Raw genomic sequence first — 55,225 nt, 5'->3', positions numbered from 1 at the left:
GTGGCCGCCGAACGTGGACTGCTGGCCGAGCTCGAAGCCGGATGCACCGCGCCCGTCGGCGCGATCGCCGAGGTCGTCGAATCCATCGACGAGGACGGCCGCATCTTCGACGAGCTGTCGTTGCGCGGCTGCGTCGCGGCGATCGACGGCAGCGACACCATCCGTGCGTCGATCGTCGGATCACCCGACCGCGCCGAGGAGCTGGGCCGAGAACTGGCCCGCGAACTGCTCGATCTCGGTGCTCGCGAACTCGTTTCAGTCACCGAACCAGTACAGGGTGGATCTCATGTCTAGGGCCATAACGGCACCCGTCCGCGGACGCGCCAAACGCACGGCGACCCGTCCTGTCGTACGACGAGAGTCGATCGCCACCGCTCGACTCATTCCGAAACGGGGCACGGCAACCCCGATAGAACTGCAGTACCCACACAAGACAGCACTGGAGAACAACCGATGAGCCCAGTCCGAAAGAACACCAACGGACGGATCCTGTTCGTGGGATCCGGGCCGGGTGACCCGGCTCTGCTCACGGTCCGGGCACGTGAAGTGCTCGGAGCGGCCGAGCTCGCATTCACCGATCCCGACGTCGACAAGGGCGTCACCGCGCTCGTCGGTGCCGACGTTCCACGCGACGCGGAGACGGGCGAGAACGGTGTCGAGGTTCGTCCGGCACTCGGGGAGCCCGCCGAGGTCGCCAAAACGCTTCTCGCCGAAGCCAAGAATGGCCACGACGTGGTCCGGCTGGTCTCCGGTGATCCGCTCACCACCGACTCGGTGATCGCCGAGGTCAGTGCCGTCGCTCGCACGCACGTGCCGTTCGAGGTGCTCCCCGGACTGCCGGCAGGATCCGCGGTGCCCAGCTACGCCGGAATGGCGCTGGGCTCGGGTCACACCGAGGCCGACGTCCGCGGAGAGGTCGACTGGGCAGCCCTCGCTGCTGCTCCGGGACCGCTCGTGCTGCACGCGACGTCGGGCCACCTGGCCGAAACCGCCAGTGCGCTCGTCGAACACGGTCTGGCCCCGCAGACGCCCGCAGCCATCACCGTCCGCGGCACCACGCGTCAGCAGCGCACCGTCGAGGCCACCCTCGCCACCCTCAACGACGCCGGATCCGAGCTCGTCGGGTCCCTCGTCGTCACCGTGGGCAAGGTCGTCTCGGGCCGAAACAAGATGTCCTGGTGGGAGTCTCGCGCACTGTACGGCTGGACTGTATTGGTGCCGCGCACCAAGGATCAGGCCGGTGAGATGAGCGATCGCCTCGTCACGCACGGTGCCATCCCCATCGAGGTTCCGACCATCGCCGTCGAGCCTCCGCGCAGCCCGGCCCAGATGGAACGCTCCGTCAAGGGCCTGGTCGACGGCCGCTACCAGTGGGTCGTCTTCACCTCCACCAATGCCGTTCGGGCAGTGTGGGAGAAGTTCGAGGAGTTCGGCCTGGACGCCCGTGCGTTCTCCGGAGTCAAGATCGCGTGCGTCGGTGAGGCCACCGCGGCGAAGGTGCGCTCGTTCGGCATCAACCCCGAACTCGTGCCGTCGGGGGAGCAGAGCTCCCTCGGACTGCTCGAGGACTTCCCGCCGTACGACGAGGTGTTCGACCCGGTCAATCGCGTTCTCCTTCCGCGCGCCGACATCGCGACCGAAACGCTGGCCGAGGGCTTGCGCGAACGCGGCTGGGAGATCGACGACGTCACCGCCTACCGCACCGTCCGGGCTGCGCCGCCCCCCGCCGAGACCCGCGAGATGATCAAGACCGGCGGGTTCGACGCAGTGTGCTTCACGTCGAGCTCCACCGTCCGAAACTTGGTCGGTATCGCCGGAAAGCCGCACGCCCGCACGCTCGTTGCGTGCATCGGCCCCAAGACCGCCGAGACGGCTGTCGAATTCGGTCTGCGCGTGGACGTGCAGCCCGAGTCGGCTCAGGTGGGACCACTGGTCGAGGCGCTCGCCGAGCATGCGGCACGTCTGCGCGCCGAGGGTGCACTGCCTCCGCCGCGCAAGAAGTCACGCCGCCGCTAGAGCCAGCCGACAACACACCCGGTCCGTCAAGGAGTTCGCTTGTTCCCCACCGACCGTCCCCGACGCCTACGCCGTACCCCGGCGTTGCGTCGGCTCGTGGCCGAAACATCCTTGGAGCCACGGCATCTGGTATTGCCGATGTTCGTGGCCGACGGCATCTCCGAGCCGCGCGAGATCAGCTCGATGCCCGGTGTGTTCCAGCACACGCTCGACTCGCTGAGCGCCGCGGCCGCGGAGGCTGTGACGGCAGGCGTCGGCGGCGTCATGTTGTTCGGTGTGCCCAGGCCCGAGGACAAGGACGAAACCGGATCGGGCGCAACCGATCCGGACGGAATCCTGAACCGGGGACTGGCTCGGTTGAAGGCAGACCTCGGAGATTCGACGGTCATCATGGCCGATACGTGCCTGGACGAGTTCACCTCTCACGGCCACTGCGGTGTCCTGGGGGAGGACGGCTCGATCGACAACGACGCCACCTTGCTGCGCTACGTCGACATGGCCGTCGCCCAGGCGGACGCGGGTGCGCATCTGCTCGGTCCCAGCGGAATGATGGACGGCCAGGTGGGTGCGATTCGGGCAGGACTGGACGCGGCCGGTCATGTCGAGGTGGGGCAGTTGGCCTACTCCGCGAAGTACGCCTCGGCCTTCTACGGCCCGTTCCGTGAAGCTGTGGGCTCGTCGCTGCAGGGTGATCGCCGGACGTATCAGCAGGACGCACGCAACCGCCGGGAAGCCACACACGAGGTGGAGCTCGATCTGGCGGAGGGTGCCGACATGGTGATGGTCAAGCCGGCGATGTCGTACCTCGACATCCTGCGCGACGTGGCCGAGATGTCGCCGGTTCCGGTTGCCGCTTATCAGATCTCCGGGGAGTACGCGATGATCACCGCGGCCGCCCAGAACGGGTGGATCGACCGCGACGCCGCGGTGCTGGAATCCCTCGTCGGCATTCGGCGTGCCGGCGCAGACGTGGTTTTGACCTATTGGGCTACCGAAGTGGCGGGCTGGCTGTGAACGATTTTCCCCCGGGAAACAACCCCGACAGCAACACCCCCAACAATCCACCGTCGCAACCGGATTGGCAGCGATGGGAGCTCGAGCACGGGTTCCCGCAGTCCGGCCCGGAGTTGGAGCCGACGCCGCGTCCGGCACCGGTCGACGTCGAGACCGCCCGCCATCTGTGGTGGGGAGCGGTGCTGATCGGCGCTCTCTCGGCGCTGTACTCGGTGTGGACGTTGTTCGGTGCACGTGAGGAATTCGCACAGTCTCTGCTCGACGAACTCGCGGCGCAGAACGCAGCAGCGGACATGACCGTCGAGTCCACGCAGTCGATGGTGACGGTGATGCTGGTCGTCACCGTATTCGTCGTGATCGGGTTCGGGGCGCTGTTCCTCTTCTGGGTCAAGCGGATGCGTGCAGGCAAATTGTGGGCCCGGATGCTGCTGACCGTCATCGGGTCGTTCATCGTGTTCACCACGATTTTGGACCTGTTCGCCATCGCATCGAGTGCGGGCGCGATGGATGTCGTCATGAGTGTGCTGAGCATCGGACAAGGCGTGCTGGCCGCCGGGGCGATCTATCTGATGCACCGTCGTGAATCCAACGAGTACTTTTTCGCGTCCAGAAAGCAGTAATTTCGGGCGTGTTCCCGACTGTCGAACCGACTCTGTGACTAGCATCACTCTCGATATCTATTCGAGTGATCGGATTCGACATGGCAGAGAACACCCCTGCAGCAGTGAGCGCCACCCCGCCGGCAGTCGTATCGGCAGAGAGCCGCGAGCCCTGCCCCGCGGAGAGCGGCCGTCCAGGTTTGGCGTTGCTCGGACTGTTTCTGGCCGTCTCGGCAGCCATCGCCATCATGGCGTTGGGAATTTCTGCAGGCTGAGCGCACGGTTGCACCACGCACATCCTTCCGACAGAACCTCGGCCCACCCCGCGATGGCAGGATGGCGGGCGTGAGCGCAGACACCGAAGCATCGATCGTCCGTCCCCGGGTGGTCTCCGCCGCCTACTGGCTGTGGTTGATCTCGGCGGTGTTGCTGATCGTTGTCTGCCTGATCGCCCTGACGCTTCCCGCCGATCAGATTCGTGCCTCGTTCAGCTCCGAGGCTCAGGGCAATTCGTTCCTGACCGTGTTTCGCGGCCTCGGTGTGATGTCCGGAGTGGTGGGCTTGGCCGTCGGACTGATGTCGAGTCACGTCCGCGGGGGTGACCGCAGATTTCGGCGCGCCCTGGTGACGCTGTCCGGAGTTGCAGCGGTACTGCTGATCTTCGCCGGGCTGGTGTTCCCGCTCGTTCCGTTGGTGATCACCGTCGCTTTGGTCGTTGCGGCGGTTCTCGCCTACCGGCCGTCGGCACGGGAGTGGTTCCATCGTGAGCAGTGAGACGTCGTCGAGCGAGACCGTACTGTTCCACGAACCCGGTGGCCGATGGCGCATGCTGGCCTGGGGGCCGGCGTTCTGTCTGGTGGTCCTCGCTGTCGAAATAGCTACCGGTCCGGTGATCCACTGGTTCGCCTTGGTGCTGTTCTCGCTGATCCTCGTCGGTCTGACCTACGTGCAGCTGCGAGCCGCCCGAATGCACGTCAGCGTCGAACTCACCACCCGAACGCTGCGTCAGGGCACCGAGACGGTGGACGTGGCCGACATCGACGAGATCTTTCCGCCGGCCGAGTACGCCGACGACGAGTACGAGCCCAAGAGGTGGGAGACCGCCCGCGTGCTCGGGGAACTCTCGGGCGTTCCACGCAAGCGTCACGGCGTCGGGTTGCGCCTGGTGGGCGGCGGACTGGTCCAGGCCTGGGCGAAGGACGACGACGCGTTGCGCGGGGCCCTCGAGACAGCCAAGCGGGAGTACCTGTGAGAAAGTTCGCCGGCTGGGTGGAGCTCGTGATCGCGCTGCTCGCAGTGATCGCGGCCGCCGCGTGCTGGAACGCCGGCGTGCGCACCACTGAGTTCCCGGCGGTGCCCGGAGTGTCGCCGGCGTACTCGGGGACGTTCTATTCGGGGTCCTGGATCGTGCTCGGCGCTGCAGCCGTCGTCGCTGCCGGGTTGCTGATCATCGACGGCGTGCGTCGGGTCCGGACGCCGGTGTCACCCCCTACCGGGTAGGGGTATCGTGGTTGCTATGAGCAGCTACAGCGTCGAGCAGGAAGACCTGCTGAAGCGATTGCGTCGTATCGAGGGTCAGGTGGCCGGGATATCCCGGATGGTCGCCGACGACCGCTACTGCATCGACGTTCTCACCCAGGTCTCGGCGGCAACCAAAGCGCTGCAGTCGGTGTCGTTGAAGCTGCTCGATGCTCACCTCGCCGGCTGCGTGGTGGAGGCCGCGAGGCAGGGCGGGCCCGAAGCAGACGCGAAAGTGAAAGAAGCGTCCGAGGCCATCGCGCGCCTCGTGCGCTCCTGACGACAGAAGGAGGGTCGACGATGCAGACGACATATTCGGTCGAGGGCATGACGTGCGCGCATTGTGCTGCGTCGGTGAAGGAAGAAGTGTCCGAGATCGCCGGGGTCACCGGCGTCGATGTGGACGTGGACGCCGGTTCGGTTGTGGTGAGCAGTGATTCGGTGCTCGAGACCGCGACGGTGGACGCCGCGATCACCGAAGCCGGGTACCGACTCGCTTCGTGAAGTCGGGTCGGTGATTCGGATAGCGAGAAAACGGTGATACGGGAGAAAACGGACCATCCGTAGTCGCCGTCAGGAGTTGCTCGTGAAGCTGGTGTCCACAGTCGGAATCGTTGCGGTGAGCGCGTGCGTGCTTGCGGGGTGTTCATCGGGCGAGGCAACGCAACAGGCCGATGCGCCGAATGCGGGTGCGCAGGACACCTCCACGGTCGGCACCGTCCCGTCGCCGTCGGACACCGCCGATCCCGGTTCGCTGCCGTCGCTCTCGGTGACCACCGTGCTCGACGGCCTCGACAAGCCGTGGGACGTCGTGATGGCACCCGACGGCACCGTGCTGACCGGCGAACGGTCCGGCCGATTCGTCGTCCGCGACGCTGCCGGAGAAGTACGCGATCTCGCTGCCGACATGGGTGATCTGTACGCCTCCGGCGAGACCGGGCTCATGGGCCTGGCACTGGCCACGGATTTTGCTGCGTCGAGAACGATCTATTCCTGCCAGGGTGTGCGCGCGGACGCGGGAAACCACATCGCAGTGATGTCGTGGACCGTCGATCCGGGGTGGACTCGGCTCTCGCGCACCGGCACGCTGATCGACGACATCCCGGTCGCCGACGGCGGGCGGCACGGCGGCTGCCGCATCCTGGCCCACCCGGACGGCACCCTGTACATCGGCACCGGGGACACCGCGAGCCCCACTGTTCCCCAGGATCGAAACTCGTTGGGCGGCAAGGTGTTACACGTCACCGCAGACGGTACGGCCGCAGCGGACGCGCCGGATCGCATCTTCACGCTCGGTCATCGCAACGTGCAGGGCCTGGCGATTCGTCCCGGCACCGGTCAGCTCTACGAGGTGGAGCAGGGCACGAGCCGCGACGACGAGCTCAATCTGCTCGAGCCGGGCGGCAACTACGGGTACCGCCCTGATCGACGGTCGTCGGTGTACGACGAATCCGTGCCCATGACAGACCCCGACCGGGTTCCGGGTGCCCTCCCGGCGGTCTGGAGTTCCGGGGATCCGACCATCGCAACCCCCGACGTCACGTTCATCGACGGTGAGCAATGGGGCTCGTGGAACGGTGCCGCGGTGATCTCGAGTCAGCAGGGGGAGAAGCTCGTGTTCCTCAAGCTGTCCGACGACGGAACCGAGTACGTCGACGAGGCGGTCGCGCTGGAGGGCAAGTACGGCCGGCTGCGTTCGCTCACCAGCTTCGGTAACGACGGCGCGTTCCTGCTCACCACCGACAATGGCTCCGGCGACAAGGTTCTGCTGGTCACCCCCGCTGCCCGCTGATGTGTGGCCCCGAAGTCGTCGAGACGGTTCACCGCCGAATAGGACGCAGGGCATTGTTCGGATCTCTGGGCGCGGCTGCGCTCACGGTCGCCGCGAGCGGGGCGGTGCGCGCTGAGCCCGTTGTCGCCGCCGCTGTTCCGGCCGGCCGACTTGTCGATCTGACGCATACCCTGAGCTCAGCGTTTCCGGTATGGCCGGGCAACGAACCGTTCTCGATGCGCCCGGTCGCGGCCTACGAGTTCGGCGGATTCCTGGTGAACAAGCTCTCGTACTGGGAGCACACCGGCACGCACATCGATGCCCCTGCACACCGTGTTCGCGGCGGGGCTACTGCCGACGTTCTGCCCCTCGAAGATCTGATCGCCCCGCTCGTCGTCCTGGACATATCGGCGCGGGCCGACGTAGATCCGGAAGCGGTGGTGACACCCGAGGACATCGACCTGTGGGAGCGCGAACACGGCCGGATACCCGATCGAGCGTTGGTAGCGATGCACAGTCGGTGGCAAACCCGACTCGCCGAGCGTGCCGCGCCCGGGTTCGGTGCCGACGCGGCACAGATGCTGGTGAACGACCGCAACATCGTCGGAGTGGGGGTCGACACACTGAGCCTCGACCGAATGAACGACCGCGAATACCCTGCGCACACAGCCGTTCTCGGGGCAGGCCGGTACGGCATCGAAGCGCTGGCCAATCTCGATTCCGTACCCCCGGCAGGGGCGACGGTCGTCGTCGGCGCGCCCAAGCACGCCGGCGCGACCGGAGGCCCCTGCCGAGTTTTCGCGATAGTCCCCTAGCGGATCCGGTTCCCTAGCGAATTCGTTACTCCCGCTTGGGTCCCGTCACGCGTCAGTGCGCGTGACTGGGGTTGGCAGCGGGCTCCTCCTCGGTTCCCGCTCCCGGCTCGCCGAGCATCGCCGCGCCGACCAATGCGTCGGGCACTCCGAAGCCGTCGACGAGCAATTCTGCGTGCGGACGCAAGGTGCGGCACCGCTCGTTGATGGCGCGGGTGACGGCCTTGGACCGCTCGGTGGACAGGTACCGATGTTCGATGAACCAGGCCTTGTCCTTCTCGATCACCGAGAGCGCATACAGGTCGCAGACCTCGTGCAGCAGTTCCTTGGTGTCCGAGTCCTCACACGATTCGATGCCGGCGATGAAGGCCTCGAAGATGATGCGATCGATGTGGGCGCTCGCGGCGTGCAGCACGTGATCCTGCACCGCATTGAACGCCTCGAACGGGCTGGTCTCCTTGGACTTGGACTGCAACCGGCGCGCGACCGTGGAGAGCAGGTACTCCTCGCGATCCTCGAACATCTTGACCTGGGTACCGCGGTTGAACAGCGAGCCCTCTTCCTCGTTGTCCTGGCGACGGTCCAGGATGGTCTGCATGATCGCCTGTGCTGCAGTGCGCTTGACCACGCGATCACCGACCATGTCGGCGGCGAACTTGACCCATTCGACCGGGCTCATGGACTTGACGTCGTCTGCGTACGCGGTGAGCAGTTCCTTGGCCACCAACTGGGTGAGCACGTGGTTGTCGCCCTCGAACGTGGTGAACACATCGGTGTCGGCCTTGAGTGAAATGAGCCGGTTCTCGGCGAGGTAACCCGCGCCGCCGCACGCTTCGCGAGCTTCCTGAATCGCGGCAGTCGCATGCCAGGTGTTCGCCGCCTTGAGGCCGGCCGCGCGTGCCTCTAGTTCGCGCTGCTCCTCGGCGTCGGGGCTGTCCGCAGTCTGCAACTCGTGCATCTTCGACACGAGTTCGTTCTGGGCGAACTGCAGTGCGTAGGACTTGGCGATGAGCGGGAACAGTCGACGCTGATGAACCAGGTAGTCCATGATGAGGACCTCCTGATCGGAATCGGGGGCCGCGAACTGCCGGCGCTGCAACGCGTATCGCGTCGCGATGTCGAGGGCGACCCGCGCCGCTGCCGCGGCACTGCCGCCGACCGTGACACGGCCCCGGATCAAGGTGCCGAGCATCGTGAAGAACCGTCGAGACTTGTTCTCGATGGGGGAGGAGTACGTACCGTCGTCGGACACATCTGCGTACTTGTTGAGCAGGTTGTCTCGCGGGATGCGGACGTGATCGAACATCAGGCGGCCGTTGTCGACACCAGGGAGACCACCCTTGTACTGGCAGTCCGAGGTGGTGACACCGGGGAGGTCGTCACCGTTCTCGTCGCGCAGCGGAACGAAGAAGCAATGCACGCCGTGGCTCTCGGGCTCCTCGCCCGGGCCTGCGGTGATCAGCTGTGCGAAAACAGCAGCTACGGTCGCGGTTTCAGCCGCACCGCCGATGTAGTCCTTACGCGAGGACGGCGTCGGGGAGTTGATGACGAACTCGTCCGTCTTCGGGTCGTACGTCGCAGTCGTCTCGAGCGACTGCACGTCGCTGCCGTGGCCGGTCTCGGTCATCGCGAAACAGCCGAGCAGTTCCAGGTTGATGATCTTGGGAACGTAGGCCTCGTGGTGGCGCTCGGTGCCGAGATTCTCGATGGCACCGCCGAACAGCCCCCACTGGACGCCGGCCTTGACCATCAGCGACAGGTCGCTCATCGCGAGCATCTCGATCATCGTCACCGCGGCTCCGACGTCGCCGGTGCCGCCGTGTTCCTTCTTGAAGCCGTTGTCGGCTGCACCGGCAGCGGCGAGCAACTTCATCTGCTCCATCGCTTTGGTGCGGGCGATGACGGTGTTCGGCGTGTAGTGCGGTCGGAACTCTTCACGTGCGAGTTGCTGACGCGCTTGGTTCTTCACATCTCGCCAGCGGCCGTCCAATGTGTTCCGAAGGTGATCCGTTGTGGTTGCCATACTCGACGGTAACCTTTTGCCGCGGCGCGTGAGGGCCGGAAGGTCAGACCGGCCAGACGAATTCTTTGAACACCGCTCTGCAGGTACGCCAGAAGCCCGTTTTCGCGTACGGACCGTCGTGGAAGAGCGACGCGCAGTTGTCCTCGAGAGCCCTGCTGATCAGGGGGCTGAAATTGGTGAATTCGCTGACCAGGAACTCTTTGAAGCCCGACGGCCACGCATTCTGGGCTGGTTCGTGTTGTGCCTCCACGACGGCGAGTGTAATGCAGCAGTAACACAGATGTTACAAATCACACTCACTTCAGGAGCGCGAATGCCTCCTGGGCAACCAGGAACGCGAAGCTGGACGGGATCAGGTCTATCGCTCCGTCGGACTGAAATTGTTCGGTGACGATCCAGTCCTGACCGGACGCGTCGGTGGCCAGGAAAACGCCGGCCAAGTCGCCGGGTGCATTGCCGCCCTTGAAACCGGAGTAGGGCCAGAGCGCAGTGTCGAGCTGCACGCCCGGAGTGATCGCCAGAATGCGACGGTTCTCCTCCGCTGCCGAACTCGAGGCCAGGTACCCCATCGCCGCACAGACGTCCTGCGCGTTGGCGAACCACTCGACGCCGTCGGCCGACGCCGGATTGTCGAGGAAGTTGTCCAGGTCGATCTCGAGCGGACGCGCGTCTGCGCGCGCGAGCAGGTCGGCCCGACCGTCCGGATCTGCGCCGGACCATTCGGTGCGCATGTTCGGATCACCGAATCCGATGACGAAGAATTGACGGGTGTCCATCATCGGCATCATGACCGACGGGTCGTGATGTCCCATGACCTCCAGTTGGCGCTCGACGCGGTCGCGGCCCAGGCGTTCCATCAACAGATCCGTTGCAGTGTTGTCGGACAACGAGATCATCTTCTCGGCCGCCTCGCGAACGGATACCTCGGTACCGTCGGGCAGATTCTGCAGTTCACCCGACGGCGCGCTCTTGGTCGCGTCGCGGATGGTGAGCTGCTCGTCCCACCGGACCGTGCCCGCGTCGATCTCGTCGGTCAGCGCGCCGAGGACGTACAACTTGAACACCGACCCCAACGGCAGCACTGCGTCCGCGTTGGTGGAGTAGACGGCCTCGCAGTCGCCACCGTTGAGCCGAGACGCGCTGTAGGAGTATCTGGGTGCCACCTTCGACAACGCACCGTCGAGGTCGTCGAACGACGAGATATCCGGGGTCTCGGGTGCGGCCAGGAATCCGTTGAGCTTCCCGTCGGTACCGAGTGAGGTGGAAATCGTGGCCGGGATGCCGCCGGTGGTGAAACTGAGCACTCCGCCCGCCGGACCGGCCTGGAAACCCGTCGCCACGTTCGGAGCACCCGCCCTGAGCTGTTCGAGTGGTGTGGCGAGTCCGCCCAACGGGGCCACCGCCTGGGCCAACTCGGGGCCGACGACGGAGTCCACCTCGGCGGGATCCGGTGCGTTCTCGCCGTTGATCCAGCGCAGAATCCGGTCGTTGAGCGCACCGAGTGGCGTGGTGGTGTCGACGGCGTAGGTCGGTGCCGCGGTGGTGCTCGTGGGCGACGGTGCCTCGGCTGCACCCCCGCAGGCAGAGAGCGTCAGGGTTGCCACGAGGGCGGCGCCTGCGATTCTCGTCGTGGTGCGCGGCATCGTCATGATGCGATGCTAACGGATTCGGACATTTCGCCTACGAGGGTGAGGGACTTCGAGGGTGAGCGGATCGGTAGCGCCGGATTGCTGTGGCAGGGTGCTCAGGCGTGCTGACTCCCGGGGACGTTCGTCGAATCGATTCCGATCACCTGTGGCACCCCTACAGCCGGTTTCCTGCGACCGGGACACCGCTGGTGGTGGAGAGTGCGTCCGGAGTTCGGCTGAGCCTTGCCGACGGCCGGCAGCTGATCGACGGAATGAGTTCGTGGTGGGCGGCGGTGCACGGCTATCGCCACCCGGTGCTCGACGCCGCCGCGCACGATCAACTGGGTCGGATGAGCCACGTGATGTTCGGCGGCCTGACGCACGCGCCGGCAGCGAGATTGGCGGAGCTGCTGGTCGAGATCACACCCGCCGGGCTCGACAAGGTGTTCCTCGCCGATTCCGGATCGGTCTCGGTGGAAGTGGCCGTGAAGATGGCTCTGCAGTACTGGCGTGCCCGCGGTGAGCGGGGGCGCACCCGGTTGTTGACCTGGAGAGGCGGCTATCACGGCGACACGTTCGCGCCGATGAGCGTATGTGATCCGGATGGCGGGATGCACACGCTCTGGACGGATGTGCTCGCGCAGCAGGTGTTCGCACCGGCCCCACCCGCGGCGTTCGACGCCTCCTACGTCGCCGAGTTCGAGCAGGTGCTGTCGGCGCACGCGAACGAGTTGGCAGCGATCATCGTCGAGCCGATCGTGCAGGGTGCGGGCGGTATGCGATTTCACGACGCGCGATACCTGGTGGAATTGCGCCGTCTGGCCGACGAGCACGGCGTACTACTGATCTTCGACGAGATCGCCACCGGTTTCGGCCGGACCGGGGAGTTGTTCGCCGCCGATCATGCCGGTGTTGCGCCGGACATCATGTGCGTCGGCAAGGCCTTGACCGGCGGATATCTGACCCTGGCGGCGACGCTGTGCACCACCGAGGTGGCCGAGACGGTCTCGGGCGGCGAGGCGGGTGGGTTGATGCACGGGCCGACGTTCATGGGCAATCCACTCGCGTGCGCTGTTGCGGTGGCCTCGGTGGAGTTGCTTCTCTCGCGCGATTGGCGCGCCGAGGTGGCGAACGTGGCGTCGGGTCTGACCGAGGGGCTCGCACCTGCCCGTTCGCTGCCCGGTGTTGCCGACGTCCGGGTTCTCGGCGGCATCGGGGTGATCGAGCTGCAGACCCCGGTGGACATGGCACGAGCCACTGCTGCAGCCGTCGACGCAGGGGTGTGGCTGCGGCCGTTCGGTCGTCTCGTCTACGCGATGCCGCCGTACATCTGCATCGACGAGGACGTGGCGGCCATCGCCGAGGCCATGCTGGCGGTGACCCGAAACCATTCTTGAACGGTGTTCAAGTATGGTCGCTGCCATGACCGCACTGGAGTGGCTCGACGCCGCGGCGCGCAACCGACGCGCGGCAGGGCTCGAGCGCGTCGTCGTCGCACGCACGGCCCAGGACACAGTCCTCGACCTGGCGTCGAACGACTATCTCGGTCTGGCCCGACATCCGGCTGTGATCGACGGGGCCTGCGCTGCCGTGCGGCGTTGGGGTGGCGGATCCACCGGATCTCGGCTGGTCACCGGCACGACTGTGGATCACGAGCGGCTGGAGGAGGAGCTCGCGGATTTCGTCGGAGCCGAGGCCGGGCTGGTGTTCTCCTCCGGCTACGTCGCCAATCTCGGCGTCGTGACCGCGCTGGCGGGACGCGACGCGCTGGTGATTTCCGACGCTGCGTCGCACGCATCGTTGATCGACGCCTGTCGGCTTTCCCGGGCCCGGGTGGCCGTCGCGCAACATTGCGATCCCGAGCACGTCGACCGGCTGCTGCGCGAGCGCACCGAGACGCGGGCTCTGGTGCTGACCGACTCGGTGTTCAGCGCCGACGGCGATCTCGCACCGTTGTCCGAGCTCTACGCGGTGTGCAGGCGACGGGGCGCCGTGCTCGTCGTCGACGAAGCGCACGGGCTGGGTGTGTGCGGGGACGGTGGACGCGGTGCCGTCCACGAAGCCGGACTGGCCGGCGCACCCGACCTGGTGATCACTGCGACGCTGTCCAAAGCACTCGGATCGCAGGGTGGCGTCGTACTCGGCCCGGCTGCGGTTCGCGGTGAAGTGCTGCACAGCGCGCGCACGTTCGTGTTCGACACCGGGCTCGCGCCGGCATCGGTGGGCGCAGCGTCGGCCGCACTGGACATCGTGCGCATCGAACCCGAGCGGGTGGCTGCGATCGGGCGGCGGGCAGGGGAATTGGCGTCGGCTGCCGGAGTGCGACCGACGGCGTCGGCGGTGGTCCCGGTGATGTTCGGCGACGCCGAGCGCGCCGTCCGCGCGGCCCGGGACTGTCTGAACCTCGGCGTGCGCGTCGGCTGCTTTCGGCCGCCGTCGGTTCCTCCGAATGCGTCGCGGCTCCGGTTGACCGCGCGCGCCGATCTCACCGACGCCGATATCGACCGTGCCGCGTCCGTTCTGGCGACAGTGCTGGCTGCTCGAGCGTCGAATACGGCGGTGCTGGGATGACGGTTCTGCTCGTCACCGGAACGTCGACCGGCGTCGGCAAGACCGTGGTGACCGCGGCGCTCGCGTCCGCAACCCGGGCGCACGGACGGACGGTGGCCGTGTGCAAACCGGCGCAGACCGGAGTGGGTGACAGCTGCGCGGACGAGTCGGATATCGCTGCGGTGCAGCGTCTTTCGGGAGTTCGCGGAATCGAGTTGGCCCGGTACCCCGAGCCGCTCGCGCCCGATGTCGCGGCTCGCCGATCGGGTCGGCCGATGCTCGAACTCGACGTCGTCGTGGACGCGGTGCGTGTGTTGGACAGGGCCCACGACCTCGTCCTGGTCGAGGGTGCGGGCGGAGTAGCGGTGCGCCTGGGTGCCGGAGGACTCACCGCGCTCGACATCGCCGGTGCCGTCGGGGCGTCGGTTCTGATCGTGGCGGGAGCAGAGTTGGGGACGCTCAATCACAGCGCGCTGACCGTCGCCGCTGTGCGTGCAGCGGACGTGGTGTGTTCCGGCCTGGTCATCGGGTCCTGGCCGGAGGAACCCGGTCTGGCGGCGCGGGTCAACCTGGAGGAGTTGCCGCTCGTGACAGGGGTCGAGTTGACCGCCTGTGTGCCGGAGGGAGTGGGCACGTACGACAGGGCCGAGTTCGCGAATCTTGCCCGCACACTGTTCGGGGAGTTTACCGCTTCATTACTCGGGTAATCGATCCCGATCGTCTGCCGCCTCGGCATTCGAAACAGATCGGGAGTTCCCAATATGAGTACCGCAGTGTGGATCATCGTTGCAGTAGTCGTCGTAATAGTGGTCGTTGCCGTCGCCCTGGTAGTGGCGCGCAAAGGCAAGGATCGAAAGAGGCTGGAAGCCAACGACATTCGCGAAAAGGCCGCCGATCAGGCAGCCGTCGCAGAAGAACGCGAACTGCAGGCCCGCGAAAGCGAGGCCAAAGCACGTCGCGCGCAGGCAGAGGCGGACGTCAAAGCCGCCGAGGCAGAGAAGCTCGCGCAGCAGGCCCAGTCTCACCAGGGAGTTGCAGCGGCATCGCGCGACGAAGTGAATTCACAATTCGAGCGCGCCAACGAGATCGATCCGGATGTGAAGGTCGGCCGAAAGATGACCGGTGACCGGAACGTGGGTGACGACCGGAACGCGACTGTCGATCGGGATGCCGGTCGCGACTGGACCGAGGCTGGAGACCCTGCCGTGACCGGTAACCCGGACGTGCCCCCGACGGCCGCCCGGCACGAGCGGAACTAGCTCGTCGAGGTCTGCGGTAGTTCCAGTTCGACGACCTCGTGCTCGCCGAGGTCGGGTCGCTCGTTGGTGATCTTGGCCTTGGCGTAGGCCATCAGGTTGGAAACCTTCGATCCGGGAGTCGACCAGTACTCCGCACCTTCGGCGGCCACGTGAATGAGCGCCACCTCACGGGAATCGGGGTTCTTCTCGAACCACGTGGCCGCCCGGGTGTTCCACAGTTCCTCGGCTTTCGTCTTGTTCTCGACGACGGCGGCGGTGCCGGACAGTGACACCCACCCCTCGCCGGATTGGAACGAGACGTTGACCGTCGGATTCGCCGCTATGTCGGCCACCTTGCGAGATTCGTGGGCGGCCAAGAACCACAGGTCGCCGTCGAACTCGGCTTCCTGCAGGGCCATCGGGCGCGAGATGAGGTGACCGTCTCGGCCGACTGTGGTGAACATGCAGAGGCCGGCTTCGGACATCAATTCGGCGACCTTCGAGACGCCGTCGGTGTTGGAGCTGTCGATATCAGTCATCGAAATGAACTACCCGGTGTGAAGCTCACCCAACCGTTAAGGTGACAAAACGGACATGGGTGCTCGGGAGGTCGCGGATGGGGAAGAAACCCGACAGGAACGATCGGTTGGACCTACGCGTGAGCAACAGTGAACGTGAGGTTGTCGTCAACACCCTGGGTCTCGCGATGAGCGAGGGCCGGTTGACCTTGGTCGAGTACGAACAACGACTCGACGCGGTATGGGCGTCGACGACTCGCGCAGACCTGGCCGAGGTCGTCCACGACCTGCCGGACGTCGAAGAACCGACGGGTGACCCGTCGACAGCGGTGGAAGCCGCCCGTACGAAGCGAGAATGGCGCGAGTATCTGGACGAATGGCGCTGGTGGTTCGGCGGTGCCGTCGTCATGAACGGAATCTGGGCAGTGCAATGGATCTCGGACGGAGAGCCGAATTCGTATTGGCCGCTGTGGCCCCTCTCGATCTGGGGCATCATCCTGATCGCGATGGTATTCATGCCCGAGGACAAGTCCGACAACGACTGAGACGGCAGTGCGGGCGCATTATTACGCCCTGTAGTTGGTGATTTCGCCGAACCTGGGACACTGGAGGTCGTGACTGCTCCTGACGGCAACGACGCCCCCGTATCGGCCCAACTGTTCGCTCGCGCCAGCACGGTGATTCCAGGTGGCGTGAACTCGCCCGTGCGGGCCTTCGCGTCGGTCGGCGGAACGCCTCGCTTCATCACCCAGGCCAGCGGATACACGATGACCGACGCCGACGGGAAGTCCTACGTCGACCTCATCTCGTCCTGGGGTCCGATGATCCACGGACACGCCCACCCGGCCATCGTCGAGGCAGTCCAGAAGGCAGCCTCCACCGGTCTGTCCTTCGGTGCCCCCACCGAGCGCGAAATCGAACTCGCCGAGGAAATCGTCCGCCGAGTCGGCCCCGTCGACCAGGTTCGGCTTGTGAATTCGGGCACAGAGGCCACGATGAGCGCGGTGCGTCTGGCGCGCGGCTTCACCGGTCGCACCAAGATCCTCAAATTCTCCGGCTGCTATCACGGTCACGTCGATGCGTTGCTCGCCGACGCGGGCTCGGGGCTGGCCACCTTCGGCCTGCCGACCTCACCCGGAGTGACGGGCGCTCAGGCGTCCGACACGATCGTGGTTCCCTACAACGACCTCGATGCCGTCACCGCCGCCTTCGACGCCAACCCCGACCAGATCGCGTGCATCATCACCGAGGCGGCGGCAGGCAACATGGGGGCGATTCCGCCGGTCACCGGCTTCAACGATGGCCTGCGCAGGCTTGCGACCGAGCGCGGCGCACTGCTGATCATGGACGAGGTGATGACCGGATTCCGCGTCAGCGCGGCCGGTTGGTACGGCATCGACGGTGTCGCGGGTGACCTCTACACCTTCGGCAAGGTCATGTCCGGAGGTTTGCCCGCCGCCGCGTTCGGTGGCCGAGCAGACATCATGGCGTACCTCGCACCGGCGGGACCGGTGTACCAGGCAGGCACCCTCAGCGGTAACCCAGTCGCCGTCGCGGCCGGCCTGACCAGCTTGAAACTGGCCGACGCAGCCGTCTACGAGAAACTCCAGAACAACTCGCAGCGACTCGGAACACTGCTCGGCGACGCCCTCACCGCCGAAGGCGTCAACCACCACGTGCAGTTCGCGGGCACTATGGTGAGTGTGTTCTTCGCCGATGGACCCGTCACCGATTACGCGCAGGCCAAGGCCGCCCAGACGTGGCGTTACCCGGCGTTCTTCCACGCGTTCCTCTCCCGCGGGGTGTACCCGCCGCCGAGTGCGTTCGAGGCGTGGTTCGTCTCCGCAGCTCTCGACGATCGAGCCTTCGAGATCATCGCCGACGCGGCTCCCGCGGCCGCGAAGGCCGCCGCGGCCGCCACCGCACCTCAGTGACGTCTGCATCGAACTGACTCCCCACCCGACTAGCGAGAAACAGGACCCGACGTGACCGAGGCCCCCGCAACACATCCGCACTCGACGACGCGCACCATCGTGCACGTCCTTCGGCACGGCGAGGTGCACAACCCGAAGGGCATCCTCTACGGGCGGCTGCCTGGCTTCAAGCTCTCGGTGACGGGCCAGTCGCAGGCCAAGGCAGTGGCGGACGCGCTCGCCGGACACGACATCACGCACGTCGTCGCATCTCCGCTCCTGCGCGCCCAGGAAACCGCAGCTCCGATCGCCGCGGCTCACGGCCTCACGATCGCCGAGGACGAGAACCTCATCGAAGCGGGCAACGAGTTCGAGGGACTGCGGGTGGCCGTGGGCGACGGCGCACTGCGCCGGCCTCGGCACTGGTGGAAGCTGCGCGACCCGTTCACCCCGTCCTGGGGCGAGCCGTACCTGCAGATCGCGCACCGCATGCTCGCCGCCGTCAACGCGGCCCGCGTCGCAGCCGTCGGGCACGAGGCCGTCTGCGTCAGCCACCAGCTTCCGGTCTGGACGCTGCGCCGTTTCCTTCAGGGCGACCGGCTCTGGCACGATCCGCGCAATCGCCAGTGCGGACTCGCGTCGCTGACGTCGCTGGTCTACGAGGGAGATCAGCTGGTCGATCTCGTATACTCCGAGCCCGCGGGATCGTCCGACCCGAGGATTTCCGGTGCGTAGGTTACTGCTCGCAGTTGCCGCCGTGACCCTCGTTGCGGGGTGCTCGACGGGCACCGACGCCGTCGCTCAGGGCGGTACCTTCCAGTTCGTCTCGCCCGGCGGCAAGACGGACATCTTCTACGATCCGCCGTCCGACCGCGGTGCCTTGGGCGAGCTGTCCGGGCCCGACCTGATGACCGAGGGCAAGACGACCTCGTTGTCGGACTACGACGGCGACGTCGTCGTCCTCAACGTCTGGGGCCAGTGGTGCGGACCGTGCCGCGGTGAAGCCGACGACCTCGAAAAGGTCTACGAGGCGACCAAGGCCTCGGGCGTCGAATTCCTCGGCATCAACGTACGCGACGAATCGCAAACTGCAGCACAAGATTTCGTCGTCAGCAACAACGTCAGCTACTCCTCGATCTACGACCCGCCGATGCGCACCCTCACCGCGCTGGGCGGCGTTCCCACCTCCGTCATTCCGACGACCGTCGTGCTCGATCGACAGCATCGCGTTGCCGCAGTGTTCCTACGTGAGCTGCTCGCCGAAGATCTGCAGCCCGTCGTCGAACGGATAGCAGCCGAGGAGCAAGTGCAACAGTGAACGAGGTCTACCTTGCCGGTGTCGGCGCGAGTTTCCAGGAAGCCGCGGCCTCCGGGCCGCTGATCCTGGCCCTCGGAGCCTGCGTCCTGGCGGGGCTCGTCTCGTTCGCGTCACCGTGCGTCGTACCGCTGGTGCCGGGTTATCTCTCGTATCTCGCCGGAGTCGTCGGAGCCGACGCCCCCGCAGTCAGCGCCGACGAGGCGGCCGTCAAGACGAAGGTGCGTAGCGGACGGGTACGCGTGGCCGGAGCGGCCGGACTGTTCGTCCTCGGCTTCACCGTGGTGTTCGTTCTCGCCACCGCATCGGTGTTCGGCGCAATTTCGGTGCTGGCGATCAACCGCGAACTGCTCATGCGCATCGGCGGCGTCGTCACCATCGCCATGGGGCTGGTGTTCGTCGGACTGATCCCTGCACTGCAGCGCGATGTGCGGTTCGAACCGAAGCAGATCGGATCGCTGGCCGGAGCGCCGTTGCTCGGCGGCGTGTTCGCACTCGGGTGGACCCCGTGTCTCGGGCCCACACTCGCAGGTGTCATCTCGCTCGCCGCCGGCACCGACGGTGCGACGGCAGCGCGCGGCGTCTTGTTGATCGTGGCTTATTGCCTCGGTCTGGGACTGCCGTTCGTGATCCTCGCGTTCGGTTCGGTCAGCGCGCTTCGAGGCGTCGGCTGGTTGCGTACCCACGCACGACAGATACAGGTGTTCGGCGGAATCATGTTGATAGCGGTAGGAATTGCACTTGTCACCGGTGCCTGGGATCAGTTCGTCGGTTGGGTGCGCGACGCCTTCGTCTCCGATGTGGTGTTGCCGATATGACCGCGGAGACCGAAGAGCGAACCGAGGCATCGCCCCCGCACAAGCAGTCGATGCTGGGCAGGGTCGTCGCGCTCGTACGCAACACCTGGCGCGGGCTCACCAGTATGCGGACCGCACTGGTGCTGCTGTTCCTGCTCGCTTTCGCCGCCGTTCCCGGTGCCCTGGTACCGCAGCGCAGCCTCAACGCGGGCAAGGTCGACCAGTACATCGCCGACCGTCCGACACTCGGCCCCATCATGGACAAGCTGGAACTGTTCGACGTGTTCGGCAGTTTCTGGTTCACCGCGATCTACGCACTGCTGTTCATCTCCTTGATCGGCTGTATCCTGCCGCGGTGCATCGAGCACGCAAAGCAGTTGCGTTCCAAGCCTGTTCGCGCGCCACGTAATCTTGCGCGCCTGCCGCACCACAGTCGGTACGACGTCGACGGCACCCCCGAGGACATTGCCGCACAGGTCCGTACGCAGTTGCGCGGCTGGCGCGTCGCCCAGCGATCCGAGGACGGCGGAGCGGTGACGCTCTCCGCGGAAAAGGGGTACGTCCGCGAACTCGGCAACCTCGTCTTCCACCTCTCGCTCGTCGGTCTGCTGGCCGCGATCGCCATGGGCAAGCTGCTCGGTTACGAGGGAAACCGCATCGTCATCGCCGACGACGGCCCCGGCTTCTGCACCTCGACACCGGCCAACTACGACGCCTTTCGCGCCGGCAATCTCGTCGACGGCACCGACCTCGAACCATTGTGCGTGCGGGTCAAGGACTTCCAGGCCGACTACCTCGACACCGGCCAGGCCGAGATGTTCACCTCGAACATCGAATACCAGGCCGGCGACGACCTGACGAACAACGTCTGGCGCGACGACCAGCTGCAGGTCAACCACCCGCTGCGGGTCGCAGGCGACCGCGTCTACCTGCAGGGCCACGGCTACGCACCGACCTTCACCGTGACGTTCCCGAACGGTGAGACCCGCACCGACACCATCCAGTGGCAACCGACCGACGCCACGACCTTCCTGTCCAGCGGCGTATTGCGCGTCGACCCGCCCGGCGGTCTCTACCCGGATCCGCTGGACCGCCGAAAGAACCAGATCGCCATCGAAGGGCTGTTCGCGCCGACTGCGTCGTTCCACGGCAGCCTGCTGTCGTCGAGCTTTCCGGCCATGAACGATCCCGCCGTCGCCGTCGACATCTACAAGGGCGACACCGGCCTCGACACCGGACTACCGCAGTCCATTTTCTCGCTCGATCAGGAAATGATCGCCCAGGGTCGCTTGGTCAAGCAGGATCGCGTCAACCTCATGCCGGGAGAATCGGCCACGCTGAGCGACGGAACCGTCGTCACGTTCGACGGCGCGAAGGAATTCGTCAACCTTCAGGTCTCCCACGACCCGGCTCAGACCTGGGTCCTGGTGTTCGCGCTGACGATGATGGGCGGACTGCTCGTCTCACTGGTGATCAAGCGTCGCAGAATCTGGGTCCGGCTCACCGCCGATGCGCAGTCACGACGTACTGTAGTAGACCTCGGCGGACTTGCACGCACCGATCAAGCGGGGTGGGGCGAAGAGTTCGACCGCCTGTGCACCCGCCTGCTCGGCGATACCTCGAAACAGGAGAACTGACCGATGCCGATCAACGAGACACTCTCGCAGTACAGCGACTGGTCGTTCGAATCAGCGTTCACCATCTACGTGCTCGCATTCGTCCTGCTCATCGCCCAGTACGCGTCCGCGAAAGCCACCGCCGCTCAGGCCAAGGAACTCGTCGGCGCAGGTGCCCCGGTGATCGAGACCCGGCCGGGTCGCGTCACCGAAGCGCCCAAGCGGCCGCTGTCCGACCGTCTGGCAGGCATGGGCTTTGCATTGCTCGCGCCGGCCCTGCTCCTGCACATCACCGCGGTGGTGCTGCGAGGGTTCGCCACCCACCGCTTTCCGCTCGGCAACATGTACGAGTTCGTCACCATGGCCACCGCCGCCGCGGCCCTGACCTCCGTCGTCGCCCTGCGCAAGAAGACGATGCGTCCGATGCTCGTGTTCGTTCTCGCACCGATCATCGTGCTGATGTTCTTCGCTGCCACCAAGCTCTACGCCGACGCCGCCCCGGTCGTCCCCGCACTGCGCTCCTACTGGCTGCCCATCCACGTCACCATCGTCAGTGTCGGCAGCGGCATCCTGCTGGTCTCCGGTGTGGCCAGCCTGCTGTTCCTGCTTCGCATCAAGCAGCCCGTGGGAGAGGAAAGCGTCGGCTTCTGGGGCAAGTTCGCCTCCAAGCTGCCTGACGCCCAGGCCCTGGACCGACTCGCGTACAAGACCACCATCGTCGCCTTCCCGCTCTTCGGCGCAGGCGTTATCCTCGGCGCGATCTGGGCCGAGGCCGCATGGGGACGCTTCTGGGGCTGGGATCCCAAGGAAACGATGTCGTTCATCACCTGGATCATCTACGCCGCCTACCTGCACGCCCGCGCCACCTCCGGTTGGCGCAACACCCGCGCCGCCTGGATCAACGTCGCGGGATTCACCGCCATGCTGTTCAACCTTTTCATCATCAACATGGTGGTCTCCGGCCTGCACAGTTACGCAGGCCTGAACTAACACTCGGCCGCTGCGCAGGCCGCTCAGCTGGTAGCGTCCGATCGGGCTCGATGGGGGAGACATCCGAGTCCGATCGAAGGATGTAGGACGCGAACTGGGGGGAATCGGTCATGGCCGATCGGCACGAGAACAATTGGCAACCCGTCCGACCGTTGGACGAAGACCCGCCGGACGAGCGCGCCCCGGAGCCGGCGGTGAACCCCGAACCGCCCGTCGCAGTCGAGGACGTATCTGTGCCCGACGCGAAGCCCGCGATTCCACGGGAACCGTTCCGCTCGACTCCCATCACCATGCCGCCCGAGAGCGCGGACGACCTACCCCTCGCGCCACGTGAGGCCGCGCCTGCGCCGCCGGAGATCCGGGTGGCGGAGTCGGTTGGGTCTGAGGAGTCGGTTGGGACTGAGGCCGAGGTTGCAGGGGAAGCCAGTGCGGTTCCGGTTTCGGGTGAGGCTGGGGTATCTGGCGAGGCTGAAGTTTCTGACCAAGCGGCCAGGTCCGGGGCTGTGGACAAGACCACCAGCACTGGGACGCCCTCGAACCTCCCGAAGACGCCTGTCGCGTTACCTGAGCCGACGAGTCCGGCGTTGCAGAGTTCCGTAGTCCCACCGCCCGAGCCGAGACCGATCCAGCGTCCGCCTGCGCCACCTCATCCCGCGCAGTGGGTGCCGCAGGGTCACGGAGCGCCTCCGAACAATGGAGTGCCACAGAATAATTGGATGCCTCAGAACGGTGGGATGCCGCAGAACGGTGGGATGCATCAGAACGGTGGGATGCCGCAGAACGGTTGGGCGCCGCAGAACGGTGGGATGCCGCAAAACGGTGGGGCACCGCAGAACGGTTGGGCGCCGCAGAACGGTGGGATGCCGCAAAACGGTGTGGCACCGCAGAACAATTGGGCACCTCCGCAGGGGCCGGGTGGGCCGCGGGGCCCTGTGCCGCAGGGCCAGGGCGGGCCGCAGGGTGGTCCGCAGGGGCAGGGTGGTCCGCATGGGCAGTGGACTGCACAGAATCAGTGGGCAGCGCAGGCAGGTCACCGGTCCCCACTTCCCGAATCTGTTGCGCCGCAGATGCATCCACATCCGAGTCCACAGCAACCGAATCCACAGCAACGCGGCATGGGTGATGCGCAGGTTCTCGTTCCGCAGGCATTACCAGTCGCACAGGTCCTGCCGGTTGATCGCGCTGTTCAGCAGCAGGTGTCTTCTCACGATCTGGGCAACTCGTTGCTCGTTCGTTCGGGCAATGTGCCGCCGGTTTCCGGATGGCGTCGGGCGCTCTATGTGATGTCCGGCGGCCATATCGATGTCGGTAACAGCGCTGCCCAACAGCATCGGCTCGCGTTGACTGCTCAGGTGGATCGGACGTTGGTGGGGTGTTACCGCGTCGCGGTGCTCTCACTGAAGGGTGGTGTCGGTAAGACGACGACTACGGCGACTCTGGGATCGACGTTCGCCGACATCCGAGGTGATCGAGTGATTGCGATCGATGCCAACCCGGACCGTGGAACCTTGGGGCAGAAGGTTCCCTGCGAAACGACCGCCACCGTCCGAAACCTGTTGCGTGACATCGATTCTCTGGAACGCTACAGCGACGTGCGGGCGTACACGTCGCAGAATGCCAACCGGTTGGAGGTGTTGGCATCGGACTCGGATCCGGCAGCATCCGAGGCGTTCAGCGGCGAGGATTACGACCGCGCGGTCGATATGTTGGAGAAGTTCTACAGCATTGTCATCACCGATTGCGGCACCGGCCTGATGCATTCGGCGATGGAGAGCATTCTCGAAGGCACGGACACGCTGGTGGTAGTCAGCTCGGCATCGGTGGATGGGGCGCGAAGCGCGTCGGCGACTCTGGATTGGCTCGATGCTCACGGCTATCGCGCGCTGGTGGCCTCGTCGGTCGCCGTTGTCAACGGCGTTCGACCGAGAGCAGGAAAAGTCGATCTACAGAAGGTCATCGATCACTTCGAGCAGCGTTGCGCCCATGTCCGGACGATCCCGTACGACCCGCATCTCGAAGAGGGCGCAGAAATCGAGCTGGACCGGTTACGTGGGCGCACACGCACGGCTCTTCTGGAGGTGGCGGCAGCGGTGGCGGCCGGATTCCCGGACTCGCCGACCGCCTCTCGCCCCAGTCGATAGTTGCCGAACCCCTACTCGGTCGGTTCTGTCCCCGCCTCGGTTCCGTCTTTTCCGCCGCGGCGAGCTTCACGATTGATTCGCCACAGAAAATCGGGATCGTCATCGGGTCCGACCGTGCGGGTCGGTGCAGCTCCTGCGCTGGGTCCGAAAGCCTTCCAGAACAGCACCACGACTGCTACCAAGCCGATCAACGCCAATAGATAGATCACGACGCACCTCCTACTACGAGGGTAGCCGCGATACAACAGGCTCCGCACCCGTCGAGCGTCGAAGATTCCTGAGAATGTTCGATGAGTTCGTACGGGTGCGGAGTGCGCGAATAATTCGCGACGGGGTACTGATCAGTGGTGCGTGCCGGCCTCTGTCGTCAGCGAGGTCAGCAGCTGCATAACCTCGGTCTCGCGAAAGCGGCGGTGTCCACCGGGAGTGCGGAGCGATCCGAGGCGTCCTGCGTGTGCCCAGCGAGTCACAGTCTTGGGGTCGACGTGAAAAAGCGCTGCAACCTGACCCGGCGTGAGCAGTGAGTCCTGAGCCTTGTGGAATGTGGGTGCGCTCATCTGTCGTGTCCTCCTACGATGCGGTTCGGTGCATTTGCGTCGAACCGGAGATATCGGTCTGCTGCGTTCGGAACCCATGGTTGCACTCGAACCCCTAGGTACTCGACTGATACAAGGTTGGTAAAGGGGAGGTAATGGACAAATCGGTCACCGCGGGCGAGGGTCGGAAGGCTCGTCGAGACCGGTAACCTGGGACCCGTGAGTGAAGCGACGAATTCCGACAGCAGCGAACCGACCAGCGGAAATGCCCTACCCAAGGGGTCGGCCAAAAAGTCTCTTGCCGTGAACCTCGGCGTCTACACCTTCGCGCGACTCGCACTCGTCATCGTGATCGCCGCGGTCATCGTCGGCGTCGGTTTACTGTTCGACCTCGAGGTTCCGGTTCTCGTCGCCGCGATTTTCGCCGTGCTGATCTCGCTACCGCTCTCACTGCTCTTGTTCAAGAAGATGCGTATCCGCGTCAACGAATCCATCGCAGCAGTCGACGAGGACAGGCGCACCGCGCGTGCAGACCTGCAGTCGAAACTGCGCGGTGAAGACGGCAAGAAATGACGGCGTCGGTCGATCACTCGGGATCACGCACCTGGGTCGACAACGCAGTCCGCCTGATCGAGGCAGATTCACAGCGCAGCGCGGACACGCACCTGCTGCGTTACCCCCTGCCGGCGGCGTGGGGAATTTCGCTCTACCTCAAGGACGAGTCCACCCACATCACCGGCAGCCTGAAGCATCGGCTCGCTCGGTCGCTGTTTCTGTACGCCATCTGCAACGGGTGGATCACCGATCGGACGACGGTGATCGAGGCGTCGTCCGGCTCGACGGCCGTCAGTGAGGCGTATTTCGCTCGACTACTGGGCTTGAAGTTCGTCGCCGTGATGCCGCGGAGCACCAGCCCGGCCAAGGTTGCGCTCATCGAGTCCCACGGCGGACGGTGTCATTTCGTCGACCGCCCCGGTGAGATGTACAGCGAGGCGCATCGACTTGCCGCCGAACCGGACAGCCACTACATGGACCAGTTCACCCATGCCGAGCGGGCCACCGACTGGCGCGGAAACAACAACATTGCCGAATCGATCTTCGACCAACTCCGGCTCGAGGAATGCCCCGTTCCGGACTGGGTGGTGGTGGGCGCGGGAACCGGCGGAACCAGCGCCACCATCGGTCGCTACATTCGGTATCGCAGGCACGCAACGAAATTGGCTGTAGTGGACCCCGAGAATTCGGCGTTCATCGGTGGTTACGAGACCGGCGACGCGGGCTTCGAGACCGGTTTGCCCTCCCGCATCGAGGGCATCGGACGACCACGCGTCGAACCGTCGTTCGTCGGCCAGGTGATCGACAGAATGATCGCCGTTCCCGACGCAGCGTCGGTCGCGGCCGCGAGATTCACCTCGGAGGCACTCGGAAAAAGGGTGGGGGGATCGACCGGCACCAACATCTGGGGAGCATTCGGGTTGATCTCGGAGATGATCGCCGCAGGCCGACGCGGCAGCGTGGTCACGTTGCTGTGCGATGGTGGAGATCGCTACTCGCAGACATACTTCGACGACTCCTGGGTCGCGGACCAGGGCATGGATCTCGAAGAACCGATGCGCGCTCTCGACAACTTCATCAGCACCGGGACGCTCTGAGACGAGCTACCGGCTCACCGCCATCGACGCCAGCGCAGTGGCAGCGGCGACCGTGCCGACAGCCGGCCATGCGCCGATCTTCTTGGCAAGCGGGTGCGAGGCACCGAACGCGACGAGGTACGTGCCGAGCAACGCACCGGCGCGTGCCGAGCCCGAGGATTTCTGCCACTGTTCGGTGCAGGCAACGCAGACGGCTGCGAGTACCGCTCCGCCGAGTTGACGATTGCCCGACTGCCGGGCGACGGCGAATCGCCCGAGCAAACCACCGGCGGCGAGGGCGGACGTGGCGAAAGAACGGCGAGCATCATGGTCGGACATGATCGTCACCCTAGCCTTCGTCACCGTAGCCGAGCCTGGACTCGCAAGCTGCGGTCCAGGTGGTCCCTTTGCTCGATCACCAAGCGCCGCAGTGCAGCTGGTGCCCACTCGTGGTCGGCTAGCCACGCGTCTGCGCTTTCGGTCGACGATTGCCCAGGGAAGAGACGTATCACTATCCGCCGTGCGATTTCGATACTGCGTGAGGTCCACAACGACGAGATGGACTCGAAGTATCGGTCGTCGTAGGGCGCAGTGAGGTCCGGTCGGTGACCGGCTCCGAAGCCGGTGATGTAGGCGTCGAGCACATCGTTGGAGATGTCCTCGCGTTCGGTGACAGCCGCCCACGCCGTCGCCTTCACAGAAGCGTCGGGAACAGCCGTCGACGCCGCAATGTGAGCGGTGCGCCCCGAGGAGGTGTCGTCCGAGGCCAGTTCGCCATCGAGGTCGTGAGCAGTCGCGTGGCCGGTTGCGGCGAGCGCCAGCCACAGTGCCCACCGGAGATCAGGATCGAGTTTCAGTCCGGCGATGACGACAGTGCCGTCGAGCAGCGAGCGCAGATCCTCCGCCAGGAAGTCGTCGAGCTGCGCAGCCGATGCGACGGCGCGCGCCCATACCAACTGTGCGTCGCTCCCGGGTTCGCTCGAGCGCAGTTGCAGCCACGATGCTTCGAGCCACTGCCGGGTGGGATCGCCGCGTAGTTCGTCGGGGAGATAGTGCCCGAGTGTGAACGCCACATTGGCGGTGACTGCCGAGAGCAGGCCGATCTTGGACTCGGTTGGCGCGAATCTGGTTGCTAGATCAATGTATTCGAGCGGCGAGAGCTCCGCGTCCCGGGTGGAGTTCCACAGTGCGGACCACACCAGCCCGCGCGCCAAGGGATCGACGATGCGATCGAGGTGGGCCCGCAGGGTGGCGGTGGAGCGTTCGTCGAATCGGATCTTGGCGTAGGTCAGATCGTCGTCGTTGAGCAGAACCAGTGCTGCATCGGGGAGATCTACCGGCGTTCGGGCTTGAACGATATCGAGTTCTCGGCGGTGGGTTCTCGTCAGATTTCCGTCCTCGTCCAGATCGTAGAGCCCGATCGCGATGCGGTGCGGGCGCGGATCCGTCTGCTCGACGGCATCGCCGTTAAAGCTGAGTGTGGATACGCCGGTGGTCTGCAGCCATGCTGCTGCCCAGGTGTCGAGGTCGCGTCCGCTGGCGGCCGACATCTCGCTCAGGAGGTCCGTCAGCGTCGTGTTCCCGAAGGCATGGGTGCGAAAGTAGCTACGGGAAGCGGAGAAGAAGGCCTCGGCACCGACGAACGCGCCCAGTTGCTTGAGCACACTCGCGCCCTTGGCGTAGGTGATGCCGTCGAAGTTCAGCTTGGCGGCCTCGAGATCGGAGATGTCGGCGACGATCGGGTGAGTGGTGGGAAGCTGATCCTGCAGATAGGCCCACGCTTTTCGGCGGTTGGCGAAACTGACCCAGGCATCGGTGAATCGGGTGGCCTCGGCCGACGCATATGCGCCCATGTAATCGGCGAACGACTCCTTGAGCCACAGATCGTCCCACCACTGCATCGTGACGAGATCGCCGAACCACATGTGCGCCATCTCGTGCAGAATCGTATTGGCGCGGGCCTCGTACTGGGCTTCCGTTGCCGCAGAACGGAATACGTACGATTCGGTGAACGTGACGAGACCGGGGTTTTCCATCGCGCCGAGGTTGTACTCGGGGACGAAAATCTGATCGTACTTTCCGAACGGGTACAGGTAGTCGAACTTGTCGTGGAAGAAATCCAGGCCGCGCTTCGTGATGTCGAAGATGTCGTCGGCATCGAAATGTTCGGCGAGGGAGGCTCGACAATAGGCACCGAGAGGCACGGTCAGTTCGCCTCGCGTCCAAGAGGATTCGACACCGTGATACGGGCCGGCAGCAACTGCGGTGATGTAGGTCGAGATGGGCAGAGTCGGCCCGAACGTGGTGACCGTGTCCTTGGTGGCTCCGGCACGGTTGGACAACACGGTCCATGCCGGGGGTGCGGTGACCTTCAGCGTGAACGCGGCCTTGAGGTCCGGTTGCTCGAAGTTCGCGAATACCCGTCGAGCATCGGCCGGCTCGTACTGGGTGTAGAGGTAGACGTTGTCGTCGACGGGGTCTACGAAGCGATGCAGTCCTTCCCCCGACCTGCTGTACCGCCCGCGTGCACGAATCCGAACGACGTTGTGCTCTGTGAGGCCGACCAGTTGGATGCGAGCGCCGTCGTAATCGACCTCAGTGTCGACGCCGTTGACGGTGACCTCGTCGACAGCAGCACCGATGAAGTCGACCCATGTCGCTGCGGTGGTGGCGTCGAATTCGAGAGTTGTGACCGTCTCGAAGGTATCCACACCGAGGTCCTCGGCCCGTAGAAGATTCAGCTGGACGAGGTACTTCACCCCGTCGATGTGGCGCGATCGCCTGCGAGTTTCGGTCCGGGTTAAATTCGCGGTGCTCACCGAACCAACCCTAGGTGATCGTTTTTCACAGGGCGGGCGGGGTGAAGTAGTGATGTCCGAGTGGATCGACGATGTGCAGGACTCCTTCCGGCAGTAGTTCGGTGTGCCACAGCTTCCGCGTTTTGAGGTTGTGGTGGAGCCGGCAGCGCGGACCGATGTTCGTGAGGATCGTCCAGCCGCCTCTCTCGGGGCGTTGTCGGTCGAATTCGACGATGTGGTCGAGGTCGCATCGTTCCGAAGGCACGTTGCAGCCGGGATGCACGCAGTAGGGCTGTTCGGCGCGAACACGCGCGGCGAGAGCACGACTGGGGGCATAGCTCAGTGCGCCCGGAGGCGGTAGTTTCATGCCTCCGTGGCCGTCGGGGTAGAGAGCGTGTACGCCGATGGGGTCGTCCCCGACGATGGCTCGCCAGCGTTCGATCAGTGTTCCCCCACCCGGCCGCGGTCGGATCGCAGTAGGGGGTCCGGCTCTGTCGGCCGGCGGTGTGTCCGGCGGCCGGTTCGTCGGATGGTCGCCTCCCGGCAGTACGGGAGTCGCACTGCCGCTAAACTTTCGGGCGGTCGTGTCGGCATCGGTGTCAGTGGGCTCGGATGCCTCCGGATCAGGGTTACCGTGGGCGGGAGTCTCCGGGGCCGGATCGGTCTCACCGTCGCGGCCCACCGTGCAAGGTGTGCACTCGCACAGCAGTGCCTCACCGCGCATCAGTGCCGTCTGAGCGTCGCCTCGCCGTTGATCGTCCGAACGCGGATCCTCCGGATGCAGGCGCATGACCTCGGTCTCGATCCGCGACAGCTGTTCGTCGGCTTCGCCGTCGGTCATGAGTGTGGTCAGGCTCGACAGTCCCCGTGCCCGGCGACGAAGGCGGACTCGCTTTTCGGTGCGCGCCGCGCGCGTGCGCACCGCACGGTCCCAGTCGGCATCGGCCTCGATCAGCAGGCGATCGATCTCGCGACCCAGAGAACCTGGAGCCATCTCTCTGGCGGCTTCGAGAATTTCTGCCTCCAAGGCGACGACTGTCTCCGGCCGGGCATGAAGCAGATGGTCATGAATTGTCCGCACTCGCTCCAGATCGAGCACACCGTCGACGAAACTCCGACGCACGAGCGGGCGCAGTTGACGCCACATCCGCAGCCTGTTGTCGATGGCGGCGAAGGTGGAGGACACCGCGGCTGCCAGTTCGCAGATCGCCGAGCTGTACAGATCCTTCTCGGTCACCCCGGTGTCCCACGAAGATGTGCCGGCCGTTCGACTGCGGACGTACTCGTCCATGGACGCGAGTTCCGACGCGGCGGCAGCGTTGATCGCCCGACGAGCGCCCAGAACGTCGGCGAGCGCGCAGTGATGCTCGGCCACCCACGCCACTTTTCGTAGCCCCATGTCACCCCCCCAGCGACGGTGGATCGAACGCCCGTTCGACCTCGTTGCCGCAAGTGTAAGGCGAGCCACCGACAGATTCTTCGGCCCTGGTGAGGGGCTCAGACTGCGCTGACGGCTCGGGTCACATCGAGCCCCAGGAGGTAGTGATTGATGGCGATTGCTGCCTTCGATCCTGCTGCGGCCGAATTGATCAGTTGGGCCGGTGAATCCGAGACGTTCCCGGCTGCCCACAGGCCGTCGACGCTGGTGAGCCCGGTGGGGTCGGTGGCCACCCATCCGTTGTCGAGGCGAGTGCATCCGATCGAACTCAGAAGTATGTCGTTCGGAACGAACGTCGGCCCGACGAACAAGACATACCGAGGAACGACGGTTCCGTCGGACAGCTCGACGCCGGCTACACGCCCGTCGTGCACGACGACTCGGGAAACCGGTGCGTCGACGATTCGGACCGACCGAGCGTCGAGTCGCATCCGTTCGTCGTCACTGAGTTCGATGCCGTTGGTGAAGAAGACGACGTCTTCCGACCATTGGCGAATCAACGAAGCCTGGTGGATCGTGAACGGTCGATTGGAGCCGCCGACAACAGCAATAGGCTGATCTCGAACCTCGTAGCCGTGGCAGTACGGGCAGTGCAACACCCCTGAGCCCCATTGCTCTCGGACTCCAGGGATGTCGGGTAGCTCGTCGCGCAGCCCGGTCGCCACCAGGGCCGATCGCGAAGCGAGGACCGCGCCATTGCCGAGGTGGAGCTCGAAGCCATCCTCGATTCGAGTTACGTTGTCCTGCAGGATCTCTCCGCCGTAGCGGAGAACCTCCTTGCGCCCGGCCTCATTCAAAGCCTCAGGTGTGGATCCGTCACGCGAGAGAAAGTTGTGCACATGGTCAGCGGGGGCATTGCGCGGCTCTCCGGCGTCGACGACGATCACGCGCCGGCGGGCGCGTGCCAAAAGCGTTGCGGCGCTGAGCCCGGCGGGTCCGCCCCCTACCACTACGGTGTCGTACGTCAAGACGGCTCCTCCTGTGGATCGGGCTATGATGCGAACCTAACAGAACTGTCAACTGGTTAACAATGTTGGGTGGTGGCGATGACCGAAACTTCGCTTCGTGAGCTGACCTGCGCGCGGTGGGCCGAGTTCAATCCGGAGCTGGACACTGCGCCGATGCAGGTGGTGGCTCAGATCAAACGCATCGTCGCACTGCTCGATCTGGCCGTCGAACCGATATATGCCGCCGCCGATGTCTCCGGTGCCGAGATGGAATTGATGGTTCCGCTGCGCTATGCCGCCGAGCCTGTGACGGCAGCGCGTTTGGCGGAATTGCTCGGCATGACACGTGCCGGGGTGAGCAAGGCACTCGCGAAACTCGAACGACGCGGTTTCGTGGCGCGAATGCCCAGCGCTCAGGATCGACGGTCTGCCTCGATCACCCTCACCGATGAGGGAAAGAGCGTCGTGGACGACGTATTTCCCCGCGAGCTCGAAGCGCACGGGCGACTGTTCGACGCATTGGGCGCACGTCGACAGCGCGCCCTCGAGTCCCTGACCATTGTTGCCGAGTCAATGGAGGCCGGTCTGTCGCAGTGACGGCCTACTCGACCTGCTCCGCGGCTATTCTCGGCGACACGGCCGGGGCTATGTGGGAGGCGATCACGATGAACACGTTTCAGAAGTCGGCATCGGCGTTCAACAAGATTTTCATGGTGGTGATGAAAATGCCGGTGCTCGACAGGGTGCTCGGGCGTTCGATGGGCATCCTGACCTACACCGGCCGAAAGTCCGGGAAACGGATCGCACTTCCGGTCGCGATCAGTCGTAGAGGCAACCACCTGAAGATCGGGGTTGCCTTGCCGGACAAGAAGAATTGGTGGCGTAACTTCCTGGGCGACGGCGGCCGGGTCGACGTCGATCTCGGTGGCGTTCGGTATGCAGGCCTCGCAACGGCAACCCGCGACGACCGCGGGCGGGTATCGGTCGACATCGCCCTCGATCGCTGAACCGTCGCAGCGCACGCCCGGGCGTTGCACTCGGAGAGGATCGAGCCCGTTCATCTGTTCCTCGGTGCACTCGAGAAAGCCGACGAACCGCTGAGCTCTGCGCTGGCGAAGGCCGGATTCACCCTCCACAACGCTCTCGAGGACGTTCGGTCGACTGATGCCCGAGCCCTACGGTCCATCGGCATCGATCTCGCCGACGTGATCGACACCGTCGAGACCGCGGTGGGATTCGGTGCAGTCGACCGCCCGAACGAGATAGGCGTCGAACATATTCTTCTCGGTGTGGTTCGAGGAGCCGATCCGTGGTTCACCGAACTGGTGAGTGTCCGCGGCACCCTGGACGAGCTGCGGTCGACGGTTCTGCTCGTCCGAACGCCGTAGCCGCCCAACGCTGCGGACCCTACGATGGCGGCCATGAACTTTCTGATTCGGCTCGTGATCAATGCCGTTGCCATCTGGGTCGCCAAGGAATTCGTAGACGGGATCACCGTCACCAGTTCGGGTCGCGGCGATGGGTGGGACATCGTGGTGTTGCTCGGCATCGCAGCCGTGCTGACGATCGTCAACGCATTCATCAGGCCGATGGTGAAGCTTCTGTCCCTGCCGTTGCTGATACTGACTCTCGGACTGTTCACTCTCGTGATCAACGCGCTGATGCTGCTGTTGACGGGGTGGTTGTCGTCGCAGACCGGCTACGGCCTCGAGATCGTCGGGTTCGCCGCTGCGTTCTGGGGCGCGATCATCATCTCGATCGTGAACTTCCTGCTCGGGGCGTTCGTACCCGAGAAGCGTTAGGCGAACGCCAGCGCAATGCCGGTGCTGGCTCCCCAGACGAGCATGGCCAACCCTGAATCACGCAGTGCAGGAATCAATTCAAAACCGTGGGCACCCTTGCGAACCGGTGAATTGGCACGGGCAGCGAAGGGGAGCGCCAGCAGGCCCACCAGTGCCCAGGGAGTCCGTGCGATCAGGATCACGGTCATCGCGAACGGCACCACCAGCAGCGCGAGATGCAGGTAACGCGTGCGGGCGTCACCCAATCTCACTGCGAGCGTGCGCTTCCCGGATTCGGTATCGGTGGGGATGTCTCGCAGGTTGTTGGCCACCAGTACTGCACTCGAGAACGATCCGACGGCCACCGCGGCCAACACTCCGGCCCAGTCGATCGTCTCGGCTTGCACGAACTGCGTGCCGAGAACTGCAACGAGTCCGAAGAACACGAATACCGCGATCTCGCCGAATCCGCTGTAGCCGTACGGCTTGGAGCCGCCGGTGTAGTACCAGGCACCGGCGATGCAGACCAGCCCTACGATGACCAACCACCAGGCACTGGTCACGGCCAACGCCAGCCCGGCGACGGCACCCACAGCGAAGCAACCGATGGCGGCCTTCTTGACCGCGCCTGCCGACGCCGCCTTGGAGCCGACCAGCCGCAGCGGTCCTACTCGATCGTCATCGGTGCCGCGTATTCCGTCGGAGTAGTCGTTGGCGAAATTGACGCCGACGATCAGGGCCAACGAGACGATCAGTGCCAGCAGGGCCTTCCACCACACCCCGGCGCCGAGGGACACGGCTGCACCGGTACCGACGAGGACGGGAGCGATAGCATTCGGAAGCGTGCGCGGTCGCGCACCTTCGATCCATTGCGCAGTGGTGGCCATGAGCGACGATCTTTCCGTATGTGTTCGACGGGTGAGAACGCGGCCGGTCAGAACGGCAGACGCGGCAATACCGGTAGGGGAATGACGGGCAGCTGGACGCCGGGAATCTGCGGCAGCGGCACGGTGGGTGCCGGCGCAGGAGCCGGTGGGTAGTAGTGCGGCTGGTATTGGACCGAGGGGGCGGGCTCGGCTGCGGGTGCCGGCGCAGGCGTCGTCGTGGGGGCCGGAGGCGGGATGTCGGGCGTGGGTGTCGAGCTCGAGCTCGAGGTCGTGGCTGCGGTCGACGGCGTCGTGGTCTGCGACACGCGCTCGCTCACACTGGCAGGGGTGCTCAGCGGTTGGTCTCCCGGGCCGGAGCCGAGCGCGGTGAACACTCCGATGGCGGCGATGACGCCCGCGATCGGCAGCGCGATCATTCCCAGCCTCGTCAACGCCGGACGGTGTGAGACGAGGGGCGCCGCGCCGGTCGCGTCGACGCGGGTGGCGTGGACGGCTGCCCCACCGCCGACCACCAGCTCCGGCCGATCGGGAACTATGACCGGCAGCTGTAGAAAGCGTTCGAGGGTGGCCCGGATCAGCGGCACGTTGGAGGTACCACCGATGGCGACGACGGCGTCGGGATAGAACTCGGCCTCGAGGCCGAGTTGTCGCACCATCGCGGCGGCCTGCTCGGTGGAGCGCGCGATCGACAACTCGAAGATGTGCCGCTCGAGGAGCACGTGCTCGCCGTCGGGTGTACTGGTGGTCCGGTGTGTGGAGAGCGCTTCCTTGATGCCGCGGCAGAAGGCCGTCAGCGAACTGTCCTCGTCGGGTGATTGCGGCGGTCGCACGATGCCCAGGCCGAGGATGTGCTCGCGGACGACGGCGTCGAAGGCGCTGCCGCTGATGGCGGTAGTGCGCGTCGAACCGTAGGAGCGGCCGGATTCGACGTCCACGATGTCAATGCCGACGCCCGTGTCACCGGCGTCGAACAGCGCGATCGTTCGGTGGTGGGAGGGCAGTCCGGGCCGTAGATACTCCAGTGCCGCGCCGGTTTCGTCGATGAGGTGGACATCGGAGACGTACTCCTCGTCGAGGGCCGAGGCGATGTGTGTCCGCTCCGCCGGGCTGCGGTAGGCGACGCCGAGCGACTGCGGTGCGTCGGGCCGGTCGACGATGCCGCGGACCACGCGCGCGACGTCATCGGCCGATGGGGCAAGCTGCCAGCTCTCGAACGGAGTGTCGTCGGTCCAGGTACCGTCTTCGGTGGTCCGGGCCGTGCGGATGCCACACGTGCCCAGTGACACACCCACGGACGAACGCATCGCTTCTCCGGCCTCTCCGATTCGATGACGGCGATCAGGCTTACTTTGCACGCCCTCGGGACGGGCGACGTGGACACTCTACCGTCTTGCGGTTTGGTTAGGGTCCACAAAACAATCCGATCGTCGATTCGAAGCGCTCCGCCCCGCGGCTTACGATCTGATGACAGTGCACAACGACATCGCGTTCTCGAAGACGACGCACCTCACCGCCGACCCTCCGGTGGTGGGGATCCTCGGCGTCGTGACGACCTCGGTCGACGGAAGTCCGGTCCCGGTGTCGGGAACGAGGGCGCAGTCGCTGCTGGTGGCACTGGCGATGGTTCCGGGGCGCGCCCGGTCGGCGCAGGCGCTCATCGAGGAGGTGTGGCCCGACGAGCCTCCGCGATCACCGAAGAACGCTCTGCAGACGCAGATCTCTCGGCTGCGATCGGCGCTGCCCAGCGGCGCTCTCGAGAGTGGACCCGGAGGGTACCGGTTGGCGCTCGGTGCCGAAGACATCGATCTCGGACTGGCCCGTGCTCTGCTCGGCGACGCGCAGGGACGCCTCGCCGATGAACGGTTCCAGGATGTGCTCGCCTTGGTGGACGAAGCCCTCGGTCTGTGGCGCGGTGAGCCGATCGAATCCGTTCGCGCTGCCGCCGACCCGGTCGCCGCAACTCTCGAGTCCCTGCACGTCGCGGCACTGCTGGGCCTGAGAAGATTTGCCGACGCCCTGCCGTATGCGCAGGCCCGATCGGCCGGAGATCCATCCGACGAGCGCGCTGCCGCCGACCTCATGCGGGCGCTGCACGGTGTCGGCCGATCCAACGACGCGCTGACGGTGTTCGCGAAATTACGTAGCGATCTGGCCGGGCGGTTGGGAACGGATCCTTCGCCTGCGACGACGGCACTCAATGCCGACATCCTCGGTCACGATGTCCCGACGGTGTTGCAGACCATCGGTCTTCGCGCCGCACCCAATGCGCTGATCGGTCGCGGCGACGACATCGACGCGATCGAGGAACTGCTGAACACCTCTCGCGTCACCACCGTCCTCGGTCCCGGCGGCGCGGGTAAGACACGCATCGCACATGCCCTGGGTCATCGAGCTGCAGCGAGGATGCCGGTGGCGTTCGTGGAGTTGGCATCGCTGCGCAGTGGAGAGGACGTCGCCTCGGCGATCGGGGCCACTCTCGGATTGACCGAAGCCGATTTCACCGTCGGCAGTCTTCAGGTCGCTCGGGTGCACTCGATTCACGATCGTCTTCTCGACGTTTTCTCGACCCGCAGATCTCTGTTGATTCTCGACAACTGCGAGCACGTGATCGACGAGGTAGCGGCGGTCGTGGACGAGCTCGTGTCTGCAACGGACATGGTGACGGTGTTGGCGACCTCACGTTCGCCGATGGGGTCGACGGCGGAATCGGTGTTCCCGCTGCCCTCGCTCGGCATGCTCGGCCCCAATTCGCCTGCTACAGAGCTCTTCTGCATTCGAGCTCGCGCAGTTCGGCCGTCCGTGCGGCTCGATCCGGACGCCGTCTCGGCTTTGTGTCGCACCTTGGACGGTTTGCCTCTCGCCATCGAGTTGGCGGCAGCGCGCGTGAAGTCGATGAGTGTGGAGGACATCGCCACTCGGCTGCACACACGGTTCGCACTGCTGCGAACGCCGGACCGTACCCGGCCGGAACGACATCGAACCTTGCATGCGGTCATCGACTGGAGTTGGAATCTGCTCGACGGCGCAGAGCAGGCAACTCTTCGGCGGCTCTGTCGCTTTCCTGCGGGTTTCGATCTCGACGCGGCACGAACGGTGGCGGAATGGTCCGAGGTCGAGGATGTTTCGGTTGCGCTCGACGGTCTGGTCAACCAGTCCATGCTCACGGTTTCCGAGACATCGACCGGCGTGCGCTATCACATGCTCGAGACCGTCCGCGAGTACGGCGAGGAGCAGTTGGACGCCAGTGGAGAGCGCGAGCAGGTCGCGGTACGGCTGCGGGAGTGGTCGACTGCCGTGGCGACGACGGTCTCCGCGGGCTATAGCGGTGGGCGTTCGGCCGAGATGGTTCTGGTGCTCGAAGCCGAGCACGACAACCTGCTCGTGGTCATGAGACATTCTTTCGCGCAGGATGTTTCGCACCACGTCTGCACTCTGTTCTCGGTACTGGGCTACTTCTGGGCCATGCGGGGCGCACATTCCGAGGTGCTGAACTGGGCCGGCCGGGTGCAGGCCAGCATCCGCCGCGGGATCGCAGATACACCCGACGACAACGCGGTCATGTGCATGCTGGTTCTGGCGGCGCACTTCGCCTACGGCCGACAACTGCGTCAGGTCGCCCGCTCTCGAGCTGATCTACGAATTCTGTTGCGCGACAGACGAAATATCTCACCTGGGCTGCGCTTCAACGCAGAAGTGCTGGTGCATCACATCGGGGGTCGGGGATTGGCCCGAAAGCTCGCTCTCGCCACTCGATCCGAACACGACGACGTTCGGTGCAACGCGCACGTCGTACGTTCGATGCTCGCGCAGAATTCGGGCCGACTACACGAGTCCATTCGAGACGGTGAGCGCGCTCTGACCCTTGCGCGCAGTCGCGGTGATCTGTGGGCCGTGGGTTCGACCTCTCAGACACTCGCCAGCTCCTACGGTCTGGCAGGTGATCAAGCGCGTGCCGCCGAGTACTACCGAACCTCGGCCGACGTCATGTGGACGATGCACGCCTACGAGGAGAGCATGCAGACCCGAACCTTTCTGGCGATGGCACTGATCGGCGCGGGTCGCGTGGACGAAGGTCGTGCGCTGGTGGAGGAATTGGCGTCGGGAGTCATGGCGCGAGACTGGAGCCCGGCAGAGTCCGGCGTCACCGATCATCGCCACGCGGCGGACGATTCGGGAGCCCGATGGGATCGCGCGCAGCAGCAGTCGACGTCGGCGTCGTTGACCGCTGCGCGGGCGGCGGCGGATGTGGAAGACGGTTACGTCGACCGAGGTTTGGAGCAATTTCGGGAAGCACTGGCTGTCGGCGGCTGGCCATCGCAGGACGCGAGCGATCCGTTCATGACGATCCTGGTGTGTGCGGCCGTCGGAGCGCACGTACTGCACGGTCGTGCCGTGGATGTGCGTGACGCAGTGCAGGAATTGGTGCGTACGCCGTGGAATGCGTCGATGCCGGGCGGTTTCTACGATATTCCGATGCTCGGTGCCGTGGCGTGTGCAGTGGGCTCGTTCGAGCTGCAGTGCGGAGACCGCGAACGTGGGGTTCGGTTGCTGGCCGCGTCGGGCAGGGCGGTGGGGCGCCAGGATTTTCCGTCCATGCGAATCGATCGGCATGTGGCCGCAGCCCGCTCGATCGCCGGTGACCGTGCGGTCGATGCCGGAATCGAGCGGGCTGCTGGTATCACCAGACATGCTGCACTGCAGGAGATCTTGAGTTTGCTCTCGGAGTCCTAGGCCTTTCGCATGTACGACTTCACGGTCAGTGGGGCGAAGACGGCGACGATGACCACAGCTCCGACGAGTGAGTACACGACGTGAATACCGAAGTGCCCGTTGTTCGCCAACTCCCGCACGGCCGTCACCAGGTGTGAGACGGGGTTGACATCGGCGAATGCCTGCAGCCAGCCCGGCATAGTGGAGGTGTCGACGAAGGCGTTGGACAGAAAGGTCAGCGGGAACAGCACCAGCATCGAGATGCCCTGTACCGAAGAGGCTTTGCTCATCAGGGTGCCCAGCAGCGCAAAGATCCAGCTGATAGCCCAGGCACAGAACATGACCAGCAAGACTGCTCCGGCGAGGCCGAGTGCGCCACCTGCGGGGTGATAGCCCATCGCGAACCCGGTGAGAAAACAGACGACCGCGGCAATCAGGTAGCGGATGACGTCGGCCATCAATGCCCCAGCGAGCGGTGAGATCCTGGCGATCGGGAGAGACCGGAATCGGTCGAAGACACCCTTGTCCATATCTTCTCGCAGCTGGGTGCCGGTGACGACGGACCCGGTGATCACTGTCTGCACCAGGATTCCTGGCACGATCATCGGCAGGTAGGACGTGACGTCGCCGGCAACCGCGCCGCCGAAGATGTAGCTGAACATCAGGGTGAAGATGATCGGTAGCAAGACCACATCGGTGAGCTGTTCGGGATTGTGGCGGAGCTTGAGCAGGCCGCGGTATCCCATGGTCGCGGACTGAGCGGCGGTGCGGGCCAGGCCGATATGTCGGACGACCGGCCGGTCGGCGGGGTCGATGTATGTCGATGACGGTGGGGTGAGAGTAGTGGTCATGCTGCGTCCTCGTCTGTGCTCTTGCCGGTGAGGGTCAGGAAGACCTCGTCCAGGCTGGGTTTGGTGACGGTTATTTCGCCGACGTCGATGCCGAAGTCGCGCAAGCGAATCAAGATGTCCGGGGTGACCGACGTATCGGCCATGGGTGCGGTCAATCGAGCGGATTCGGGGCTGACGGTGACCTCGACGTCGAGATGTTGCGCAACGAGCGCCCGGGCATCGTCGATCTGGTGTCGGTCGGTGAGAGTCAGTGACAGTGCAGAGGTACCCACCGAGGACTTGAGCCCGTCTGCGGTGTCGTCGGCGATGACGCGGCCGTGATCGATGACGGCGATGCGATCGCACAGCTGGTCGGCCTCGTCGAGGTACTGCGTGGTGAGCAGGACGGTCGAGCCCTGGGCGACGAGCCGGCGAATCGTGTCCCACATCTGAGCACGGGTGCGTGGATCGAGACCGGTGGTCGGCTCGTCGAGGAACAGCAGCGGCGGTGCCGAAATGAGGCTCGCGGCCAGATCGAGGCGTCGACGCATGCCGCCGGAGAACATCTTCAACGGTCGCGACGCCGCGTCCGTCAGTCCGAATTCCTCGAGCAGTTCGACGGCCTTGGCTCTGCTGGCGCGTCGACTCAGGCCGAGGAGCCGAGAGAACACGACGAGGTTCTCGGTTGCGGTGAGATCCTCGTCCACCGATGCGTACTGGCCGGTGACGCCGACGAGTGACCGGACCGCGGTGGCGTCGGCGACGACGTCTCGGCCGAAGACTCGCGCCGAGCCGCCGTCGGGTCGAAGAAGGGTGGCGAGCATGCGGACCGTCGTGGTCTTGCCTGCTCCGTTGGGGCCGAGGACGCCGTAGACCGCCCCGGTGGGGACGGTCAGGCTGACGCCGTCGACCGCGCGTTGCTTACCGAACGTCTTGACGAGGCCGACTGCCTCGATAGCTGGTGTGGTCATGGGGACAACGATCACCCCGACCGCTTGCACGACGCGTACGTTGCGCTTGCGTCACCTGTCGTGTGCCGTCACACGACGCATGTGGTCAGAGCGGGAGCGAGGTCTCCGTCAGGCCGACGCCACCGGTTCCGCGCAACTTCCTGAACCATTCGGTGCCGAAGGCGGTGGTGAGTTGTTCGATCGGCATCTGCAGGAACGGGCCGAAGTCGCCCACCTGGGTCTCGTGCGCTTCCATAGCAGCCCGCTTGGCAGCGATCACACTCGTCACGTCGACCACCGTCGTGATCTCGGTTTCCGGCAATCCGAACGTCTCCATGTCCGGCGGTGACGCCTCCTCGCTCCAATTCGGATTCGCCTCCAACAGTCGGCGCATGTGATCGCGATTGGTGGTGGTCTCGTACACGTTCGGGGTCCCGGCGATCTCGGTGGCGCGTTTGCCGACCACGTGAACCTGAATGTGGTCGGGGTGGCCGTATCCACCGTTCGGGTCGTAGATGGTGACGACGTCGGCCTGTTCTTCGAGCAGCACGTCGGCCAGTCGCCGTGCCGCGGTGTCGACGTCGACGTTGCAGAAGGCCTCCGGATTGGCGTTTTCCGGGGTGCCCGCCATCCCGGAATCGGCGTAGTGCAGCCGCACGATTCGGTCCACGCCCAGAACGGCGGCCGAACGATCCAGCTCGATGCGTCGGCGCTCTGCCAATGTCTCGCCGTCGGCGAGGATGCCGTCCGGATATTCGCCGAGGGCTCCGTCGGTTGCCGTGACGAGTACGACGCGATGGCCGGCATCGGCCGCCAGACGCATCACCCCGCCGGTGCCGAACACTTCGTCGTCGGGATGTGCGTGGAAGCAGACCAGAACACTCATGCAGCCAATGCTTGCACGTCGAAGCGGGTGTGGCCCAGTCGGTGGGCCGATACGGTCGGCCCGGAGCGCTCAGGATAGTGCGCTGACGAAGTAGCCGTCGCACACGCGCGCGCGTGTGCTGAACGCGCGCAGGTTCGCAGACCCATGGCCATCTATTTCGCGCGCACCTGGCAAACGCGAGCGCGTTCGTGCGTGAGACAGTGGCGCATGACGCCTGACCACAAGGGTCCAACCCGTGCAGGGACCGAGATCGAGACGGTTCTCGCGCTCGAGCGGGAGCTGCAGACTGCGCACTGTCGAAGCGACCCGGACCGACTGGCCGATCTGCTCGCCGACGACTTCGTCGAAGTGGGAGCCTCGGGCGCGGTGTGGGACAAGGCGTCGATACTCGACCTACTGGACAGCGAAGATTCCGTCGAGATCGAGGTGCTGCAACTGAGCGGTCGAGTGATCAGCACGGATTTGGTACTGCTGCACTGGATCTCGCGCCGAGCGGACATGCGAGCGCGCCGAACTTCGTTGTGGCGTCGCATCGAATCGGGATGGGAATTGGTGCACCATCAAGGCACGCCGCTGAGGTGACGCGTGTGCCGCCGATCGGGGCACTGCCGAACAGTGACCCGCAGCGACTCAGCGCTTGCTCAACACTGCCCGCAGTTGCGCGCGATTCAGTTTTCCCGGACCTCGGGTCGGCAGTGAGTCGACCAGAAACAATTCGCGTGGCGCGGCCGTGATGTCCAACGACGACGCGACGTGAGAGCGCAACTCCGCCAACGTCACCGGAGTCGAGGCGACAACCGCGACCACAATTTTCTGCCCGAGTCTCTCGTCCGGCAATCCGACGACCGCGCATTCGAGTACCGCGGGATGCGTGATCAGTGCCGCTTCGACGACCTGCGGCACCACGGTCAAGCCGCCGGTCGAGATGGCCTCGTCGAGCCGGCCGGTGATGCTCAGTACCCCGTCGACCATGGTTCCCGCGTCATCCGTCCGGAACCAACCCGGCTCGGCGAATGCGGGGTGGTCGGGTAATCCGCGATATCCCGAGGCGAGGGTTCTACCGCCCAACACCACCCTGCCCTCGTCGAAGCGCACCACAGTATCGCGCAGTGGAACACCGTCGTAGACGCAGCCGCCTGCGGTCTCGCTCATACCGTAGGTGCGCACCAATCGAATACCCGCGTCGATAGCTCTCTCGCGCAAGGGAATCGGCGTGGCCGCTCCGCCCAGCAGCACCGCATCCAGCGAGGCCAAGGCGGCAATCGCCTCGGGGTTGTCGAAGGCCTTCACCAACTGGCCGGGAACCAGGGAGGTGTACCGCAGCGGACCGGACATCCGCCCGATGGCCTCGATCAGGGCGGCCGGGTCGAAGCCGGCGGATACATCCATGATCACCGGCGACGTTCCGGCGAGCACGCTGCGCAGCAAGACCTGCATTCCGGCGATGTGGTGTGCGGGCAGAGCCAGCAACCACGATCCGGGGCCACCGAGACGCTCCTCGGTGGCCGTTGCCGACGCCACCAATGCCGACGCGGACAGCATGGCACCCTTGGGAATTCCCGTCGTCCCGGAGGTAGCCACGACCAGGGCGACGTCGTCGTCGATGGGGGTTCCGGGGGACAACGCGTCGTGCAGGCGTGCGATCTCGCGTGGATCGTCGGCGGGGACGGGAAGGAGAGCGGGGCCGTCGCCGGCCAGAACGCGACTCAGCCGCGGCAGGATGTCTGCCGCGGCCGGTCCGGTAGGAATGGAAACGCTCTCGAGCACAGGTGCGAGGTTAGTCCTTGCGCCGAATCGTGAACGGGTCGGCCAGAGGCCAGCCGCCGGCGGCGAGGTTGGCCCGCACCCGATTGACGTCCTCTTCCCGGGGCATCTCGTTGGTGACCTTGGTGATGGTGACGGAAATACCTGCTTTGTCGGCAGGCAACTGGCCGTCGGCGATGAGGGCATCCATCACCGACTGCACTTCGTCGTCGGACAGTCGCCGATTCAGAAGGGCAAGGAGGGGAACGTAATCCGCTTCGGGCACCCCATCGGGATACCCGCCGCGAAGCCACCCGACGATCGAGTGGAGGAACGACGGGACCGACATCGACTACAGGGCTGCCGGATCTGCGAGCGGCCAACCACCGGCTGCCAGCCTCGCCGAGACACGAGAGATGTCCTCGGCGGTCGGCTCGGACTCGATCTGATTGCGGATGTAGCTGGCGATCTCGTCGTTGGAGATGGCACCGTCGTCGAGCGCGCCTGTCGCCGGTGACACCAGTTCGAGAACGATCTCCTGTACCTGTGCGTCGGTCAGAGCGGCGCGGCGCAGGAGGGCGACGAGCGGGAAGCGATCCTTGGGCGGAACGCCTTCGGGGTATCCGGCTCGGAGCCATTCGAGCACCGAGGCCGGAAATGCGGTCTTGGTGGAGTCGGTCATGAGAGCTACACCCCTTCTCAGGTGTCAGAAGACGGAGATGCCGAATGTGCTGTCGAGGAAATTCTTCATGATGAAGAGAATTCCGGCCACGATGGCGACGACGACCACTGCGAAACACAGGACGGCAGCGGCGGTGGCGACGACCGGTCGGGCCACCCGAGTGGTGCCTGCGGCCGTGGCCTCGTCCGAGGGCTCACCGACCGAGAGTGCCTTGAGTCCGAACGCGAAGATCGCGGGCAGTCCGGCACCGAGCAGCAGTCCGACGAGTACGACCTGCCAGAGCGAATCGAGGGTGTGCTTGAGGGTTTCCATGGTGTGTTCAGACCTTCGCGGGGGAGTCGGCTTCGGTGGCGGCGGGAACGAGTCCGCCGTCCCACTCGGCGTTCACGTTGTTCGGATCGACGGGCTCGCGGCGCGAGCGGATGTACATGACAGTGGCCAGGCCGACGAGGATGGCGAAGACCACGAGGATCCCCGGCAGACCGCCGATCGTGTTGGCGAGCAGCCAGCACGCGGCACCCACCACTCCGGCGAGCGGCAGGGTGATGACCCAGGCGACGGCCATGCGTCCGGCGACGTTCCAACGCACTGCGGCACCGGGCTTGCCCAGGCCCGAGCCGAGGATCGAGCCGGTGGCGACCTGAGTGGTCGAGAGCGGGAGGCCGAGGTGGCTCGACGTCAGAATGATTGCAGCCGAGGAGGACTCGGCTGCCATGCCCTGCGGTGATGCGATCTCGACGAGGCCTTTGCCGAGGGTGCGGATGACGCGCCAACCGCCGAGGTAGGTGCCCAAGGCGATGGCGAGGGCGCAGGTCACCTTGACCCACAGGGGCATTTCCGCGTCGGGTGACACGGTGCCGTAGGCGACGAGGGCCAGGAAGATCACGCCCATCGTCTTCTGAGCGTCGTTGGTGCCGTGAGCGAGGGAGACGAGCGAGGCCGAACCGATCTGACCCCAGCGGAATCCGCGTTCCTTCGACTTCTCGGGAACTGCGTTGGTGATGCGGTAGATGATCCAGGTACCGACGGTGGCGACGAGGCCCGCGACGATGGGGGCCAGCACGGCGGGCAACACGATCTTGCTCCACACTCCGTCCCACACGACGCCGCTGGTTCCCAGGCCCGCCATGGTGGCACCGATGAGGCCACCGAACAGGGCATGCGAGCTGCTGGACGGGATGCCGAGCAACCAGGTCGCGAGGTTCCACAGGATGCCGCCGACGAGGCCGGCGAAGATGATGGTCAGCAGGGCCTGGCCGCCGGTGTCGCCGAGATTGACGATTCCCTTCGCGACGGTGGCTGCGACCTCTACGGACAGGAAGGCGCCGACCAGGTTCAGGACGGCAGACAGGGTGACCGCGACCTTGGGCTTGAGTGCCCCTGTCGCGATCGACGTCGCCATGGCGTTGGCGGTGTCGTGGAAACCGTTGGTGAAGTCGAAGGCCAGTGCCGTCACGACCACCACGAGAAGTACGAGAAATTCAGCGCTCACGGTGGAAAGTGTGGGACATGAACGCTGTTTCGCGGAAATTTCTTGCGAAGTGTTCTTCTTGGGCGCTGCGAAGTCGTCTGTCGTTCATCGGCCGTTCACCTTTTTGCCTTATATGTCCAGTTTTGCTGTGGCGTAGCGCACGGACAGCAGTTCTGTTGCAGGGACTCGTTGTGGAACAGTGGAACCCGTGAAGGGTTCGGGCATGGACGACGCGGTGTGGGCCGCACTGTCGTACTTCGATTCCGTCGATCCCGCTCTCGCCGCCGACGCCCGGCTCGGTTGGGACGGCCTGGTTCAGGTATCCCCACCAGCAGGTCCAACGCAGCATTCCGTGCAGACATTCCTGTGGGTCTATCTGCGTCATGCGGTCGAGGGGCCCGAGCGCGGCGTCGATATCGCTCGTGCGCTCGGTGATCTGCTCGAGCGGTTGGGGCGGGTGGCGTACGCGGAGATCGCGCGCAGCGACATCACCGACGAGCTGGTGCGCATCGAGGACGACGAGACGTGGTTGCAGCAATATCGTGCGGCGACCGAACAGTCCGGTATCGGTGCAGTCGACACGGACTTGGTGACGTGGCAGGACGTCCCGACCGGTGTCGAACGGGCGATCGTCGAAAAGATCGGTGAGACACTCGAAGTGGCGACCATCGCCGGTGAATTCGACCCCGCGAAGCCGGGCGGTCGGCCACTGGGGGCGAACGCACGGGCGACGCGGCGGCGGGGCGTCACCGATGCGGTTCTGACGTCCGATCAGGGCAAGAACGAATTCGACGACGTTCTGCTCGAACAGCTTCTCGATCACCGCATCGAACTGTGGAGCAGTTACAGCGCGCCGCGGGCAGAGCTCTATCTGGGATTGCGCGAGGCACTGCACGACGCCGTCGAGCCGATGTACGGCTGCGTGCGCCGGCTGGAGAACTTCATCGGGTGTATCGGCGACGGCGTCGCACTCACCGACGCCGGATACCTGCCCGACGATGTGGTGGCAGACATTGCCCGCACCGTCTTTCCCGTGGCCGAGCGGCCGACGTTCGTCGGGCGTGAACTCGACACCGACAAGGTGCTCGTCCTGCGCCGGCTGGTGATGCGGTTGCGTCTGATGCGCAGGTCCGGCGGCAGATTGGTTCCGACGACGCGAAGCCGGCAGCTCAGTGCGGACGGATTGTGGCGGATACTCACCGGGGGCATCGTCGGCAGCGACTATCACCCCGACACGATTGCCGCGGAGGTGCTGCTGGCCGGGATGATCCTCGGTAACGACATCTCCGACGCGGAGGCATCGGCCGGCGACTCGGCACGTCTGTTGCGCGCCGAAGGCTGGACCCACGAGGGAGACGAGCCGGCGTCCGAACACGCCCGGGCCCTGACGGACGGCCTGATCGCCGAGCTCGACGCGCTCGGCGCGTTCCGCCCGGCCGACGGCCGCGTCGCAACCGAAGAAGGGAAGCGACTTGCCGCTGCGGTGCTGCGGCACCGGCTTCTGCATACTCGCTATCCGTCATTGTGATCACTCGGAGTCGGGCTCTCGGTCGATTTTGCCGATCATCCAGGATTAAGCTCGGTCTCACCCGAGTCCAGAATCGGCCCGGTTGTCGGCTGCGAGGAGATACCTGTGGACGGTGAGGTGCCAGAAACCGCACGCTCCCAGTCCCGAAGGCAGAGCGATTCGGCCCGCCGCTATCTCGACCTGGAAGCGACCACGCCCGCGCTGCGCTCCACCGTCGAGTTCGCGGCACGCAGCGTCGGGTTCGCCATCGCCCAGCTCAACGTTCTCGACGAGGACACCCAATACACGCTCGTGAACATCGGTGGGCCGCCGATGTCCACCGTCGTACGGTCGGACACCCTGTGCGACGACGTGGTGCGCACCGGCGAGCCCTCCGTCGTCGCCCATGGCCGGGTGAACGCCACGACGCGTCAACGTGCCCTGCTCGACGAGAACGGCATCGAGTCATACGCCTCCGTTCCGTTGCGCGGGCGTGAGGGCCTGGTCATCGGCACCCTCTGCCTGCTCGACCGCACCCCTCGCTCACTGTCGAGTGAGCAGATGCAGGAACTCGAACAGTTCGCGTCGGTGCTCGAGGAGCAACTCGATCTGCATCGACGCGTCGGATCCGGTGTCATCCGCCTCGGCAGCGACAACGACATCGCCGACTCCATCGCCGACGGCCACATCGTGCCGTGGTTCCAGTCGATCGTGGATCTGCGGACCGAGAAGATAGTCGGCTTCGAGGCATTGGCGCGGTGGCATCACCCCACGCGGGGCCTGGTGGTACCGGCAGATTTCGTGCCGTTCGCCGAGGCCAGCGAGCTGATCATCGACGTCGACCTCAGTGTCCTCGCGCAGGCCGCTGCCGAGATGAAGAAGTGGCACGTCCACCGTCCCGACCTTCGACTGACCGTCAACATTTCCGGACGCCACCTCGCCCACCTCGACGGTGTCAGCCAACTCGAACGCGCCATCGCGTCGTCCGGGGTCTCTCCGTCGTCCATCTCGCTCGAGCTCACCGAAACCACTGCCGTGACTCCCGGGCCGTTGCTGCGCAGGCACATCGACGACGTGCACCGATTGGGCTTTCGGGTGCTGCTCGACGATTTCGGGTCGGGCTGGTCCTCGCTCGAACGATTGGTGACCCTGCAACCCGACGGCATCAAGATCGACGGTCACCTGACCCGGTTCGTCGATACCGTCGCCGGACGGGCGATGATCCGGTCGCTGGCCGGAGTGGCGAAGGACCTCGATATGACGATGATCGTCGAAGGAATCGAGAGCCGGGAACAGGCCGACGCGGCACTCGAACTCGGGTGCACTCTGGCGCAGGGGTACCTGTGGGCGCGGCCGCAGTCGGCGCAGTCGGTGCTGCGCACCATCGCCGACAGTGCGAGCCGTTAGCGGTTGTCTCGCCGAAGCGGGTGATCCTGCGGGATCTGCACCAGGACGATCGAAATCCCGTCCGGATCCTCGATCCACATTTCGATCAGGCCCCAGGGCTCGGTTCTCGCCTCACGCACGATCGGAACAGCAGCCGATTCCAGCTCCTTCGTTGCCGTCTCGATGTCGCGTACCTGCAGCCACAGCGCGCCGGTGAACGTTCCTGGCTCGTCACTGCGGTGATGCGAGGCGATCTCGAGCAAACCTTGGCCCGCGAACAACACCGTGCCGCCCGGATACTCGCGGAACACCGCGAGCCCGAGGCGGTCCCGATAGAACTCGAGTGTCTTGTGGTAGTCGGCCGGGCGCAGAATTGTCCGAGAAGCGAGGATGTCCACCCCGCATGGATACCACGGTCCTGCTACAGCACGCTCTTGATCACCCGATCGCCGCCCGCGGCCTTGGCCTCGTACATCATCGAATCCGCCACCCGCGATGCGCGCGTGACCAGGTCGATGTCCTGGTCCCACAGTTCCGAATCCCAGTACACGATTGCGGCCCCGATGCTGATGGTCACCGACACGGAGTCGGCTGGGTCGCGCAAGGCTCGACGTACGCCGTGAATCAGCGCGTCGACGTGCAATCGAGACGTCGCGACCACGGCGAGGTACTCCTCGCCGCCGGTGCGGGCGAGCACCCCGTATTCGCCGAGGTGGTCACCCAGTCGCTCGGCGACGCGCACGATGACCGCGTCGCCCTCCTCGTGCCCGTAGCGGTCGTTGATGGATTTGAAGCGGTCGATGTCCACCACCAGCACCGCCACGCACCGATCCTGTTCCCGTCCGAGCTGCCACACGTCGTCGACGGCCGCGTCGAGTCCGCGTCGATTGAGCAGTCCGGTGAGCGGATCGAGCAACGAACTTCGAGCGTCGTCGGTCAGGACGGTCACCAGCAGGTGCGAGGTCAGCGGAACCCCGGCAATGGCCAGCAGCACCACGTTGGTCCGGAAGATCAGCGATGCGATGTCCACGTCGGTGGCGTCATGGGTCGCCACTGCCGCCGCGACGGTGCACGCCACCGCGAAGAACAGATGGGCCACCAGCCAGCGCGGGCTGAGGAAGAACGTGCAGAAGGTGCCGATCACCGCGAACAGTGCGCACGTGAGAATCGCGTCCACGATCGGGTTGATCAGCAGCGCGGACGCCGTACCGAGATCTGCGAAGACCGCGAATGCCACTACCCCGAATCGGCCGGGGAACGGTGTGGTTATCCACGCGGCTGCGACCACCACGACCATGACGAGCATGACGGCTTTCCAGCCGATCGCGACGACGCTCCGCGAGGTGTCCGCGGAAAAGAGGGACACCACCGCAAGAGCGCCGTAGTTCAGCGTCAGGACGGCCATCACCCAGCGGATGATTCGTCCGGTGGGACGCGAGTTCTGAAAATCCGCCATCCAGCGGTAGTCGAACGGCTGCAGGAACCACCGGACGAGTGCATTCCGAGAGCCGCCTCGAGAGTTCACGCGAAGGTCAGAAATATCGAGGGAACGGCGACCAGTCGGGCTCCCGCTTCTCCAGGAACGCGTCACGTCCCTCGACAGCTTCGTCGGTCATGTACGCCAGCCGAGTCGCTTCACCGGCGAACAACTGCTGGCCCACCAGACCGTCGTCCTGCAAGTTGAAGGCGTACTTGAGCATCCGCTGCGCCTGCGGCGACTTGGCGTTGATCTTCGCAGCCCACTCGATGGCCGTGTTCTCGAGCTCTGCGTGATCGACCACTTTGTTCACCGCGCCCATGCGGTGCATCTCCTCGGCCGAGTACGTCTCGCCGAGGAAGAAGATCTCGCGCGCGAACTTCTGGCCGACCATCTTGGCCAGGTACGCACTGCCGTAGCCGCCGTCGAAGCTGCCGACGTCGGCGTCGGTCTGCTTGAAACGCGCGTGTTCGCGGCTCGCCAGCGTCAGATCGCACACCACGTGCAGGCTGTGGCCGCCGCCCGCTGCCCACCCGTTGACGAGGCAGATGACCACCTTGGGCATGAAGCGGATCAGTCGCTGCACCTCGAGAATGTGCAGGCGGCCCGCGCGAGCCTTGTCCACGGTGTCGGCCGTCTCGCCCTCCGCGTACTGGTAGCCACTGCGTCCACGGATGCGCTGATCGCCGCCGGAGCAGAACGCCCAGCCGCCGTCCTTGCTGCTCGGTCCATTGCCGGTGAGCAACACGGTTCCCACGTCCGAACTCACGCGTGCGTGCTCGAGCGCGCGGTAGAGCTCGTCGACGGTGTGCGGCCGAAATGCATTGCGGATCTCGGGACGATCGAACGCCACCCGCACGGTCGCGTCGGACACGTGGCGGTGATACGTGATGTCGGTCAGATCTTCGAAACCGGGAACGGGACGCCACAGCGCGGGAGTGAAGGTCACGAGCGCCAGCTTAACGGTGGCGAGGGCTGAATCCGTAGCGACCGGTCGGTGCAGCTAACGTGCAGGTCATGACCGATCCGATGCAGCTCGACCGCGACCCCGACTACGACCATCACGGCGGCTTCCCGCGTTTCGTGCCTGCGAAGGTGGGGCCGGAGTACGGGCAGTTGCTCGAGGCGCTGCGCACGGTGCAGGACCTCGCGGTGTCGACGTCGCTGCCCGCCGAGGTCGCCGAGGCAGCCGCGAGCAAGACCCGGGAATTGATCGAGTTGCTCGAGCCGCACGTGGTTGCGGAAGGCAAGCAGACCGCAGGACGGGTCCCGACTCTGCCGGGCCGGGGTTCGCTGCTGCTGCCGCCGTGGATCATCGAGAAGTACGCAGCCGACGGCGTTCGAAGCCGTGGCATGTTCCGTCGCTTCCACCTCGGTGGCAATGCCGCGGCGCACGGTGGCACGCTTCCGCTGCTGTTCGACGATCTCTTCGGCCTGATCCAGCATGCGTACGGCCGGCCCATCAGCCGGACCGCATACCTGCACATCAACTACCGCAAGGTGACCCCGCTGAACACCGAATTGGTCGTCGAAGGTGCGGTGGACAAGGTGGAGGGTCGCAAGACGTTCATCAGCGCGAAGCTGACGGATCTGGACGGCAACCTGCTCGCCGACTGTGAGGCATTGATGGTGCAGCTGCTTCCGGGGCAGCAGTGATTCCCCCGATCGACGACCTGCTCGACGGCGCACACGTGCTGTCGATGCCGATGCGAACGAAATTCCGCGGGATCACCACCCGCGAGGTGATGTTGATTCGCGGGCCCGGCGGGTGGGGTGAATTCTCGCCGTTCCCCGAGTACGACGACGTCGAGTCCGCGCCGTGGTTGGCGTCGGCGATCGAGGCCGCGTGGGAGGGCCCACCGAATGCCGTGCGTCGACGCATCTCGGTCAACGCGACAGTGCCCGCAGTCGACGCCGCCGACGTGGCGACCGTGCTGAGCCGCTCACCCGGGGCCGAAACGGCGAAGGTGAAAGTGGCCGAGAAGGGCCAGAGCCTGGCCGACGACGTCGCTCGCGTCCGCGCGGTGCGCGAACTGGTACCGCGGGTGCGGATCGACGCCAACGGCGGCTGGACCGTCGACGAGGCGGTGGCCGCGTTGGCCGCGTTGACCGCGGACGGCCCACTCGAATACGCGGAGCAGCCGTGCGCCACCGTCGCCGAGCTCGTCGAGCTTCGCCGCCGGGCCCCGGGGGTGCGGGTGGCTGCGGACGAGAGCATCCGCCGTGCCGAGGATCCGATGAAGGTCGTGCGGGCCGGCGGCGCGGACATCGCGGTACTCAAGGTCGCTCCGCTCGGGGGCATGCGTGCACTGCTCGAACTGGCCGGTGAACTGGGGGAGTACGGCGTGCCGGCGGTCGTGTCGAGTGCACTCGATTCGGCGGTGGGCATCGCCTCCGGGCTCGCCGCAGCCGCCGCCCTGCCCCATCTCGAATTCGCCTGCGGGCTGGGGACGGGCTCGCTGTTCGTCCGCGACGTGGCACCGGCACCCGAGGTGGTCGACGGAACCTACCCGGTGTCGACCGTCGAACCCGATCCGGAGGCGCTGATCGAACTGGGTGCCGATGCCGAGCGCACCCAGTGGTGGATCGAGCGAGTGCGGCGGTGCCACGCCCTGCTGCGGTAGTGTTGCGCCCGGTCCGCGTGGGGCCGCTGACACATCTGGGAGGAAGTTCGAAGTGGTTGCTGCACTGAAGGATTCGCTGCTCGACGAGTCGAAGGCCGACAATCTGCGCGTCGACGTACTGGCATTGATCGACGCCGAGGTAGCGGACAAGAAGGGCGCGAGTGGCCTCGCGGTCAAGGGGGGCTACGGCGCAGTGAAGAAGGTCGGGCCGTCGTACATCGACAGTGCGGTCTCGGCTCTGTGGCCCGATTTCGTCGACAAGCTCGATCCGTTCTGGCAGTCGTACAACGCTGCCCCACAGGGAACGTTCGGTGAATACCTCGCCGCCAACGGAGATGCCGCGTCCGACGCACTGCTCTCGGTCACCGATGCGCGCATCGAGGAAACCGACAAGTCCGTCGTCAAGAAGTTCTACGGCAGCCTGCGTGGCTCGGCGAAGAAGAACGTCACCGAGGCACTGCCTCGCGTCGGCGATCTGGTCGCCAAGCACGCCTGAGCGGCTTCGCCGCATGTGAGCGGTAATTCGTAGCCAGCTACGAATTACCGCTCACCTGCGCGCAGCGCACAAACGCTCCCAATCGGCCTCGGTTTGATCGGCGTAGAGCTGCGCGAATCGGCACAGCGCGACGTCGAGCTCATCGGAATCTCCCGTGTATCCCGAGATCATCGACGCGCCGCTGGTGCGAGCGTGGCCCTTGGCCAGTAGCCGTCCCACCACCCGCGCGTAGTCCACGAGCGCGGGTGCGTCGATCGACGAGAGGTCGATCGTTCCCTTCATGTTCCGGAACTGCCGCACGTAGTACTGGCGCCCGTCGATCGTGCACCAACCCAGCAGCGGGTCACTCACTGTCTGCAGATCCTGCTGGTATTCCACGACTCGTTGTCCCTGGTGGTCGTGCCATGCCGATTCGCCGTGCACATAGGGCGCGAGTACCGATCGTCTGGCCTGCTTGAGCTGAAGGAACACCACATCGTCTGCGCTGGTGCCCTCGAGCAGGGCTACGTAGGCCCGCAGCCCGACACTGCCCACTCCGACGACTCGATGCGCGACGTCGATCAACGTGTATCCGCCCAGCACCCGACGCCAATGCGGGGTGAGAGTGAGCAGGTATTCGTCGAGTCCGACGGCCAGCAATTCCTCGTCCTCGGCCGAGATGCGGGTGGTGATCGGCGGCTCTTCGACGATTCTGCGCGTGCCCTCGTGCTCCTCGGTGAATCGAGGCAGGACGCGGTCACTGGTGCGTCGACGCGCTTTCTTGGTGGCGCGTTTGATCTCCTTGCGCAGCGATCCCGCGGTGGCGTCGCGTTGCAGTTTCTCGGCCGTCAGACGCTGGAACGATCGCGACATCAGCGGCTCGTCGGCGAGGCGTGCGACTTCGATTCGATACGCGGATACGCACGCAGCGACGGCGTCGCGGCATCGATCCTCGCTTCGTCCGTTCTGCCGGCCGGCCACCCAGATGCTCGCGGCGAGGCGTCGTAGATCCCATTCCCAGGCTCCCGGGTGGGCTTCGTCGAAGTCGTTGAGGTCGATCACGAGGTCACGTTCGGGGGAGGCGTAGAAGCCGAAATTTCCGAGGTGGGCGTCGCCGCTGATCACCGGGTTGATGCCGGTGGACGGCAGCATCGCGACGTCGCGGGCCATGACGATCGCGGTGCCGCGCAGGAAGCCGTACGGGGACTCGACCATGCGCTCGAGGCGGGTGGGAATGAGCCATTCGATCCGGCCCTGGTGCGAGTACTCGATCTGCTGGACCGGGTCCGGGCGATCCGGCGGCGGCGTCCACTCGCCCAGGGACGCGATCGGCACCTTGTCTCGCAGGCGTCGACCCAGCTCGTACCGTTCGGCTCGGGGGAGTGGCCGCGCCCGCAACGACGCGTAGGGGGCGCTGTCGACTCCTGCGGAGTCGGTGACGACGGTGTGACCTATTCCGGAGCCCGACATGTGACGTCACACTAATCGAGGGTCACGAGGCGGCTTTACCGAACTTCCAGTATCCGGTGAAGCAGATCTGCGACTTGGGCACGGAACGCTCGTTCACCAGGTATCGGCGCAGGCCCGTCGCCAGTCCCTGTTCGCCCGCCACGTAGACGGCGAGATCACCGTCCGGGAGGTCGGCCTTCTGCACCGCGGCCAGCGCAGCCTCACCCGGCTTGGCAAGGGGGTTGGGGCGCACTATCCACTGCAGATCGACCCCGGACGGCATGTACTGCTTCTGGATATCGGCTTCGGTGGGAACTTCGACGAAGGCCGTGATCCGAACATCCTCCGGCGACGACCGCAGAATGCCGAGAATGGCCGGAGCGGCACTCTCGTCGCCGACGAGCAACTGCCGGCTCGATCGGCCGTCGAACGTGTAGATGCGACCTTCGTCGAAAATCGCGACGCGGTCACCCGGGACTGCCCGAGTAGCCCACGTTGACGCCGGACCACTGGCACCCCCCTCGCCACTCCCGTGCACCACGAAGTCCACATCCAACT

63 protein-coding genes (2 of these 63 cut by a window edge) are annotated in these 55,225 nt (G+C 65.4%); 38 read left to right on the top strand and 25 right to left on the bottom strand.

All coding sequences use genetic code 11. From position 1 onward, the window contains the following. The 13 genes from hemC to ACFI9K_RS17105 form a co-directional block, all read left to right on the top strand. Positions 1-294 carry the 3' end of a hydroxymethylbilane synthase gene (gene hemC, locus ACFI9K_RS17165; RefSeq protein ID WP_462664635.1) on the top strand. The gene continues 657 nt to the left of window position 1, outside the view, so only the last 294 of its 951 coding nucleotides appear in the window; the start codon falls outside the window, past its left edge; its stop codon occupies positions 292-294. After that, positions 287-457 carry a hypothetical protein gene (locus ACFI9K_RS17160; protein ID WP_155289207.1) on the top strand — a complete coding sequence of 57 codons (171 nt, stop codon included), beginning with the start codon at positions 287-289 and terminating at the stop codon, positions 455-457. Before hemC ends, ACFI9K_RS17160 begins: the two co-directional genes overlap by 8 nt. Next, the gene (locus ACFI9K_RS17155) at positions 454-2,016 is read left to right on the top strand and encodes a bifunctional uroporphyrinogen-III C-methyltransferase/uroporphyrinogen-III synthase (RefSeq protein WP_032401867.1); all 1,563 of its coding nucleotides are present in this window, start codon (positions 454-456) and stop codon (positions 2,014-2,016) included. The genes ACFI9K_RS17160 and ACFI9K_RS17155 overlap by 4 nt, the downstream gene beginning before the upstream one ends. 39 nt (positions 2,017-2,055) lie before the next feature. After that, positions 2,056-3,030, top strand: a complete 975-nt coding sequence (gene hemB / locus ACFI9K_RS17150) for a porphobilinogen synthase (RefSeq protein WP_462664609.1) — start codon at positions 2,056-2,058, stop codon at positions 3,028-3,030. Next, positions 3,027-3,650, top strand: a complete 624-nt coding sequence (locus ACFI9K_RS17145) for a hypothetical protein (protein ID WP_462664608.1) — start codon at positions 3,027-3,029, stop codon at positions 3,648-3,650. The genes hemB and ACFI9K_RS17145 overlap by 4 nt, the downstream gene beginning before the upstream one ends. A gap of 80 nt (positions 3,651-3,730) precedes the next feature. Then, complete coding sequence (locus ACFI9K_RS17140; protein ID WP_462664607.1) at positions 3,731-3,904, top strand: hypothetical protein; 174 nt, start codon at positions 3,731-3,733, stop codon at positions 3,902-3,904. A gap of 70 nt (positions 3,905-3,974) precedes the next feature. Next, positions 3,975-4,403 carry a hypothetical protein gene (locus ACFI9K_RS17135; RefSeq protein ID WP_462664606.1) on the top strand — a complete coding sequence of 143 codons (429 nt, stop codon included), beginning with the start codon at positions 3,975-3,977 and terminating at the stop codon, positions 4,401-4,403. A 52-nt stretch (positions 4,404-4,455) separates the two neighbouring features. After that, positions 4,456-4,881, top strand: a complete 426-nt coding sequence (locus ACFI9K_RS17130; protein WP_462664634.1) for a hypothetical protein — start codon at positions 4,456-4,458, stop codon at positions 4,879-4,881. Next, positions 4,878-5,129 carry a hypothetical protein gene (locus ACFI9K_RS17125; protein WP_462664605.1) on the top strand — a complete coding sequence of 84 codons (252 nt, stop codon included), beginning with the start codon at positions 4,878-4,880 and terminating at the stop codon, positions 5,127-5,129. The genes ACFI9K_RS17130 and ACFI9K_RS17125 overlap by 4 nt, the downstream gene beginning before the upstream one ends. A gap of 16 nt (positions 5,130-5,145) precedes the next feature. Next, on the top strand, positions 5,146-5,427 hold the full coding sequence (locus ACFI9K_RS17120; RefSeq protein ID WP_222093855.1) for a metal-sensitive transcriptional regulator: 282 nt from the start codon (positions 5,146-5,148) through the stop codon (positions 5,425-5,427). A gap of 20 nt (positions 5,428-5,447) precedes the next feature. Continuing rightward, positions 5,448-5,651 (top strand): heavy-metal-associated domain-containing protein, encoded by a 204-nt coding sequence (locus ACFI9K_RS17115; RefSeq protein ID WP_462664604.1) that lies wholly within the window; start codon positions 5,448-5,450, stop codon positions 5,649-5,651. Positions 5,652-5,733: 82 nt separating this feature from the next. Next, positions 5,734-6,939 carry a PQQ-dependent sugar dehydrogenase gene (locus ACFI9K_RS17110; protein WP_462664603.1) on the top strand — a complete coding sequence of 402 codons (1,206 nt, stop codon included), beginning with the start codon at positions 5,734-5,736 and terminating at the stop codon, positions 6,937-6,939. Then, the gene (locus ACFI9K_RS17105) at positions 6,939-7,733 is read left to right on the top strand and encodes a cyclase family protein (protein ID WP_462664602.1); all 795 of its coding nucleotides are present in this window, start codon (positions 6,939-6,941) and stop codon (positions 7,731-7,733) included. The genes ACFI9K_RS17110 and ACFI9K_RS17105 overlap by 1 nt, the downstream gene beginning before the upstream one ends. Before the next feature lie 52 nt (positions 7,734-7,785). On the opposite strand, the gene ACFI9K_RS17100 is transcribed toward ACFI9K_RS17105, so the two are convergent. The 3 genes from ACFI9K_RS17100 to ACFI9K_RS17090 are packed head-to-tail and all read right to left on the bottom strand — an operon-like array spanning position 7,786 to position 11,402. Further along, a complete protein-coding gene (locus ACFI9K_RS17100; protein WP_462664601.1) occupies positions 7,786-9,753 on the bottom strand; it encodes an acyl-CoA dehydrogenase family protein in 1,968 nt (655 codons plus the stop codon). A 43-nt stretch (positions 9,754-9,796) separates the two neighbouring features. Then, a complete protein-coding gene (locus ACFI9K_RS17095) occupies positions 9,797-10,003 on the bottom strand; it encodes an inositol 2-dehydrogenase (RefSeq protein WP_462664600.1) in 207 nt (68 codons plus the stop codon). Between the two features lie 46 nt (positions 10,004-10,049). Then, positions 10,050-11,402, bottom strand: coding sequence for a serine hydrolase (locus ACFI9K_RS17090; RefSeq protein ID WP_462664599.1), 1,353 nt, complete (start codon positions 11,400-11,402; stop codon positions 10,050-10,052). A 104-nt stretch (positions 11,403-11,506) separates the two neighbouring features. Between ACFI9K_RS17090 and ACFI9K_RS17085 the strand changes: the two genes are divergently transcribed. The 4 genes from ACFI9K_RS17085 to ACFI9K_RS17070 are packed head-to-tail and all read left to right on the top strand — an operon-like array spanning position 11,507 to position 15,190. Next, complete coding sequence (locus tag ACFI9K_RS17085; protein WP_462664633.1) at positions 11,507-12,778, top strand: adenosylmethionine--8-amino-7-oxononanoate transaminase; 1,272 nt, start codon at positions 11,507-11,509, stop codon at positions 12,776-12,778. 25 nt (positions 12,779-12,803) lie between these two features. Then, entirely contained in the window at positions 12,804-13,952 is a 1,149-nt protein-coding gene (locus tag ACFI9K_RS17080; protein WP_462664598.1) for an 8-amino-7-oxononanoate synthase, read from the top strand. Continuing rightward, on the top strand, positions 13,949-14,638 hold the full coding sequence (gene bioD, locus ACFI9K_RS17075) for a dethiobiotin synthase (RefSeq protein WP_462664597.1): 690 nt from the start codon (positions 13,949-13,951) through the stop codon (positions 14,636-14,638). Before ACFI9K_RS17080 ends, bioD begins: the two co-directional genes overlap by 4 nt. 54 nt (positions 14,639-14,692) lie before the next feature. Further along, positions 14,693-15,190, top strand: coding sequence for a hypothetical protein (locus tag ACFI9K_RS17070; RefSeq protein ID WP_462664596.1), 498 nt, complete (start codon positions 14,693-14,695; stop codon positions 15,188-15,190). Here the strand turns inward: ACFI9K_RS17070 and ACFI9K_RS17065 are convergent. Beyond that, positions 15,187-15,708 carry a pyridoxamine 5'-phosphate oxidase family protein gene (locus ACFI9K_RS17065; protein ID WP_462664595.1) on the bottom strand — a complete coding sequence of 174 codons (522 nt, stop codon included), beginning with the start codon at positions 15,706-15,708 and terminating at the stop codon, positions 15,187-15,189. The two genes, ACFI9K_RS17070 and ACFI9K_RS17065, sit on opposite strands and share 4 nt — an antisense overlap. A 119-nt stretch (positions 15,709-15,827) precedes the next feature. On the opposite strand from ACFI9K_RS17065, the gene ACFI9K_RS17060 reads away from it, so the two are divergent. From ACFI9K_RS17060 to ACFI9K_RS17025, 8 genes are all read left to right on the top strand, one after another. Continuing rightward, complete coding sequence (locus tag ACFI9K_RS17060; RefSeq protein ID WP_462664594.1) at positions 15,828-16,232, top strand: DUF1707 SHOCT-like domain-containing protein; 405 nt, start codon at positions 15,828-15,830, stop codon at positions 16,230-16,232. A gap of 60 nt (positions 16,233-16,292) precedes the next feature. Beyond that, positions 16,293-17,621: a glutamate-1-semialdehyde 2,1-aminomutase gene (gene hemL, locus ACFI9K_RS17055; RefSeq protein WP_462664632.1), complete on the top strand. Its 1,329-nt coding sequence runs from the start codon at positions 16,293-16,295 to the stop codon at positions 17,619-17,621. A gap of 51 nt (positions 17,622-17,672) precedes the next feature. Beyond that, positions 17,673-18,335 (top strand): histidine phosphatase family protein, encoded by a 663-nt coding sequence (locus ACFI9K_RS17050; RefSeq protein ID WP_462664593.1) that lies wholly within the window; start codon positions 17,673-17,675, stop codon positions 18,333-18,335. Further along, positions 18,328-18,918, top strand: a complete 591-nt coding sequence (locus ACFI9K_RS17045; RefSeq protein ID WP_462664592.1) for a TlpA disulfide reductase family protein — start codon at positions 18,328-18,330, stop codon at positions 18,916-18,918. The genes ACFI9K_RS17050 and ACFI9K_RS17045 overlap by 8 nt, the downstream gene beginning before the upstream one ends. Beyond that, positions 18,915-19,733: a cytochrome c biogenesis CcdA family protein gene (locus ACFI9K_RS17040; protein WP_462664591.1), complete on the top strand. Its 819-nt coding sequence runs from the start codon at positions 18,915-18,917 to the stop codon at positions 19,731-19,733. Before ACFI9K_RS17045 ends, ACFI9K_RS17040 begins: the two co-directional genes overlap by 4 nt. Continuing rightward, positions 19,730-21,349: a cytochrome c biogenesis protein ResB gene (resB, locus tag ACFI9K_RS17035; RefSeq protein ID WP_462664590.1), complete on the top strand. Its 1,620-nt coding sequence runs from the start codon at positions 19,730-19,732 to the stop codon at positions 21,347-21,349. The genes ACFI9K_RS17040 and resB overlap by 4 nt, the downstream gene beginning before the upstream one ends. Positions 21,350-21,352: 3 nt before the next feature. After that, a complete protein-coding gene (gene ccsB / locus ACFI9K_RS17030; protein WP_462664589.1) occupies positions 21,353-22,318 on the top strand; it encodes a c-type cytochrome biogenesis protein CcsB in 966 nt (321 codons plus the stop codon). Between the two features lie 716 nt (positions 22,319-23,034). After that, a complete protein-coding gene (locus tag ACFI9K_RS17025) occupies positions 23,035-24,459 on the top strand; it encodes a MinD/ParA family ATP-binding protein (RefSeq protein ID WP_462664588.1) in 1,425 nt (474 codons plus the stop codon). 11 nt (positions 24,460-24,470) lie between these two features. Here the strand turns inward: ACFI9K_RS17025 and ACFI9K_RS17020 are convergent, their stop codons facing one another. Both ACFI9K_RS17020 and ACFI9K_RS17015 read right to left on the bottom strand, forming a co-directional pair. Then, the gene (locus tag ACFI9K_RS17020) at positions 24,471-24,668 is read right to left on the bottom strand and encodes a hypothetical protein (protein ID WP_032380405.1); all 198 of its coding nucleotides are present in this window, start codon (positions 24,666-24,668) and stop codon (positions 24,471-24,473) included. A 132-nt stretch (positions 24,669-24,800) separates the two neighbouring features. Then, complete coding sequence (locus ACFI9K_RS17015; protein WP_008713732.1) at positions 24,801-25,016, bottom strand: BldC family transcriptional regulator; 216 nt, start codon at positions 25,014-25,016, stop codon at positions 24,801-24,803. Positions 25,017-25,214: 198 nt separating this feature from the next. Here ACFI9K_RS17015 and ACFI9K_RS17010 point away from each other — a divergent pair, with 198 nt between their 5' ends. Then, positions 25,215-25,568: a DUF4229 domain-containing protein gene (locus tag ACFI9K_RS17010; protein ID WP_462664587.1), complete on the top strand. Its 354-nt coding sequence runs from the start codon at positions 25,215-25,217 to the stop codon at positions 25,566-25,568. Continuing rightward, positions 25,565-26,647 carry an L-cysteine desulfhydrase Cds1 gene (gene cds1 / locus ACFI9K_RS17005; protein WP_462664586.1) on the top strand — a complete coding sequence of 361 codons (1,083 nt, stop codon included), beginning with the start codon at positions 25,565-25,567 and terminating at the stop codon, positions 26,645-26,647. The genes ACFI9K_RS17010 and cds1 overlap by 4 nt, the downstream gene beginning before the upstream one ends. A 6-nt stretch (positions 26,648-26,653) precedes the next feature. Here cds1 and ACFI9K_RS17000 read toward each other — a convergent pair whose 3' ends face one another. From ACFI9K_RS17000 to ACFI9K_RS16985, 4 genes are all read right to left on the bottom strand, one after another. Continuing rightward, a complete protein-coding gene (locus ACFI9K_RS17000; RefSeq protein ID WP_462664585.1) occupies positions 26,654-26,965 on the bottom strand; it encodes a hypothetical protein in 312 nt (103 codons plus the stop codon). A 20-nt stretch (positions 26,966-26,985) separates the two neighbouring features. Further along, positions 26,986-29,445, bottom strand: coding sequence for an aminopeptidase N (pepN, locus tag ACFI9K_RS16995; protein ID WP_462664584.1), 2,460 nt, complete (start codon positions 29,443-29,445; stop codon positions 26,986-26,988). 25 nt (positions 29,446-29,470) lie between these two features. Continuing rightward, on the bottom strand, positions 29,471-30,799 hold the full coding sequence (locus ACFI9K_RS16990; RefSeq protein WP_462664583.1) for an HNH endonuclease signature motif containing protein: 1,329 nt from the start codon (positions 30,797-30,799) through the stop codon (positions 29,471-29,473). Positions 30,800-30,921: 122 nt separating this feature from the next. Beyond that, complete coding sequence (locus tag ACFI9K_RS16985) at positions 30,922-31,830, bottom strand: NAD(P)/FAD-dependent oxidoreductase (RefSeq protein ID WP_462664582.1); 909 nt, start codon at positions 31,828-31,830, stop codon at positions 30,922-30,924. 78 nt (positions 31,831-31,908) lie between these two features. Between ACFI9K_RS16985 and ACFI9K_RS16980 the strand changes: the two genes are divergently transcribed. The 4 genes from ACFI9K_RS16980 to ACFI9K_RS16965 all read left to right on the top strand — a co-directional run bounded on the left by ACFI9K_RS16980 (position 31,909) and on the right by ACFI9K_RS16965 (position 33,611). Beyond that, positions 31,909-32,406 carry a MarR family winged helix-turn-helix transcriptional regulator gene (locus ACFI9K_RS16980; RefSeq protein WP_462664581.1) on the top strand — a complete coding sequence of 166 codons (498 nt, stop codon included), beginning with the start codon at positions 31,909-31,911 and terminating at the stop codon, positions 32,404-32,406. A 68-nt stretch (positions 32,407-32,474) separates the two neighbouring features. Further along, the gene (locus ACFI9K_RS16975; RefSeq protein WP_462664580.1) at positions 32,475-32,816 is read left to right on the top strand and encodes a PNPOx family protein; all 342 of its coding nucleotides are present in this window, start codon (positions 32,475-32,477) and stop codon (positions 32,814-32,816) included. Positions 32,817-32,840: 24 nt separating this feature from the next. Beyond that, a complete protein-coding gene (locus ACFI9K_RS16970; RefSeq protein WP_462664579.1) occupies positions 32,841-33,197 on the top strand; it encodes a Clp protease N-terminal domain-containing protein in 357 nt (118 codons plus the stop codon). A 33-nt stretch (positions 33,198-33,230) separates the two neighbouring features. Then, positions 33,231-33,611: a phage holin family protein gene (locus tag ACFI9K_RS16965; RefSeq protein ID WP_462664578.1), complete on the top strand. Its 381-nt coding sequence runs from the start codon at positions 33,231-33,233 to the stop codon at positions 33,609-33,611. Here ACFI9K_RS16965 and ACFI9K_RS16960 read toward each other — a convergent pair. Beyond that, positions 33,608-34,477: a 1,4-dihydroxy-2-naphthoate polyprenyltransferase gene (locus ACFI9K_RS16960; protein WP_462664577.1), complete on the bottom strand. Its 870-nt coding sequence runs from the start codon at positions 34,475-34,477 to the stop codon at positions 33,608-33,610. The two genes, ACFI9K_RS16965 and ACFI9K_RS16960, sit on opposite strands and share 4 nt — an antisense overlap. A gap of 47 nt (positions 34,478-34,524) precedes the next feature. Then, complete coding sequence (locus ACFI9K_RS16955; RefSeq protein WP_462664576.1) at positions 34,525-35,781, bottom strand: Hsp70 family protein; 1,257 nt, start codon at positions 35,779-35,781, stop codon at positions 34,525-34,527. Between the two features lie 160 nt (positions 35,782-35,941). Between ACFI9K_RS16955 and ACFI9K_RS16950 the strand changes: the two genes are divergently transcribed. Continuing rightward, positions 35,942-39,208, top strand: a complete 3,267-nt coding sequence (locus ACFI9K_RS16950) for a BTAD domain-containing putative transcriptional regulator (protein ID WP_462664575.1) — start codon at positions 35,942-35,944, stop codon at positions 39,206-39,208. Here ACFI9K_RS16950 and ACFI9K_RS16945 read toward each other — a convergent pair. From ACFI9K_RS16945 to ACFI9K_RS16935, 3 genes are all read right to left on the bottom strand, one after another. After that, positions 39,205-40,038 (bottom strand): ABC transporter permease, encoded by an 834-nt coding sequence (locus tag ACFI9K_RS16945; protein ID WP_462664574.1) that lies wholly within the window; start codon positions 40,036-40,038, stop codon positions 39,205-39,207. The genes ACFI9K_RS16950 and ACFI9K_RS16945 overlap by 4 nt on opposite strands. Next, positions 40,035-40,988: an ATP-binding cassette domain-containing protein gene (locus ACFI9K_RS16940; protein ID WP_462664573.1), complete on the bottom strand. Its 954-nt coding sequence runs from the start codon at positions 40,986-40,988 to the stop codon at positions 40,035-40,037. The genes ACFI9K_RS16945 and ACFI9K_RS16940 overlap by 4 nt, the downstream gene beginning before the upstream one ends. Before the next feature lie 85 nt (positions 40,989-41,073). Then, positions 41,074-41,853, bottom strand: a complete 780-nt coding sequence (locus ACFI9K_RS16935) for a PIG-L family deacetylase (RefSeq protein ID WP_462664572.1) — start codon at positions 41,851-41,853, stop codon at positions 41,074-41,076. 207 nt (positions 41,854-42,060) lie between these two features. Here ACFI9K_RS16935 and ACFI9K_RS16930 point away from each other — a divergent pair, with 207 nt between their 5' ends. Further along, positions 42,061-42,435, top strand: a complete 375-nt coding sequence (locus tag ACFI9K_RS16930; protein ID WP_462664571.1) for a nuclear transport factor 2 family protein — start codon at positions 42,061-42,063, stop codon at positions 42,433-42,435. 48 nt (positions 42,436-42,483) lie between these two features. Here ACFI9K_RS16930 and menE read toward each other — a convergent pair whose 3' ends face one another. The 5 genes from menE to ACFI9K_RS16905 are packed head-to-tail and all read right to left on the bottom strand — an operon-like array spanning position 42,484 to position 45,770. Next, the gene (gene menE / locus ACFI9K_RS16925; protein WP_462664570.1) at positions 42,484-43,620 is read right to left on the bottom strand and encodes an o-succinylbenzoate--CoA ligase; all 1,137 of its coding nucleotides are present in this window, start codon (positions 43,618-43,620) and stop codon (positions 42,484-42,486) included. Between the two features lie 10 nt (positions 43,621-43,630). After that, positions 43,631-43,945 carry a DUF3349 domain-containing protein gene (locus tag ACFI9K_RS16920; RefSeq protein WP_222093821.1) on the bottom strand — a complete coding sequence of 105 codons (315 nt, stop codon included), beginning with the start codon at positions 43,943-43,945 and terminating at the stop codon, positions 43,631-43,633. 3 nt (positions 43,946-43,948) lie between these two features. Beyond that, positions 43,949-44,278 carry a DUF3349 domain-containing protein gene (locus tag ACFI9K_RS16915; protein ID WP_462664569.1) on the bottom strand — a complete coding sequence of 110 codons (330 nt, stop codon included), beginning with the start codon at positions 44,276-44,278 and terminating at the stop codon, positions 43,949-43,951. 24 nt (positions 44,279-44,302) lie between these two features. After that, positions 44,303-44,590, bottom strand: coding sequence for a hypothetical protein (locus tag ACFI9K_RS16910; RefSeq protein WP_462664568.1), 288 nt, complete (start codon positions 44,588-44,590; stop codon positions 44,303-44,305). A 7-nt stretch (positions 44,591-44,597) separates the two neighbouring features. After that, positions 44,598-45,770, bottom strand: coding sequence for an anion permease (locus ACFI9K_RS16905; protein ID WP_462664567.1), 1,173 nt, complete (start codon positions 45,768-45,770; stop codon positions 44,598-44,600). 187 nt (positions 45,771-45,957) lie between these two features. Between ACFI9K_RS16905 and ACFI9K_RS16900 the strand changes: the two genes are divergently transcribed. Continuing rightward, a complete protein-coding gene (locus ACFI9K_RS16900; RefSeq protein WP_462664566.1) occupies positions 45,958-47,277 on the top strand; it encodes a hypothetical protein in 1,320 nt (439 codons plus the stop codon). A 117-nt stretch (positions 47,278-47,394) separates the two neighbouring features. Continuing rightward, positions 47,395-48,663 (top strand): sensor domain-containing phosphodiesterase, encoded by a 1,269-nt coding sequence (locus ACFI9K_RS16895; protein ID WP_462664565.1) that lies wholly within the window; start codon positions 47,395-47,397, stop codon positions 48,661-48,663. On the opposite strand, the gene ACFI9K_RS16890 is transcribed toward ACFI9K_RS16895, so the two are convergent. From ACFI9K_RS16890 to ACFI9K_RS16880, 3 genes are all read right to left on the bottom strand, one after another. Next, on the bottom strand, positions 48,660-49,040 hold the full coding sequence (locus ACFI9K_RS16890; protein ID WP_462664564.1) for a VOC family protein: 381 nt from the start codon (positions 49,038-49,040) through the stop codon (positions 48,660-48,662). The genes ACFI9K_RS16895 and ACFI9K_RS16890 overlap by 4 nt on opposite strands. 23 nt (positions 49,041-49,063) lie before the next feature. Beyond that, on the bottom strand, positions 49,064-50,098 hold the full coding sequence (locus tag ACFI9K_RS16885) for a GGDEF domain-containing protein (RefSeq protein ID WP_462664563.1): 1,035 nt from the start codon (positions 50,096-50,098) through the stop codon (positions 49,064-49,066). Positions 50,099-50,174: 76 nt separating this feature from the next. Next, on the bottom strand, positions 50,175-51,068 hold the full coding sequence (locus tag ACFI9K_RS16880; protein ID WP_462664562.1) for a 1,4-dihydroxy-2-naphthoyl-CoA synthase: 894 nt from the start codon (positions 51,066-51,068) through the stop codon (positions 50,175-50,177). A gap of 68 nt (positions 51,069-51,136) precedes the next feature. On the opposite strand from ACFI9K_RS16880, the gene ACFI9K_RS16875 reads away from it, so the two are divergent. From ACFI9K_RS16875 to ACFI9K_RS16865, 3 genes are read left to right on the top strand one after another with little or no spacing between them, the layout of a single operon-like run. Next, the gene (locus ACFI9K_RS16875) at positions 51,137-51,775 is read left to right on the top strand and encodes a PaaI family thioesterase (RefSeq protein ID WP_462664561.1); all 639 of its coding nucleotides are present in this window, start codon (positions 51,137-51,139) and stop codon (positions 51,773-51,775) included. Continuing rightward, positions 51,772-52,743 carry an o-succinylbenzoate synthase gene (locus tag ACFI9K_RS16870; protein WP_462664560.1) on the top strand — a complete coding sequence of 324 codons (972 nt, stop codon included), beginning with the start codon at positions 51,772-51,774 and terminating at the stop codon, positions 52,741-52,743. Before ACFI9K_RS16875 ends, ACFI9K_RS16870 begins: the two co-directional genes overlap by 4 nt. Positions 52,744-52,795: 52 nt before the next feature. Beyond that, positions 52,796-53,239 (top strand): DUF6918 family protein, encoded by a 444-nt coding sequence (locus ACFI9K_RS16865; RefSeq protein WP_462664559.1) that lies wholly within the window; start codon positions 52,796-52,798, stop codon positions 53,237-53,239. A gap of 51 nt (positions 53,240-53,290) precedes the next feature. On the opposite strand, the gene ACFI9K_RS16860 is transcribed toward ACFI9K_RS16865, so the two are convergent. Continuing rightward, positions 53,291-54,688: a DUF2252 domain-containing protein gene (locus ACFI9K_RS16860; RefSeq protein ID WP_462664558.1), complete on the bottom strand. Its 1,398-nt coding sequence runs from the start codon at positions 54,686-54,688 to the stop codon at positions 53,291-53,293. Positions 54,689-54,710: 22 nt separating this feature from the next. Next, a protein-coding gene (locus tag ACFI9K_RS16855) for a siderophore-interacting protein (protein WP_462664557.1) crosses the window boundary here: on the bottom strand, positions 54,711-55,225 show its 3' portion. Its footprint extends 319 nt past the window's final position; 515 of the gene's 834 nt are visible here — the last part of the coding sequence; its start codon lies off the right edge, out of view; its stop codon occupies positions 54,711-54,713.

Source organism: Rhodococcus sp. PSi06 (assembly GCF_054960675.1).
Note: the sequence above shows the minus strand (reverse complement) of the source record. Positions and strands in the feature narration are given on the sequence as shown.

Bases quoted from the DNA above. Each gene is read 5' to 3' on its own strand.
- ACFI9K_RS17160 (WP_155289207.1), top strand. From the start codon at position 287: ATGTCTAGGGCCATAACGGCACCCGTCCGCGGACGCGCCAAACGCACG.
- ACFI9K_RS17155 (WP_032401867.1), top strand. From the start codon at position 454: ATGAGCCCAGTCCGAAAGAACACCAACGGACGGATCCTGTTCGTGGGA.
- ACFI9K_RS17140 (WP_462664607.1), top strand. From the start codon at position 3,731: ATGGCAGAGAACACCCCTGCAGCAGTGAGCGCCACCCCGCCGGCAGTC.
- ACFI9K_RS17130 (WP_462664634.1), top strand. From the start codon at position 4,456: ATGCTGGCCTGGGGGCCGGCGTTCTGTCTGGTGGTCCTCGCTGTCGAA.
- ACFI9K_RS17120 (WP_222093855.1), top strand. From the start codon at position 5,146: ATGAGCAGCTACAGCGTCGAGCAGGAAGACCTGCTGAAGCGATTGCGT.
- ACFI9K_RS17115 (WP_462664604.1), top strand. From the start codon at position 5,448: ATGCAGACGACATATTCGGTCGAGGGCATGACGTGCGCGCATTGTGCT.
- ACFI9K_RS17105 (WP_462664602.1), top strand. From the start codon at position 6,939: ATGTGTGGCCCCGAAGTCGTCGAGACGGTTCACCGCCGAATAGGACGC.
- ACFI9K_RS17100 (WP_462664601.1), bottom strand. From the start codon at position 9,753: ATGGCAACCACAACGGATCACCTTCGGAACACATTGGACGGCCGCTGG.
- ACFI9K_RS17090 (WP_462664599.1), bottom strand. From the start codon at position 11,402: ATGACGATGCCGCGCACCACGACGAGAATCGCAGGCGCCGCCCTCGTG.
- ACFI9K_RS17080 (WP_462664598.1), top strand. From the start codon at position 12,804: ATGACCGCACTGGAGTGGCTCGACGCCGCGGCGCGCAACCGACGCGCG.
- bioD (WP_462664597.1), top strand. From the start codon at position 13,949: ATGACGGTTCTGCTCGTCACCGGAACGTCGACCGGCGTCGGCAAGACC.
- ACFI9K_RS17070 (WP_462664596.1), top strand. From the start codon at position 14,693: ATGAGTACCGCAGTGTGGATCATCGTTGCAGTAGTCGTCGTAATAGTG.
- ACFI9K_RS17065 (WP_462664595.1), bottom strand. From the start codon at position 15,708: ATGACTGATATCGACAGCTCCAACACCGACGGCGTCTCGAAGGTCGCC.
- resB (WP_462664590.1), top strand. From the start codon at position 19,730: ATGACCGCGGAGACCGAAGAGCGAACCGAGGCATCGCCCCCGCACAAG.
- ccsB (WP_462664589.1), top strand. From the start codon at position 21,353: ATGCCGATCAACGAGACACTCTCGCAGTACAGCGACTGGTCGTTCGAA.
- ACFI9K_RS17025 (WP_462664588.1), top strand. From the start codon at position 23,035: ATGCCTCAGAACGGTGGGATGCCGCAGAACGGTGGGATGCATCAGAAC.
- ACFI9K_RS17015 (WP_008713732.1), bottom strand. From the start codon at position 25,016: ATGAGCGCACCCACATTCCACAAGGCTCAGGACTCACTGCTCACGCCG.
- cds1 (WP_462664586.1), top strand. From the start codon at position 25,565: ATGACGGCGTCGGTCGATCACTCGGGATCACGCACCTGGGTCGACAAC.
- ACFI9K_RS17000 (WP_462664585.1), bottom strand. From the start codon at position 26,965: ATGTCCGACCATGATGCTCGCCGTTCTTTCGCCACGTCCGCCCTCGCC.
- ACFI9K_RS16980 (WP_462664581.1), top strand. From the start codon at position 31,909: ATGACCGAAACTTCGCTTCGTGAGCTGACCTGCGCGCGGTGGGCCGAG.
- ACFI9K_RS16975 (WP_462664580.1), top strand. From the start codon at position 32,475: ATGAACACGTTTCAGAAGTCGGCATCGGCGTTCAACAAGATTTTCATG.
- ACFI9K_RS16965 (WP_462664578.1), top strand. From the start codon at position 33,231: ATGAACTTTCTGATTCGGCTCGTGATCAATGCCGTTGCCATCTGGGTC.
- ACFI9K_RS16960 (WP_462664577.1), bottom strand. From the start codon at position 34,477: ATGGCCACCACTGCGCAATGGATCGAAGGTGCGCGACCGCGCACGCTT.
- ACFI9K_RS16955 (WP_462664576.1), bottom strand. From the start codon at position 35,781: ATGCGTTCGTCCGTGGGTGTGTCACTGGGCACGTGTGGCATCCGCACG.
- ACFI9K_RS16950 (WP_462664575.1), top strand. From the start codon at position 35,942: ATGACAGTGCACAACGACATCGCGTTCTCGAAGACGACGCACCTCACC.
- ACFI9K_RS16945 (WP_462664574.1), bottom strand. From the start codon at position 40,038: ATGACCACTACTCTCACCCCACCGTCATCGACATACATCGACCCCGCC.
- ACFI9K_RS16940 (WP_462664573.1), bottom strand. From the start codon at position 40,988: ATGACCACACCAGCTATCGAGGCAGTCGGCCTCGTCAAGACGTTCGGT.
- ACFI9K_RS16935 (WP_462664572.1), bottom strand. From the start codon at position 41,853: ATGAGTGTTCTGGTCTGCTTCCACGCACATCCCGACGACGAAGTGTTC.
- ACFI9K_RS16930 (WP_462664571.1), top strand. From the start codon at position 42,061: ATGACGCCTGACCACAAGGGTCCAACCCGTGCAGGGACCGAGATCGAG.
- ACFI9K_RS16920 (WP_222093821.1), bottom strand. From the start codon at position 43,945: ATGTCGGTCCCGTCGTTCCTCCACTCGATCGTCGGGTGGCTTCGCGGC.
- ACFI9K_RS16915 (WP_462664569.1), bottom strand. From the start codon at position 44,278: ATGACCGACTCCACCAAGACCGCATTTCCGGCCTCGGTGCTCGAATGG.
- ACFI9K_RS16910 (WP_462664568.1), bottom strand. From the start codon at position 44,590: ATGGAAACCCTCAAGCACACCCTCGATTCGCTCTGGCAGGTCGTACTC.
- ACFI9K_RS16885 (WP_462664563.1), bottom strand. From the start codon at position 50,098: ATGGCGGATTTTCAGAACTCGCGTCCCACCGGACGAATCATCCGCTGG.
- ACFI9K_RS16875 (WP_462664561.1), top strand. From the start codon at position 51,137: ATGACCGATCCGATGCAGCTCGACCGCGACCCCGACTACGACCATCAC.
- ACFI9K_RS16860 (WP_462664558.1), bottom strand. From the start codon at position 54,688: ATGTCGGGCTCCGGAATAGGTCACACCGTCGTCACCGACTCCGCAGGA.